This window comes from Candidatus Aegiribacteria sp. (assembly GCA_021108005.1).
Lineage (GTDB): Bacteria > Fermentibacterota > Fermentibacteria > Fermentibacterales > JCC-6 > Aegiribacteria.
Genome location: JAIORS010000026.1, coordinates 1 through 46,122, shown reverse-complemented (window position 1 = coordinate 46,122; position 46,122 = coordinate 1). Strand labels below are relative to the sequence as shown.

Genomic DNA, 46,122 nt, shown 5'->3' with positions numbered 1-46,122 from the left:
GATTCCAATTATGTATTTGGCACAATCATTGATGCTGCATATCTGAACGATGACCGCATCGCTCTTCTTGACATGTACAGGAAGAAGGTTCTTCTCTATTCAGAAGATGGTGAGTTTATATCTCAAGTGGGATCAGGCGGAAGCGGACCGGGTGAATTCCTGCTTCCATTCTCTATCACAGCACTTTCCAACGGAGGTTTTGCTGTATCCGACATACATGCAGGAAAAGTAGTGTTCTTCAATTCAACAGGCTCATTAGAACGGGAATTGATTGGTTTCTATCCGATGGCACCCATGACCATTGAGCAAGGTGTAACCGGTTCGATTATCGGCAAGCGGATAAATTACTACTACGATGAAGAAGAGGATAGAGTTCTCAGTGGTTCGGAGTATTGCGTTTGGTCTGACTCTACAGAACCGGATCTTGTATTACTGGAAAACTATGCCGTTCATCAATCGAACGATAGGATCTCATACAATTTCACTACCTCATCTGATGGAATGTTCTTCTGTTGCCCTTCATCCACAGAAGAATATGCTATCACAGGCTTCTCTCCTGAGGGTGATACTGTTTTCTATACAGAAATCCCCTGGGAGATCACAGCGATGACCCAAGAAGAATTCGATGTAGCGCGTCCCGGAATAATGGTGCCAGGACCTGGCAGTGAATCAACAATAACAGAACTGAGTGCAAACTGGGAACCAGATTCTATTCGAAATGCCGGATTGCTGGTTGGTGTGGATAGAGATGGCAGAATATGGGTTAAAACAGGTAGAGGAGAAACTGCTGCACCTGTTTTTGATCTTTTTGATTCAAGGGATGGTTCATTCGTAACATCTGTAGAGACCACTCTCCCTGCAATCGCCAGATACTGGAACATAGAGGTATCAGAATCCGGAATATTGGGATGGGATCATAACCCAGCTGACTATCCGCGCGTATATATCCTTGAACTCATAGAAGAGAACTAACAGAAAAGATATTGAGAATTCACGTATCCGTCTTCACGGGGAACGTACATCCGGATATAACAGCAAGAACGAACATTAATTCGAATATTTGAATCCTGTATTTGTTATCTATCTTTTTCTCTGTTCTCTCATCTCTACTTAACATATTTCTCCCAGGTTGTTTTTACTAATCAATTACTGCAAACCTATGGATATCTATGAAATTCCCAACCCCCATTCGCCGGAAGTAGATACCGGAAGTAAGTTCATTCAGTGTGGAATACGCTTTCCCGATAGCACCCATCTGTTGTTTCATCATTTCCAGGGCTTCTGTCATCCGTGGAATTGACCGGGCAGAGTGGCAGGTATTATCATCAGTTAAAGTTGAAAAACCGAGGTAACTGGAAAAAATGGTGCCATGTTGTGAGCGAATCACGGTATTTTTGGAAACTAGCTTTTCTATTGCTTAATCAACTAGGGGGAATCAGCTCTTATGATCGATTCGATACAGGCGCTGGAAGATAGACTTAGATCGGTAACCGATAAGGAGCGTATCGATCTACTGATAGATCTTTCCCTCAGGAACTGCAAGGTATCCCCTGCTAAAGCCCGTTCATACGCGGAAGAAGCCCTTAGTCTATCGGTATCCACCGGGTCCAGACTGCTGGAAGCAAAAGCTCTGAATGCACTTGGCAGAGCCTGTCTTGGTCAGCTTACTCATGCTGAAGCCCTGAAACACCTTCACAGTGCTCTTTCTCTTTTCGAAAAACTTGATTCAAAGCAGGGTGTGGCCAAAGTGCTTGGAAACATCGCTCAGGTATATCACTCAAGTGCTGAACAGGAAAATGCCCTTGAGTATCTTGGTAGAAGCAGGGCACTTTACGAAGAACTCGGCGACAGGAAACAGCTCGCAAGTAACCTTAACTCAACTGGTCTGGTTCTTCTCAGTTCAGACAGAGACGAAGAAGCGCTGAAGCACCTGACAAAATCACTGGAATTGGCCATAGGAGAGGATGATACAAAAACGATCAGAAGTGCCACCAACAATATTGGCATCCTCCACTATAAGAACGATAACCTGGAAGAGGCAATCGCCTGCTTCAAGAGATCTGCGGAACTCAGCGAACAGGTGGGAGAACTGAGATCACTTGCCGGCAATTACATCAATATAGGTACAAGTAATGTTCAGCTGGGTAATTACACCGATGCCCGTGAATATCTGAACAGGGGCCTTGAAATAGCTGAACAGTCAGAAGCATTGGATTTCATGATGCAGGGATGCCATTCTCTCAGCGAGCTTTACGAGAAGGAACAGGATTTCAAGAAATCACTTGAATATCACAGAAGGATGAGTGAACTGGAGAGAAAACTCTTCAATCTGGAGAAAAGCAAGGCCATTGCAGAGATAGATGTTAAATACCAGACGGAGAAAGCTGAACATGAAGCGGAAATTCACCGTCTTAAGAATACTGAACTAGTAGAAAAGAAACACCTCATAGAGATACAATCTGAATCGCTTAAGAAAGCCAATGTGGAGATAAGTGTCCACAAGGAAGAACTTCTTAAGAAAAACATGGAACTTGAGGAACTTCTTAAGGAAAAAAACGATTTCCTCAGCAGGATGGTGGAGCATATCTCTGACGGGGTAATGATTGATGATCAGAAGGGCAAAATTCTTTTCGCCAATGACCGTTTCCTGAAAATATTCGGTTACTCCCGGAATGATCTTCTGAATATGGATTCTTTCAGATGTGTTGCTCCGGAATGGAGAGAAAAGGTTCTGGATTACCACACACGGTACCTTTCCGGTGAGGACGTTCCCGACAGATTCGAGTTCGAAGGCCTTAAGAAAGGTGGGGGCAGAATCTGGCTTGAGGTTGGTGTTGCTGTCGTTGAGCGGGACGGTGTTTCACAGGGTATCCAGTCTCTGGTGCGGGATATTACCAACAGGAAGATACTTGAGGCTCAGCTTCTTCAGTCGCAGAAACTAGATGCTGTCGGAAGGCTTGCGGGAGGGATCGCACACGACTTCAACAACCTGCTTACGGTGATAAAGGGTCATACAGAATTCATTCTTTTAGATATTCCTGGAACCCATCCCATGCGACCGGATGCCGAGGGAATACGCAAAGCCGCCGATCGAGCCTCTCTACTCACCAAGCAGCTTCTTGCATTCAGCAGGCAGCAGATACTGCAGCCGAGGGTTCTGGACCTGGGCAGGATCGTATCAGGACTTCAGAGGATGCTGAGCAGGCTGCTGAGCGAGGATATTCAGCTTCTTACATCCTTTCCGCAGGACGCAGGATGTGTTTTCGCTGATGAAAGCCAGATCGAACAGGTAATCGTCAATCTGGTGATAAACGCAAGAGATGCCATGAGATCAGGGGGTAAACTCACTATCGAGATTGGCAACGTTGATATTGACGAACACTCACTGGTGACCAATCCCGATCTTCATCCAGGTCAGTACATGCAACTTTCTATCAGCGATACCGGATGCGGAATGGACGCAGATACACAGGCTCGTATCTTCGAACCTTTCTATTCCACCAAGCTTAGTGTAAAAGGCAGCGGCCTCGGCCTTGCCATGGTGTACGGTATAATTAAACAGAGCAACGGAGTTATTGAGGTAAGCAGTGAACCCGCTGTGGGTACAACCTTCATGGTATATCTGCCCAGGGTTGAGGGAGAACATATTCACCATGAGGAGCAGACCGAAAAAAACTCCGAATCCGGCAAAGGCGAGAACATCCTTCTGGTGGAGGATGATGAAGCCCTGAGAGGCATAGTTGAGCGATACCTTTCCCGAGAGGGCTACAAGGTGGTGTCTGCCGTATCGGCGGAAGAAGCATTGAAAATCTTTGAAGGCAACAGTGATGAATTCCAGTTCCTTCTTACCGATATTGTTTTGCCTGGCATCAGCGGCGTAATTCTTGCTTCTTTGCTGAAAGAGGATGGTTTCAACGGCGGTATCCTTTATATGACCGGCTATATGAAAAGCGAGATCATGCCTGATGACGTAAAAAAAGGCGACAAGGAGCTGTTGCAGAAACCCTTCAGTCTCACTGCTCTTCGCCAGAAGATAAGAGATATACTGGATACCAGGTAAGGCTTGTTCAACAGCCTGCACGGTGTACATATAAGGAATACTATGATTGAATTTAACGATATTCATCTATCTTTCAACGGCAAAACAGTAATCCAAAACCTTTCTTTTGAGATACATCAGGGAGATAAAGTTGTCATCCTTGGTAAATCAGGTTCAGGGAAAAGTTCTCTTTTCTCTCTTGCTTTAGGATTTATCAATCCCTGCGAAGGAGAAATTATCTTCAATGGAATGCGTGTTGATGAAAAGAACATATGGGATATTCGCAGATTAGTAGCCTATATTGATCAAGACGTAAGCATAGGCGCTGGAAACATTGTTGACTTGCTTGGTTTTGTTTCTAGACTAAAAACGAATACGCATCTGGATTTCAGTAAAGGCAAAGTTGATGATCTTACAAAATATTTTGAGCTTACCAGTGATTTCCTTAATAAGGATGTCGAGGATTTGTCCGGTGGCGAAAGGCAGCGTTTAGCTGTTGTAATTGCTGTTTTACTAGAAAGAAACATTTATTTTCTGGATGAGATCACTTCATCTCTTGATAAGCATCTCAAGAAAAAAGTAGCAGACTATTTCCTTGAAAGAAAAGACTGGACATCTTTGGTGATTTCCCATGATCCTGTATGGCTTGAGAACCCTTCTGTTAAGGTTTTTGCCCTGGAGGAGGGAAAATGGAAACTGTAGATATCACCATATTCTCATTAGGACTCGTATTCCTATTATTGACTTTGCCTGTAATAATTTGCGTATATTTTGGTCTACACTTAATTAAGCCCCTTTTATATTCTGTTACAAGAATGTCCATTCAACTAATTTTAATTGGAGTTTTTCTTAAATATCTGTTTCTATGGAATAGTTCATTTGTCAATATCCTGTGGTTAACAATCATGATTACAGTTGCTGTATATTCTGCTATAAAAGGTTCCACTATAAAAATCAGTAGGATTTTTGTAGCCACTTTTGTATCATTTTCCATTGCAACTTTTATCGTTGTTTTTTACTTGAACAGTTTTGTTATTCCCCTTACTAATGTTTTTGACGCAAGGTATCTGATAATTCTTGGAGGTATGCTTCTTGGTAATTCTCTCAGGGGCAACATTGTTGGCATTACCACTTTCTATAAAAACCTGAAGAAGGATACAAAAAACTATTCATATGTTTTGTCGCTTGGAGCTTCTCATTATGAGGCATTACTTCCGTATCTTCGTGATAGTGTTCAACTTGCGTTAAAGCCTACACTTGCTTCTATGGCAACAATGGGAATAGTCGCTTTTCCCGGTATGATGACAGGAGTTATTCTTGGAGGCGCAAGCCCTGAAGTAGCTATTAAATATCAAATTATGATCATGATTGCAATTGTGGTCAGTACAATAATAAGCGTAGTGCTTACTATTTTGATGACTATACGTGTATGTTTTAACAGGTGCGGCTCATTACGGCAAGATGTATTTATTGATACAAATACTTCTAAATACGCAACCGAATAAGGTGTCAGTTAATATTAATTGTAGAGTAACATTTTAAATTAAGTAATACGAGATGATTGTATGAAACCGAATGATCTTGCTGAAAAAGAATTCCTCAATGAACTTGAATCATTTCCTGACTTGAGAATGTCAACAATGAAGAAATCGCGTCATAAAGTATTCACAGAACAGCCGTTTGTTACAACTCTTGTACTTTTGGATGTGGTTATTCTCGCTCTAGTCCGAGAATTCCACCAGTATATTGATAAAGGAGTTCTTATGAAAAAAACACTCTGCTCATCACTGTTCAACTTCTCTATGCTGACAATGCTGCTGTTCTGTACATCACAATCCATTGCTGAAGTTCCCGGATTCTATCTGGAGGAATGGATAATTAATAATGGCGGTTCGGACGTGATAAACGTTCAGGATTTCCCCGCGGAATTCCTGCCTGAAGGACTGGATTATCTTGACCTTCTCGTTGTAGGTGAACCGGCGGATGGGCCTGAACTCGCACTCATCGGGTATGGGGAAGATACTCTGTATCTTGGTTCAACTTCCTTCGGAATGTTCATGAATCCGGTAAAGACATTCTCCTGGTTCGATGAGGAGGAAGATCTTGTAGTAGTAGCCTCGCAGTATCCTTTCAGCACGTCAACTAACACTATTTCTTATATCTGGGATGCGGAAACCCTGATCCTTGTTCCTGTTGGTACAACTGGTGAGGATTATTCAGATGATCAACTGTCGCTGGTGGATTCACTCCTCGAAACAGGTGAGATCGGACAGGCCGCTGAAACCCTGGATACTGTCATGTATCCCGCAAGGTACTACAACAATGAAGAGATGTCCTGCAAGTTTCTTATCGCGGCTCATACCGCCTCCATAGTCGCTTTTAAGGAAGGAAACATTCAGAGCGCGATGCAGTACTACGAAGAAGCCTGTTCAGCGTTCGAGCGGGTTTCCTGCAATATGAACTGGTGCTGTACTTTTGAATCCGTTGAACACTTTCAGGAAAGCCCTTTCTCCGAATTTATCAGCATGTATGAACTTTCATCCATACTCAGCGATTACGCTGTTATCTTCAAGAACGATGATCAAATAAGAGCCAGATCATTCGCATGGTGCGCAGCAGTCCTGGGGGAATATTAACCATATAGCTAAGATTGTGGAGAAATAACATGAGGAATCTGATAATCTACGCGACGAAGTATGGCAGTGTTGCGAACGCAGCAGAACTTCTTGCCGGAGAACTTCAGGATTCGACGGATCTTGTCAGACTTGGTCATGATGATCTGCCGGCTCTTGATGAATACGATTCTGTATTGGTTGGCGGTTCCATTTACGTAGGAAACATACAGAAAGAGGTTAAGGAATTCTGCCGGGATTTCGAAGCGGAGTTGCTTGAAAAGAAACTTGGTCTGTTCATCTGCGCGGCTGAAAAGAACGAAGAAAAGCAATTGAATATCATCAATAAGAATTTTTCGTCAGAGCTGATCGATCACTCAACCGCGGCCGGGTGGTTCGGACAGGAGGTTCATTTTGAGAAAGCTAGTTTCATGGATAGAATCGCCATACGGTTCATCATGGGCGCTAAGAAAAGCTTTTCTGATCTGAAGAAGGAGAACATCGCTGAGTTTGCCGCAAAGATTAACGCCTGATATATACTTATACCCCCACGCGAGCATGCAAACTTCATTGAGCTTTTGGAAAAATACTGCAGATGGAAGTGCATCCGGTTTCCTTACTGGTCAGGTAATCAGTGTTCATCTTGTTGTTATTGCAAGTGCTTTCTCTGGTGTATATCTGTGTCATCTTTTATCAGGCAATTACTCTGCTGTTTGTAAAATCATTCTTGTAGAATAAACAGAGGAATTCTCACTCAGGATTTTCTGTATTGGTGGTCGTCCAATCGGGATCCAATTGCTTATGTTATTGTTCAGTATAAACTCTCAATACCGGACGGAAATCTGAATGAGTAATTACCTGACGAATAGAATCCGAAGTCTTCTCGGTAGGAAAACGCCGGACGGTAAAAAGAAGAGTATCAGGCTGGGCCTTGCCCTGGGCGGCGGTGGAGCGAGAGGGCTTGCGCACATTCCAATTCTTGAGCTTCTTGATGAAATGAAAATCAAGCCATGCTGCATCGCGGGTACGAGCATAGGTGCTGTGATGGGGGCTCTGTATGCATCAGGTCTGAGCGGCTCGGAAATTCGCAGACTGGTACAGGATACAATCATCAGGAAGAACGATTCCCCGGTAGAAATACTCAAGGATATCAGGAGGCTTGTAAAACTCCTGGATATCGACTTCATAGGACCGGGGGTTTTCAAAGGCGATTCGATTATGAAATATCTTTACGATGCAATTAAGATAGACAATTTCGATAAACTTGAGATCCCGCTGAAGGTCGTGACCACAGATTTCTGGGCATCAAGCCAGGTGATCATCTCCTCCGGGGACCTTCTGCAGGGGGTCAAAGCAAGTATGGGACTACCAGGGCTTTTTACTCCTGTTAAATATGAAGATAAAATCTTAATTGACGGTGGAGGTGTGAATCCGGTTCCCTGGGATGTTCTGGATGAATGCGATTTAATTGTTGCTGTGGATGTTCTTGGATATGCAGAATCCGTATCTGACAGCCCGCCAAACGCAGTCAAGGCAATTCTGGACATGTTCGATATAATGCAGAAATCAATTGTAAAGGCCAGAATGAAATCAGGCGGGCCTGACGTTTACATAAAACCTGAACTCAAGAATATTGGGATTCTTGAGTTTAACAGAGCCGATGAAATATACGCATGCGCTGAAGCTTCCTGCAGTGAACTTGAAGAGAAGCTGATGAAATTCTATCCGGAAATACCGCCATCTTCATAACATCATTATACTCAGGACAGTCAATGGAATCGGGGGAAAATGATATCGTTCATTCTCAATGATAAAAATTACTCAACGAAGCTTCCTCCGGGGGCAGTTACACTTGATCTGATTCGCTCGGAAGCCGGATTAACTGGAACGAAAGAAGGCTGCAGGGAAGGTGACTGCGGCGCCTGTACCGTACTTCTGGGAATACCACTGCAGCAGGGGATCAAATATATGGCTGTGAATTCCTGCATTCTTCCTGTCGGGGAACTCCGGGGCAGACATCTTGTAACCATCGAAGGGGTTAATCCGAAGGATGGGCTTTCTTCCATTCAGAAGATTTTCGTAGAGGAAGGCGCCTCCCAGTGCGGTTTCTGCACACCCGGCATTATCATGTCCCTTACAGGTTACCTTCTGAACACAATAGATCCTTTCGATACGGGAGCAGCAGGTTCTTTAGGCGGAAACATCTGCAGGTGTACGGGATACGTATCTATAAGGAATGCCGCGAAAAATATATCCGGACTAATCGGACCTTCCCCAGCCGGAAGCTGCTACTCCCGCGAGCATCTTGAATGGCTTGTAGAAAAGAATATGCTTCCCCCCTATTTTCTCGGAATTAAAGAGAAGCTTCAAGTCCTCGATACCTGTGGATCCGAAAAACCCCACGAGGGCGTTTCAGAACACGAAATAGTAGTTGCAGGCGGAACGGATCTTTTCTCAGTAGAAGCTGAAAAGCTGAAGAATGCTGATCTGATGTTTTTATCAGAAAATAAAAAAATGAATGGAATATCCATAACTGATGACAGGATTAACATTGGAGCTGCCACAACCATTACTGACATCATCGATTCTCGAGTATTCTGTAGTACTGGCAATCTGCACAAAGCGTTAGAACTCGTATCCTCTGCTCAGGTCCGGAACAGGGCTACTGTGGGAGGAAACATCGTTAACGCATCCCCCATTGGCGATCTTACCATTGTTTTCCTTGCCCTTGACGCAAGGCTGATAATAACGGACGGTTCTAAACGGAGAAAAGTGATGTTGAAGGATTTCTTCAGAGGTTACAAGGTTCTGGATCTTTCTGCCGGAGAGTTGCTGGAAAGTTTTGAATTCAACGCGCCAGATTCATCAATGAGTTTCAATTTCGAAAAAGTCGCCATGAGAAAACATCTCGATATAGCTTCCATCAACACTGCCGCAGCGCTCAGGGTAAGCAACGGGATAATTGAGAAAGCTGACATCTCCGCGGGAGGCGTTGCTCCTGTTCCCCTCTATCTTGCCAGAACCTCAGCTGCCTTACAGGGAATGAATATTTCCACGGATACAGCCAGGATCGCAGTTCGTACTGCATGCGATGAAATCAGCCCCATAGATGATGTACGCGGTTCCGCTGTGTACAAGAAACTGCTTCTTGGAAAGCTCATCGCAGCCCACTTTGTTGAACTTTTCCCCGAATTTGTCGATGGGGAGAAATTATTATGAAACATCGGGACGCTTTTCTGCACGTAGGGGGCAGTTCCTTGTTCGTAGACGACTTCAAGCTTCCACGAGACATCCTTCATGCGGCAGTTCTGGTCTCCCCCGTTTCACATGGTGAGATAGAGATTCTGGAAACTGATGAAGCATTATCAATACCGGGGGTAGAGGCTGTTATCACAGCGAAAGACATTCCGGGTGAAAACCAGATAGGCAACATCATAATGGATGAACTTCTTCTTGCCGAGAAAGAAGTGCATTTCATCGGAGAGCCTATCGCAGTTGTTCTGGCGGATACACCGGAGAAGGCCAGGAAGGCGGTTAAGGCTATCAGGCTGGAAACGAGAAAGTTACCATCGGTTATCGATCCAAGGGAAGCCTTTGAGAAATGTATGCTGATAGCGCCCCCGAGGACTTTCTCCATGGGCAGCGTTTCAAAGGCATGGAAAGAGTGCGACTGCGTAGTTGAGGGACGTGCCGATTCGGGAGGACAGGAACATCTATATCTTGAAACACAGGGGTCCTTTGCCATTCCTACGGAAAATGGCTGCATAAGGATTACTTCCGGAACTCAGGGTCCTACATTCGTGCAAAAAATCGCTGCCAGAGTTCTGAACGTACCAATGAACAAGATAGAAGTTGACATCGGCAGGTTGGGGGGAGCGTTCGGAGGCAAGGAAGACCAGGCTACACCCTGGGCCGTTATGGCAGCCCTGGGTGTTCATTTAACCGGCAGGCCGGTAAAGCTGGTACTGAACCGGAATGAAGACATAACATGGACAGGAAAAAGGCATCCCTACAGTTCCGACTTCAAGCTGGGCCTTCAAAGCGACGGCACTATGATAGCATGGGAGGTTACATACTATCAGAACGGAGGAGCGGCATCAGACCTTTCAACAGCGATCCTTGAACGAACACTGTTTCATTCAACGAACGCCTATTTTATTCCCAATGTAAAGGCCACCGGTATCTGCTGCAAAACAAACCTTCCGCCCAATACAGCTTTCAGAGGTTTCGGGGCACCACAGGCCATGTTCGTTATTGAGTCGGCGATTTACAGTGCTTCGGAGAAAATAGGAATCAGCCCCCGGAAAATACAGGAAAAGAACCTGCTTGAAAAAGGTAACATATTCCCCTTCGGTATGGCATACGAGGGAAGTGAGATCAGACTATCATGGAAACAGGCTGATGGATTGTACCGTAAGGAAAACACAGGAAAAAGGGTAAAGAATTACAACAGCAGTAACGTGATGTTCAAGAAAGGTGTATCCTTCATGCCTGTCTGTTTCGGGATTTCTTTCACGAATATTTCTCTGAACCAGGCTAACGCCCTTGTACATGTATATACCGACGGAAGTGTGGGGATCAGCACCGGAGCTGTTGAAATGGGCCAGGGAGTCAATACGAAGATCGCCCAGGTAGCTGCAAGAACCTTTGGGATAGACCTTTCCAGAATCAAGCTTGAATCCACCAACACTACCAGGGCAGCCAACACCTCACCCACTGCGGCAAGCTCAGCGGCGGACATGAACGGCAATGCCACAAGAATAGCCTGCGATAATATTCTTGAGCGTCTTCTGGTTCATGCCGGAAAACATCTCGGCATACCTGATGACTGCAAAACAGAAATTGCGGATGAATCAGTACTTATTAACGGAAAAAAAACAAGCCTTAAGTGGGAACAGCTCGTGAACCTCGCATACCTTGCCAGGGTAAGCCTTTCATCGCAGGCCCATTACGCAACACCGGGATTGTACTTCGACAAATCCATCGAAAAGGGCCGTCCCTTCGCCTACCATGTGGCAGGGACAGCCATTACCGAAGTTACTATTGACAGGCTCAGGGGGACATTCTCAGTGGATTCAGTAAAGATCGTTCACGATGCGGGAGAAAGCATAAATCCCCTTGTTGATAAAGGACAGGTTGAAGGAGGACTTCTCCAGGGAATCGGCTGGGTCACAATGGAAGAACTGAAATATCATACTGAAACTGATGCTCTGCTGTCAGATTCCCTCGCAACCTACAAGATTCCTGATATCTACTTCACTCCGGATAAGGTGGATATTGAATTCCTGGAATGCCTTTCCCCAAACGCTGGAGTATACAATTCCAAGGCTGTGGGAGAACCTCCTTTCATGTATGGGATAGGTACATATTTCGCGATTCTCGAAGCAATCAAAGCATGTAACGGAGAAATCCCGCCGGTGTATTCAGCTCCACTGACTAACGAGAAGCTTCTGCTGCTTCTGAATAAAAAGCGTTAGAGAAGCGGATATTGAAACTCAGGTACGGCAGAACTGACATTCTAAAGGGACTTCTCATATACTCCACCGGGGATACTATCGCATCTATTCTTATGTCAGAATTCTCACTCGTAAGAATGCTGGGAATGATGATCATCGGCGGTACCGTTTACGCCTTTGAAATCCCTAATTACTTCAGATGGATAGATACGAAAACCGCAGGTATAAACGGTCTGCGGGGCTCACTGTCGAGAGCCGGCCTGGCCATTCTCTATTTCAATCCGATCTGGATAGCACGCCATCTTCTGTTCATTCAGATACTGCAGGGCAGCTGGAGCAGTATAAACTTGAGTCTTCTCAGCCTCGGGTTCTTTTCATTCGCTGCAAATGTACCTGTGGCATTCACAGCGAATTATGTGATACAAAATAATATACCTCTGAAGTGGAGGTTCTTTTCGAGTGCGGTGTTTTCTTCCCTCATGGCTATTTACTACGCCATGAGCCAGGTCATCTTTTAAATAGGGACGGAGGGAATTTATTTCAAAATAGCGAATATTATGACATAATACTATTTTTATATAGCATATTCAAATAAATTCCCTCCGTCCCTTATTATCCTATGCCGAAGAAATCCCTGATTCTACCAATCAGGTGCTCCTTTCTGTCAGGCTGTTCCACGCTCTTTTTCTTTCCCGTCTGTTTTGTTACTCTTCCTGAAAGGTCTTCCATTCTCTTCTCAAGCATGGCGGAAAGAGGTTCAAGAATCGAAGATTCCTGCTCCAGTAATTCAGCCATTCCACTCTTCTCAACGACTATCACTTCAGTTTCACAAATAGCGGTAACAGAAGCAGAACGCGGCTCACCTGTAAGAAGACTCATTTCACCAAAGTAGTCTCCCCTGTGAAGATCAACCAGATGGGTTCTTCTTCCAGTGCTGTCAGAAACGGATATCTCCACTTCACCGTCCGAAATAATGAAAAGGGAGTCACCGGAATCCCCCTGCTGAACCAGGAGTTCCCCTTTGGAGAACAGTAGTTTTGATGAATTTGCAGCAAGCTCATCTATCTGATCGTAAGACAGTGGTTTGAACAGTTCGATGTTCCTGAGTTCACGGATAACATCCTGTTTCATATTCTCGTTTACCCTGTCCTCCTGTTCGGCAGATACCTCCCTGATTGTCACATCTCTTATGGGGAACGGGATAGTCAGGCCGTTACGCTTTAAACCGTACCAGATTCGAGTTCTCACTGCGTTCTCTAACTCCGGCCTCCTGTGATATTCACTTATCCAGAACCTGACATCATAAATAATGGAGTAATCATCGAATTTACTGAGGAATACCCTTGGTGATGGAGCATCAAGAACTCCATCCATTTTTTTCAGAATCGAAATAATTATCCTTTTCATCTTTCCAGGTTGATCGGCATAAGCCATTCCAACCGATATCCGGCACATATGATTCCTGTCGGGACGGGAGTAATTCGTTACGATATCCTTGGATACCGTTGCGTTCGGAATTATTACATGGTCACCGGATCTTGTTCGAATGCTGAGTGTTCTCCAGTTCATCTGGACAACAACCCCCTCTTCATCACCAACATTTATCCATTCACCAAGTTTGTAGGGCCGTTCCATCTGAAGAGCCAGCCCGGCAAAGAGGTTGCCCAGAATATCCTGAAGAGAAAGACCGATTACTGCCGAAAGCACAGTGGATGTTACAAGGAACGCTGTAAGTTTAACTCCGAATATTCCGTTCAGAAGGGCAACAGCCACAATCGCAAGTACTATGAAATTGATGATATCTATTACAAGCCTTGGAATATGAACATCAACCTGTTTTTTTAAAAGATAGTCCCATAACAGCAGGTTCAGAATCTGCAGCATGATGTTCGAAGAAAGCATGATGGTGGCCGCAAGGGCCATCTTTGAGAATGTGGATTCCCCTGGAACACCGAACATTTTCATTACAAGATATGCTGCGCCAGCGATTCCAGCAAGAAGTACCCACAGTTTCAATTTGCTGCCGGGAGCATGCTTCCGGATAATCAGGAGAATGAGGCCAACAGATAAACCCAGAACAATTGCCTGAATACCATGTATTATCATCTGGGCGTTCAAAGATGTACCTCCTGCATTCTTGTTATGATGCCAATACAATAACCGATACTCGTTGGGAATGAAATAGTGAATGAAGCTGCCCTTCTCGGAAACTGTACAGGATCGGAACTACTGAGTATTTCAGATTCTATCCGAGAATTCTGTAGAACCGATTATTGAGGTATTAGCATTCAGTCCGGATCTTTTGAAGTTTTTACTTCAATAGTACATTTCACAGCAAGCGCTGCGATTGCAGCGACTGCGGCATAGGCCGGGATAAGCGCAACTCCGAGAATTCCCATTGTCAGGGGAATCTCTATCAGCGTTTTACCGGCTTCATTCTTAATGAGTATGTGCCTTACGTTTCCCTGGTGAACAAGTTCCTTCATTTTTTCAAGAAGATCGCTGCCGGAAACCTTGAATTCTTTTGATTCAGATGAATCAGTCATTTGTCAAACCTCCATATGATCGTATCCCGTTGAACTGATATTAGCTTTGTCTCCATCAAGAAATACGGACACTTCTCCCTTCCCGGATTCAGCCCGCCCAACTAAAAAACACCCTTTTGAAGAAAAATCAAGCCCGTCTGCTGCTCCAAACAATAAACTGAAATCTTCTCCAGCTGCAGACGCAGCCAGTGGTCTTTCCTTCACAGAATCGTAGAACATGGACTCACTTATATCAAGTATTGCATTAACTCCGCTTTCGCGAGAAAGGTGTTCTGCTTCAGAAATAAGCCCATCAGAAATGTCTATTGCGCACCTAACTCCCAATTGTCTTAGTTCAATTCCAAGTTCCAGCTCCGCTCTCGGCTGCAGAAAATCCCTGAGCTGAACCAGTTCTGCATCGGAGATGATTTTCCTTCGGGGGTTTAGATCATCACCTTCAAATCCACCAATTTCTTCCAGTAATAAGGGCGCATCAAGCGCACGGCCGATTAAGCCGCTTACCCATAGATTATCACCAGGAAGAAGGGAATATCTTCTAAGGAGAGTTTCTGGTTCTTCTCCCTCACCAATTATCGTGAGTGTAATTCCCATGCGCTCTCCCCTCACCGTCTCCCCACCCGCGATAATAATATCATCACGCTCGGTCAATCCTCTATAGAAATCCTCTATCCAATTTATTTTCATTCCCGGGTCAAGGGCCAAAGCGGCAAAGACCCACCTGGCTCTTGCCCCCATTGCCGCTATGTCTGACAATGCGGCTTCAAGCAACCGTCTTCCAAGTATACGTGGAGGGGCCCACCATCGATAAAAATGGGTACCTTCAAAAAAACTGTCAGTGGTAACAACAGGACAACGAATTTCTGACAACACAGCACTGTCATCTCCAATAAAGGAAAGCTGGGGAAATATTTTCCTGAGTCTCCTTATCAGCCCTCTTTCCCCTATCTCTGAAATAAGCTGTTTCATTGAATAAATTATCTTTCGAGAATAACCTTCAGATGCTCCTTCGCCAGGTAGCTTCGGTGTTCCGGAGCAGTCATGATTGCTTCCTTAATTGCGCTCTTTCCACCATAGCAGGAACAATCAGTCTTATTGATATCAATCGCCTGCAGAGCATTTTCAATCGTCTTCCTGGCACGGACAGTATTTACTCTGACATTTGCTATTACCGCTTCTACAGAAACGTCTTCTTCTGTTTCATGCCATACATCGTAATCCGTTACCATGCATATAGTTGCATAACATATACCTGCTTCTCTTGCAAGCTTTGCCTCTGGAATAGTCGTCATTCCAATAACCGCATGACCTTGCCTGCGGTATACTTCGCTCTCAGCCCTTGTTGAGAAAGCGGGACCTTCCATGCAAACCAGTGTACCACCATTATGAACTACAGCATCAGCGTCTTCGGCCGCTTTGAACAGTATATCTGAAAGGTCCCTGCAGAATGGTGAACCGAATCCAACGTGACCAGCCATTCCTCCACCGAAATAGGTGGATCTTCTTATACCCTTGGTACGATCGTAAATCTGATCGGGAATGACAAAATGTCTCGGGTGATACTCATTTTGAAGGCTGCCCACCGCAGAAATGGATATAAGCTGCCGGACTCCTACATGCTTCAGTGCGTATATGTTAGCTGCATATGGAACCTCGGAAGGCAAAAGGGTATGTCCCTCTCCATGACGTGGCAGAAACACCAACGGGATATCCTTATAATCAGCCAGAAGAAGCGGAGCGGAAGGTTTTCCAAAAGGAGTTTCAGTATTCAACTGCTGCTCTATTCTAACTCCCTCAAAAGAATAGACTCCCGATCCTCCGATAATACCAATACGATTTTCCATAATTATCCTCTCAATAATTCAAATGCAAATTCCATATGTTATATATATACTCTATCAACAATGGTCGAAGGGAAAGCCTGCACACTCATGAGCAACGATTCAAAAAAAGAACAGGTAACCGGTCTTATATATAATGATCTGAAAAAATGGGTAACAGTTAACCTGCGTATGAAACCGTACAGGGCGCAACAGCTCTTCTCCTGGATACACCTGAAAAGGATCAATTCATTTCATCAGATGACCGACATTTCTCTGGCTGCCAGAAACGAGCTTGACCGAACCGGTGAGATAACAGCCCTTGAGACCGTCAATACTATTACTGCAGATGATGGAACTGCAAAGCATTCCTTTCTCCTGAAAGACGGAGAGGTGATAGAATCAGTTCTTATCCCGGACCCGCCGAGATTGACAGCATGTATATCGACCCAGGCAGGCTGCAAATGCGGCTGTAAGTTCTGTCAAACGGGGAGAGGAGGATTCAGACGTAACCTTCGAACCGATGAAATAGTGGCTCAACTGTACGGTTTGCAGAACAGAACCCATTCGCGAATAAGCAACGTTGTTTTAATGGGAATGGGGGAACCTATGGACAATTTCCCGGCTGTCAGCGATGCTCTATCCATAATGACCGATGACAGGGGTATTTGTATCGGCGCCAGAAAAATAACCGTGTCAACAGTGGGAATACCCGGCGGTATCGCAAAACTGGCACAACTGGATGCCCAGTATGGGCTTGCGGTTTCTCTTCACAGTGCTGTGGAAAGTACCAGATTGAAGCTTGTACCTGTATCAAAAGCTCTACCGCTTTCAATGATTAAGCGAGATCTACTGGATTATTGCAATTTGAAAGGTCGAAGGATAACGCTGGAATATTGCCTTATTGCAGGCATTAACGATACAATCCCTGAGGCTGATGCCCTAGTAGAATTCGTCGCTGATATTGAATGCAAGATAAATCTACTCGTCTACAATCCGATTGAAGGTGTTCCATACAGGAGGCCCAATGATGAATCGGTGAACCGATTCATGCATTACCTTTACCCCAGATGCCAGGCGGTTACACTGAGGCGCTCAAGGGGAAGTGACATTGCCGCTGCCTGCGGCCAGCTTGGCCCGGAAGCGCATCGTACTTCTTGTTCCTGTTCTGATTCGTAATTGTACGTTCAGAACGATACAGATACGGTTACTTCAAGGCCGGAAAGGTCCTTACCTGTTTCTCCAGCCAGCGCGGAACCTGCCGGCACCCATTCCGGAGTCACGACAAGATCAATGGAAGTTGATTCTCCTACATGTACTCTTGCGCCAAGTTCAACTCCGATTATACCGGCTCCGGTACTCGTTTTATCGTTGCTGCCTTCAGGACTGTCCCATAAAAGCATTCCTCCGCCATATATACCAAGAAGTGGTTCAATTCCACGAGGACCTGCGTATCTTCTGAAGAAGGGATACATTCTGTACCCTACTGTAAGGGGGATACCGCTTACTCCGCTGTAGTTAGTGTTGTCAGAACCTGCGCTAAGGTATCCAGCTTCAATAATGAAGCAATTCCCCAATGATGGTGGGATCTGCAGTGAAGCAACTATTGCGAGTCCAGGAGTAAGGTTGGCATCTGAATCGAACAGAGATGGCATCCAGACACCACCACCGAAAGATACTTCAAGATCACTTCTTTCAGATGCGACAGCGAAGGTGGTAAACAAAGCCAGGATTATAACAGCAGTTTTCATTTCATTCTCCTTACTATGTTATATATCTAATAGTGTAATTAAATAGTATATAATGCATGGATGCAAGACCTGACCCTAGGATTCGATGCCTTTTCGGGCCAGCAGTTTCTCCGTTTTGTAGTAATGTTTTACTTCCCTCATTTCCGTTACCAGGTCAGCTGCTTCGACAAAACATTCCGGGGCGTAGCGTCCAGTCAGCACAAGTTCTACACCGTCCGGCCGCTGATCAATGAAATCCATCACATCATCCTTATCAAGAAGCCCCATATAAACAGTAACGTTCAGTTCATCCGCAATAACAATACTGTATTTACCGGATTTCATCGCTGATCTTATCTTATTGAGACCATCTGAGGCGGATCGTATATCATCCTCTGAAGGTTTCTCCCCCTTGCATATAAGCCTGGGAGTACCGAATTGTTCCATCGTGATAAGACCTGGAAAACGATCAGGCAGACAGAGTTCCGAGTAATCCCGGCCTTTCATGAACTGCCCGAAGTATACATTCAAATTCGCACATGCGGCTCTTACCGCAAGCCCAAGCGCTGCTGTGGTCTTACCCTTGCCGTTTCCGGTATAGAGCTGAAATCTCCCCTTCATTGTATTTCCTCCGGTTTGAAGATAACAGATTATTAACCGAGGAAAAGTGGCTACGTCTTCATGGAATGGGTAAGCATATCCAGTTCGGTGGACATCTCCATATAGCGCAGCTCAACTCCTTCCGGCAATTCGAGCGGTTCCAGATTGAAACTCAGCATAGCCCGGCATCCTGCCTTTGCAAGCCTGTTAACAACCTTCTGTCCTTCTCCCGTTGTAACCGCTATTACCGCGATAAAGTGCTCGTAACCTGATACCGTACTACGGATATCATCAATGGGTTTTATTATATGCCCCGCACATCGCGTACCAACCAGATCAGGATCTATGTCGAAAATAGCCGAGTAGGAGTATCCTCCCGTACACTCCAGGCCGGATTCAAGCAGTGCTCTGCCAATATTACCGGCACCGATGATTATTATTGAAGGCGAATCACAAGTTCCCAGGATTCTTTCAATCTGTGCCAGAAGATCATCCACATCGTAACCTGAGCCCTGCTTTCCGAATTCTCCGAAAACGGTTAAATCCTTTCTTACCGCTGCAGAAGAAATGCCGCATTGCCTGGATAAGTAACTGGATGTAACCGTGCTATCCCCCCTTGACCTGGCATCGCGCAGACAACGGGCATAATGGCTTAAACGCCTTATCGTTCTCTCGGACACTTTTCTGTCAGCCATATTATTTTCCTTCCATACCTTGTAACAACTGCAATATAATTTATTATTATTAGGCAGTTCCGCAATGGATGAATATTCCGGTTTCAATTAGAGCCGGCAGACCACATTTCCAGTATTCAAAATTGATATCTGGGTATTAACCGAGGAATTGCAAATTGAATCCATTCATTCCAGAAGATATAGCTCTGATAAAACATGGAAAGCATCTTTACAACGGTTCGCTGTTGCTTGCCGATATATCAGGTTTCACTGAACTGACTGAGGTACTGTCACTTCAAGGCAAGAAGGGCACTGAAAATCTTACGGAGATTCTTAACGGTTACTTCCGTGCGATGTATGAAATCGTAAGGAAACACGGGGGTATTGTCATCTCCTCCGCGGGAGATTCCATCCTTGTGCGTTTTCAACCCGGAGAAGATTCATCCATGTGCGCGAATTTAATGATGCGCGAAATGAAAAACTTCAGGAAGCTGAAGACCAGCTCCGGGATGTGCGGACTTAGTATTAAAATAGTTCTTGGGTACGGATCGTGGGCTGAATTTATCATAGGGAACCGCAAGAGCGCCCGCATTTTCCTTGCAGGTGATATTATTGAAAAGATAGCTGTAGCCGAGGATAACGCGGCAAAGGGAGAGACGGTTGTTGTTCGATCAGGGGCACATGTTTTACTCGATGATTTCATCTCTCCTGATTACCAGGACAGCTCGTTCTACTCACCTGACACCGGAAATCTTCAGGGTGAGCATCGATCAGTAACAGCTGTATTCGTCAACTTCTCAGGTTACGATAAGAAAGCACCTCCCCGCAGCCAGATCCAGAAACTCTACCTTGAAATCCTGAATATCGCACAAAAATACAGAGGTGTTGTTCAAATGGTAGACAACATCCTTGTTGGAGGAAGCAGGATATTCCTGCTTTTTGGAGCGCCTTGCTCCTACGGAAATGATCTGCTTCACGCAGTTCAGGCAAGCCTGGAGATAAACAGTCTTCTATCAAACCAGGGAAACTTTCAGATAAGAACCGGTATAGACGAAGGCTATGCTTTCGCGGGTGTAATAGGCAATTCGTGGTGCAGGCAATACACCGTTATTGGAGATGTTGTGAATACTGCAGCCCGTCTGGCAGATTCATCCGGGCCTGGAGATATAGCAGTTTCTGAAAGAGTATACAGGATGTCCAGTAATCACTTCGAATACGAATTTATGGACAGTATCATGCTTAAGGGCAAGGAAGGCTCAGTCAGGCGGTATTTTCCGGTTGCGCGGAGAACAGATTCCTGCGACAGATACCCCTTCGTCGGAAGAGAAAAAGAGCTTTCCAAAATCTCATCGACAATAATTAAAGGAAAATCTGTTATAGAAATCGAAGGCGATGCCGGCATAGGTAAGACGAGCCTCCTGAAAAAACTCTCGGAACGTATGAAAGAAAAGGATTATTGCGTACTTCATGGAACCTCCCATGAACATGGAGAAACAAACGACCTGTTTGCGTCACTAATTGGAAATCTTTCCGGAATGCTGGATAATGATTCACCTGAAATCAGAAGGAAAAAACTTCAGAACCTTGTCCATGAACTTGATGATTCAGGCGGCAGCCTTTCAAAACGGGAGGTTTTCCTGGGAAAGATGCTGTTTTCTCTAAGCTACCCGGATTCGGATTACGACACACTGCCTCCAAAACTGAGAAAGGAGAATCTGCTCGATGGAATCTGCGAGATGATTAAATCTCACCGCAAACCCGTATGCGTCATTCTCGAAGATACACACAATGCATCAGATGAAGACATTGAAGCGGTAGAATACATTATCAGACAACTGCTTGAATACACAGACGGTAATGTATCCTTCGTTCTTTCAAAAAGACCCGAAGAACGAGAACTGCTTGCAGAAGATGAATTCCCGGTTCACAGGATGCTCCTTAAAGGCCTGGGATACAATGCAACCAATAAGCTGATGATAGATATTCTTAATGGTATATCTCTTGAGCAGGAAATAGAAAACCTTATTCTGGAAAGAGCAAATGGAAACCCATTCTATCTCATGCAGTTCCTGCTCTACATTATTGAGGAAAAACTAATTCTGATGAAGGACAATACATGGGTAAGAACCAGTCTTTACAGTGACGATAAACTGCCGGGTAATATTTTCTCAATGGTGATGGCCAGGATAGACAGGCTGGAAATACAGGCGAAGGAATGCCTCAGAATTGGCAGTGTTGCGGGTTTCAGATTCGAAGAAGAAATCGTCAGAACGGTCTTGCGGCGGGATGTTCATGATAGCCTCATGGATTGCACCGGCGCAGGTCTTATGTATCAATCGGAGTTGAAAGAACTGGAGTTCGTTTTTTCGCATACACTGATAAAAGACGTCTCATACGATTCCATTCTGAGAAAACGGAGAAAGAAAATCCATGGTGCCATTGGTTTGATACTCGAGGAACTGCATCCAGACCAGCTTGAAGCGTTGTGTTCCATACTCGCCTATCACTTCCGCACTGCGGAAGAATGGGATAAAGCACTGAAATACAGCTTTATGGCAGGTGAAAGGGCCTGGTCGGAATACCGAAATCTGAACGCCATCAGGCACTTTCAGGATGCTGTTCACATTATTGAAAACCACCCGGATCACAAGCCGGATCAATTTGTGGAATGCTGTAGATATATCGGAAAGATCAATGACAGAATAGGAAAGTACGATAAGGCTCTCGAATATTACAGCCAGGCTATGGAGTCATCAGATGAAATAGGCATGAAAGTTGATATCTCAGTAGCGATTGCCGAGATACATTACACCCGCGGGGACGTTGACAGGTCTATGAAATTACTTGACAACTCTGAAGAAATGCTGCTGCAGAACCCGGGAAGGCACAACGTCCTTTTCACACGTATTGAATGCTTCCGGGCATGGGCCTACTGCGTATTGGGTAATAATGACCTGGCTATGAAGAAAGCCCTGAAGGCTGTCAACCTTGCCGAAAATATGCATGGCTACGGAGAAGCAGAACATGCCCATCAACGCGGTTTTTCCTACAATACTATCGCCACTGTCCACTGGGCGAATGGCGACTACACTGAAGCCAGAGAGTACTATCTCAAGGCTCTTGATATAGCTCTTGAACACAAAATGAAGAGAGAAATGGCTGTTACCTATGGCAATATCGGCCTGGTTTCAAACAAACTGGGTGAGTATGCCGAGGCAATTGACTCCTACAATAAACAACTGGTCATCTCAAATGAAATTGGTGATAAGCTGTTATGCATGAGTTCCAGCGGTAATATGTCCAATGTCTACAGTTCAACGGGATGGATTGAAAAAGCCCTTGAGTCCGCGGAGAGGTACAGACTCCAGGCTGAGGAACTCCCCGCCCTTCATGATATACTTCTCGCGCACTACCAGCTTGGTGTCCTCAATCTTGCAATGGGCAGATCGGAGAAAGCCAGAAAACTTGGAAATACAGCTCTTGAACGTTCAAGAAAGTCATCATTTGAACGTGAAGAGGCAAGTTCACTTATGCTTCTTGCCCTGGTTTCCATTGAGGAAGAGGATGAGGAAACCGCCAAAGGCACACTGAGAGAAGCGGAGGAGCTGGCAAGGAAGGTTAATGCGAAAAGCCTTCTGCTTGCTGTGCTTCTCATCCTTGCGGATATTCACCTGAAAAATGGTAATTCAGATGGAATCATGGAAATAATTGAAGAGACTGAATACCTTGTCGAAGAAATGGGGTTAACCGCAGGCAGGGCAATAATCCATCGGCTTTCTGGAATGCGCTTTTTCTCCCTTGAACAATTCAAAAAGGGGAGTATGGAATTCGGCAATGCAATAGAAATCTTTGAAAATTACGGTATGAAACCAGCTCTTGCGGATACATTAATGACATTTTACAGTATGTTTAATCTCAGAAAGAACATTTCACCCGAAGATGCTGAAAAACGGGACAACTGCAGGATGAAGGCAATGAATCTTGAAAAGGAAATGCGTATTTCTGTCGACAGGCGCAGCGCGCTTCTACAGATTATCTAGCAGGCTGAACTCATATATATAGTTATCTTCTTAAATTAAACTATACATAATGCCCGGATGCAAGACCTGACCCTGGACATTCGCTTGCAATCTCTTCGGAAATACCCTTGTTACCGTAGGCTTTTCCGAAATGCGCCCTGAATTCAGTTGCAAGCTTGTGGGCTCTGGCTCTGTAGGCTTCCTTGTTTTCCCAAGTATTCACAGGATCAAGTATTGAACAGTCAGGCAATCCCGGGCATGAATCCGGCACCATTACTCTGAAAACAGGGTCTTCATGGCAACTGATCTCTCTCAGTATTCCCGAAAGGGCGGCGTTTACCATTATTCTCGTGAGTGGCAGGTCTATCCTTGAACCCACTCCGTATGGCCCTCCGCTCCAGCCTGTATTAATGAGGTAGACTTCCGTACCGTACCGATCCATTCGCTCGCCAAGCATCGACGCGTAAACATCGGGATTTCTGGGCATGAAGGGTTCACCGAAGAACCTTGAGAAAGTACTTACGGGCTCGGTAATTCCCGTTTCAGTTCCGGCAAGCTTGCTGGTATAGCCCATCAGGAACCAGAACATAGCCTGATTCCGGCTCAGTTTCGATACGGGGGGTAATACACCATTGGCGTCCGCTGTAAGGAAAAGGATGGTTGATGGATGTCCCGCCACTGATGATTCTTTGATGTTGGAAAGGTAACGCAGCGGATACGAACCTCTGGAATTGGGTGTAAGCCTGTCGTCAAAAAGGTCAAAATGCCCGTCAGTGTACATCATCGTGTTCTCGATTATCGAGCCGTGCTCGAGCCAGTCACCTTCGTGAAAACAGGCATTGTATATCTCCGGTTCCTTCTTTGCGCTGAGATCTATGAGTTTCGCGTAGCACCCGTTCTCAAAATTGGCTATTCCGCTTTCTCCCCAGCCGTGTTCGTCATCTCCAAGAAGAGCTCTGGAAGGATCCGCCGAAAGCGTTGTCTTGCCCGTTCCGGAAAGTCCAAGAAGAAGGGCGCTTTTACCATCATCACCCTCGTTAGCGCTGCAATGCATCGGGAGGATATCCACCGTTGGAAGAAGGTAGTTCATAACGGTGAACATCAGCTTCTTTACGCTTCCTCCATAAGCTGAACCGTAGACGATCCCGATGCGGCGGTCCATATCCATTCCCACCATCATCGTTGATGTATGTCCTAGTCTTGGATCAATCCTCAGACGACCTTCGTACTTCAAAGGGTCAAGTTTGTGGTAAGGCAGAACTATCAGAGTAAAATGCTTATCCCGGAAGCATGTGCTCTCAGCGGCTTCATCTACCCATGGGCGGAACATATTATCGGTGAAAAGAGCAGGCAGAGCCCCGTCAGAAATGGTATGCACCGGCAGAGCGTAAGATGAATCAGCGCCTATGAGCCTGTCGGTGATAAAAAGCTCGGGTACTTCCGCGAGTTTTTCAAGAGCGTCTTCAAAGACCATATCGAATGTACCTTCGTCAACCGGAATATTGTTGGGGCTGGTCCAGTCGATACTGTCCTGGCTTGATTTCCGTTTTACTATCAGAGTGTCTTTCGGGCTCCTTCCCGTTGATTCGGGAGGAGTCCAGGTGGACAGCGCTCCGCAGGCACTGACAACAGCCTCACCCCTGTCCACTGCTTTCCGTATCATTTCAGTCCTGGGAATATTCCTGAATACATTGTCCCTTGAATTAACAGTTTCCGTAACCCTCTGCTGAAGTGTCATAGGATACCTTTCGTAAGCGTGATTCATTACCACAGTTTTATCAGGTTCAGTAAAATACTCCATGCTGAGCAAGGCAACCACCTGCAGTCAATCTCTTTCACTGAAAGATAAAACGGTTTATGTTCGTGCGGTGAAAGGGGAAATTCTGAAAAACTTTCTCAGGCTCTCTCGCGAGAATGCTTGGTGCCTCTACGACTGGGGCAATTCGGCTTTCGTTACAACCATTGTAGCGGCGGTACTGCCTGTTTATTTCGCAGAAACGGTCTGCGCTGGCAGTACTGTAAACTGGTCTCTTCTGGGAATGAGTATTTCAAGCAACGCCATGTCACTCTGGGGGTATGCCATGGCTGCCGCTGCATTCGTGGTTGCTCTGATGGGCCCTGTCCTTGGCGCAGCGGCGGACGCAGGTGGAAGAAGGAAGCAGTTCCTGGGGGTTATGACTGGAACAGGCGTGATTGCGGCTGCCCTTCTCTCATTTACCGGACCGGGAGATATCTGGCCGGTTCTCGGGCTTCTTGTTGTGGGACAGATCGGGTTCGCGGGAGCCAACGTGTTTTACAATTCACTTCTCGTTTCAGCAGTAGTACCCGGAAGAAGGGAGCTTATCTCATCCAGAGGTTACGCCTTCGGATACCTCGGTGGCGGAATTCTCCTTGCGGTAAACCTTCTGATGATACGAAAACCATCCCTTTTCGGATTTGCCGAAACTACAACTGCCCTGAAGTATGTATTCCTTTCTGTTGCCGTCTGGTGGAGCCTTTTCTCCATACCCCTCTTCATAAAAGTACCTGAGGGCATATCCGGCAGTGAAAGAACACTTGCAGGTTCCATTCACAGAGGATTCTCATCACTGGTTTCAACATTCCGCCACATCAGGACAAGAAAGAATATCTTAAGATTTCTCCTGGCATTCCTGCTGTATAACGATGGTGTTCAGACTGTCATTATGATGGCCACTGTTTATGGCAAAACCGAACTCGGACTTGATTCCGGCGATCTTATAGGCGCTCTGCTGCTCACCCAGGCAGTAGGAGTTCCCGGAAGCCTGCTATATGGCTGGCTGGCGAAAAGGTTCGGTTCAAAGAAGATGATCTATGCAGGTATCTCAGGTTACATTGTTATAATCTTCTATGCGTTCTGGATGAAGAAAGCCATCGATTTCTGGATACTTGCAGGTATGGTGGGTCTTTTTATGGGCGGGCTTCAGGCTGTCAGCCGTGGATTCTATTCAAGGATGATACCTGCCGGAATGAATGCCGAGTATTTCGGTTTCTTTTCCATTTCTCAGAGGTTCGCAAGTATATTAGGACCATTGATGTTTGCTTTGATAAACGATATTACGGGAAGTTCAAGGTTGTCCATACTGTCGCTGCTGGTACTTTTCGTATCGGGAGGCCTGGTTCTCAAGACAGTTCGTAGCCCGGAGGGAACTGAATGACAGTATTAATTATCCTTTTCGCACTGTTTGTTCTGGAGGAGATCTTTCACCGGCTGAACAGAGGGTCATCGTTCATGGATGTTGACCTTGCATGCGAATCAGTCGAACAGGTTGAAAAAAAAGGAATTGGCAGATTCACCAGGCTCCTTTCCTGGATCAGAACGGTACAGCTTCTTGTATTCTGCCTTCTTTTCGCAGTTATCGCTGCCCTTTCAGGAATCAGGGTTTTATACACAGCAGCCGGCCAGCTGGCAGGACTGCTTCTACTTATCCAGGTAGTACGGATACTGAACCGGAAGGTAATAAATCAGTGGGCAGTTCTGGGTTTTACAGTAACACTTCAGGTTTTTCTTCTGATTCTCCTTATCTTCACAGGGATAACTCCGGCGCCTGACCTGCAGTACGCAGCTCATGACACTGACTGGGTTGTTTCACTTGTATCATTTGTCCTGCTTTTTCTACTTTCAATTACAATCCCCTTTACAGCAACCTATTACCTGCGTCTTTTCGCCAGGGAAGGAAGCGGATTCTACTATTTCCTGCCCTCGCTGGCCTATTCGGAATACTGGATAAGAAGGCTGACCAGAATAGCCGCCAATACTGCCCTTGTTTCCCTGCTTATACTGGCATTTCTTATCGTCAAATGCGAATATCCAGCGGGAGCCGCGATACTGCATATCACACTTGTGTTTCTTCTGTTCACCACAACATCTCTCTTCAGAAATAGACTAAGACTCCATCATCCAGCAGCGGTGTCTCTGGTGCTTGCAGCATGGATTTTGAACATCGTGTGGGTTCTGGCGAATCTTACATCGGTGAGCAGCAACTGGATTGCATGACCTGAACGACCCCCTGATGGTCCAGCTTCCCCTGAATCCCTCAGCACCGCTTGAGGCAACCGGAAACGTACCCATGGCCGGAGCTTCCCTTGCTGCCGCGGCATGCCTCCCTTCAGAAATTGTAATTGATCAGAACACGATTGACATGGCAGGAGACCGTTCTCTTGCCGATTTGATAGTGGATAGATCACCGGAACTTGTAGCATTCACCTTATATATGTGGAACGCTGAGAGAAGCTTCTGGCTCGCGAAAATCCTGAAAAACAGACTGCCCGGGATAATCACTGTCGCAGGGGGTCCGGAAGTAACAATTGATAACGAATGGCTTGTTTCCTCTGATGCTTTCGACCTCATGGTTTCGGGCGAGGGCGAGCCATTCGCGACTGAAATCCTGAACGCGGACTCCACAAGAAAAATCATCCGGAAAAATGGGAGATTCCTGGAAGCCGGCAGAATGAGTTTTCTTCCCGGAACTTATCCGAACCCCTGGCTCACAGGTTACCTGGACCCCGCAGGAGGAGCTTCGGTATACGTTGAAACTATCAGGGGGTGCGCTGGAGGGTGCAAATACTGTTCGTACAGAAGGAATCACCCGTCGCCCAGGATTCTTGACGCGGAGAGCACTTCGGAACTGCTCGGAAGCCTTATAAAGGCCGGAGCGGGGGAAATAGTTTTCCTTGATCCTACATTCAACAGCCGCGGTGATCTTGTTGAACTCCTGAAAAGCATGAACAAACTTGATTCGAACTTTTTTGGCGAAATGCGGGGCGACCTCATTTCAACATCGACAGCATCTCTTATTGCGGATGCCGGCTTCAGAAACGTTGAGATCGGACTTCAATCGGTTAACAGAGACACTCTTATCCGATCAGGGCGGCCGGGAAATCCCCTCAAGGTACTTGATGGAGCCCTCAACCTGAAAAATGCGGGGGTAACTCCGGTTATTGACATTATTCTTGGGCTTCCGGGAGACAGCCCTTCAGACGCAATAAGAACTGCGCTCATGATAAAGGATCGGGATCTGCATCAGCACGTACAGGTGTTTTACCTCTCCATGCTGCCGGGAACTTCGATGAGGCAGGAATTCATGAATCAATACATGTCCAGACCGCCTTATTACAGGTTCAGCGATGAAAGTATGGAGGGGTTCGCTGAAGCAAGAGAGGAAATTGCGGATATAGTCGGTTACGACCTGGACCTTGCCGCAAGACCCCTTCTGTTCGAAGGCTGGCCTGGAACGGAGCTGATAGATCTTGACATGAATCCCGACCTTCGGAGACGTATGCCCTCCTTCAGGCATGGAACCATCAGGATAGCATCGCAAGACCTCTGGGCGGAAAGGAACCTTCTGTTAAAATTCGTTCGAACAAGGCTGAAGGCAGATCCTTTCTGCGTTCTCGACGTTGTTCTAAGCCCGAAAAAGGAATTCCCCCTGAATCTGGTTGATAGGGTTAGAAATCTGGATAACCCTGTGGACTACTCGGGCAGAACCGGCAGAATCCTTGGGCGACAGGGAAATTTGAGGGTTTCTATTCTGATCGATGAAGCCGATGGCTTCTCTGCCGACTGGATAACAGCGGCTGCTGCCACCTGCACGGTGGTGCTTGATGTAAATTCTCCCGATGAATTGAACAGAGAATTATGGAACGCTGGTGTTTGCGTAAGGTTACCGGGCAGTAACTGGGACATGGGTAAGCTCTTATTGGAAGTACCGTCAATACATCAGGTTCTTTTTATGGACAGACAGATGGAAGCCAGCTGGAGCAAAGCCCTGGATATCTGAACGGATTGTTACTCATTGACAGGTACGGTCTGACTGTTTATTTGTTAGTGGAACCGGTTACTCTATAATGATTAAGGAGTATCAGATGAACAGGATTGTTGCTCATTACGCTGACGGAAAAATTCTTAAGGGTTTTACCAGTGACTTCACTCCTAACAGGGCAATGTTCCACCTGACCGCCAGAAGCGAAAAGCAAACAGAGGTTATTAATGTCAATAAACTTAAGGCGGTTTTTTTCGTAAAGGAGTTCGACGGGGACCCAGATTACCGTGAAGTCTCCGATTTTGATGAATCCCAGAGGGTTTTCGGCGCCAAGCTTCGAATTCATTTTGTAGATGGCGAAAGATTCGTAGGTGTTGGAATGGGCTACAATCCCGACAAGATGGGATTCTTCATGACACCCTGCGATCCGGACAGTAACACTATCAGAGCCTTCGTCGTAAATGAATTTATCGATCACGTAGAGAAGTTATGAATCACTGAACCTGTGGCATTCGAATGAATGCCACAGGTTTTCATTTCAGCTAAGATATCAGGAGTCGTTCTTCAGACAATCAGGTACCGGCTGCTTCCTGTCGAAGGCAACAGGAACCCTTCCTTCCTTCACATGAAGAACTTCACGGCCTTCCTTATGTCCCAGTTCGAAAGCTTTCAGGTTCATTTTGATGAACCTTGCCGGAACCCTTTCCTTTAACGCTTCAACCCAGATTTCAAGGCTGAAAAGCCTTGCCAGCGAAGCCAGCATACCAACGGCAATTATATTCGCCGCCATGGGAGTTTTGAACTCCTCTATACTTTTTCTGGTCAGGCAATATTCATAAACATTGCCCTCTGGTATCTGGTTAACATAAGTTGTATCAACCAGAATTATACCTTCATCAACAACATCTCGGGAGAATTTATCAGCGCTTTCCTGGTTCATTGCCAGAAGAATATCAAGATTCCTGCAGTTCGGATATAGAATTTCCTTTTTCGAAATAATGATATCCGTTCTGCTCGCTCCACCCCTGGCTTCCGGTCCGTAGCTCTGAGTCTGGCATACATCGTAATCCGATCGTATGGCAGCCTCAGAAAATACTCTTCCGGCAAGACCAAGACCCTGCCCTCCTGCTCCGGACAGTCTTATCTCGTAATACTTCTTCATTTTCCAGCCTCCGCTACCCTCTTAGCCTTTTCGCAGAGTGCTTTATACCGGTCACCGTATGAGATACAATCCCTGTCAACAAAGATGCCCCGAACAACTTTGTCCTTTGACTGCCCCGGTTTCATGGCTTTCAACTGGCTTCTGTTAATAGTGTTGTCCCTTAGAAGCTTCATCATCTCAACAGGGCCTCCCTGGCGGTTCGCTCTGCCATAATTAGTAGGGCACGGAGCAAGAACTTCAACAACACTGAACCCTCTCTTCCTGAAAGCCTTCTGTATCATGTTATCAAGCTCGGTAACGTGGTAGACGGTACCCCGAGCGACAAACGATGCTCCCGCTCCATCCATGAGTCTGCATACATCAAAACCGGGCTCGATCATCCCGTAAGGAGTAGTTGATGTTTTTGCTCCGGGGGGAGTTGTCGGAGAGAATTGACCGCCGGTCATACCGTAATTGTTATTGTTAACAATAATAGCGGTTATATCAATATTACGCCTCGCGGCATGAATGATGTGATTTCCACCAATCGCTAAAGAATCGCCGTCTCCCATAACCGCCATGACGTTCAGATCCGGGTTGGCCATCTTCACGCCTGTTCCGAATACAAGACCTCGACCGTGGGTAGCATGAAGTGTATTGAAATCAACATATACAGGCATTCTGGATGTACACCCGATACCGGAAACCATTACAATGTCATCCTTTTCCCAGCCCATGGCATCAACTGCCCTCACTATGGAACCCATAACTATGCCTATCCCGCAGCCGGGACACCATACATGAGGAAACCGTTTCTTAGCCCTGAGATACTTGTATTCGTAGGGAATTATAGCAGCCATCAGATCACCTCCATAACGGCATCGACGATTTCTTCAGGTGTTATCTCATATCCGTCGATCCGCTGAAGTGGAACCACTCTGACAGAATCGCTGGTCATTCTTTCAACTTCGTGTATCATCTGGCCCTGATTCAGTTCGGGTACAAGGATAACGTCTTTGGAATCCAGGTTTTCCTTTACTGTTCTATCTGGAAATGGCCAGAGTGTCACGGGACGGAAGATACCGACCTTCTTCCTTTTTTTCTTCAGAATTGCCTGTGCCGCGAGTGCGGACCTGTAAACGGAACCGTAGGCGAATATTACTACCGAACTGTCCTCTACATCGTGCATCTGAACATCTTCAAGTTCATCAAGTCTTCTTGTTATCTTGTGCTTGAGCCTGTTCATTTTCGCGATTACTTCGTTCTCTTTTCGTGTGGGGAAACCATGTACATCATGTGTCAAACCCGTTACATGATATCTGTAGCCACTTCCGAAACTGGCCATTGGGGACACGTTCGATGCCGATTCATGGTAGTGCTCGTACCATTCAACGGGAACGTCGGGAGCAGCTATCGGAACAACATGGACATCTTCCTCATTAGGAAATACGATCCTTTCCCTCATATGGCCGATGACCTCATCGGGAAGGAGAATAACGGGAGTTCTGAATATCTCCGACAGATTGAAAGCTCTTACTGTCAACTCGAAACATTCCCTGACATTGCAAGGCGCAAGTGCTATCACGGGATGATCACCGTGGGTACCCCACCTTGCCTGCATCACATCTCCCTGAGCAACCTGCGTGGGTAATCCGGTGGAAGGTCCTCCCCGCATGACGTTAACAAGTACAAGTGGAACTTCAGTCATGCATGCGTATCCAAGCCCTTCCTGCATAAGGCTGAAGCCGGGGCCGCTGGTTGCCGTCATTGATTTCGAACCTGCAAGCCTCGCTCCTATCAGAGCGCTGATGCTGGCTATTTCATCCTCCATCTGAATCCACTTCTTATCAAGCAGAGGCAAATACTCCGCAAGCAGCTCCGCAACTTCTGTGGATGGAGTTATGGGGTATCCGGCAAATAAGTCGATACCCGCTGCAACTGCCCCCAGAGCAATAGCTTCATTTCCCTGAACAAGTCTTGTTTCACCCCAAGGCACAATCACCTGGAATCACCTTCTCCCTTTGCTTCCGGTAAACGCTGCAGTTTATCCTGCGAGCCGTTTACGCGTCCTCTTTTGTCCTCGATTCCTATGGCGAAATCAGGACATCTTCTCGCGCAGAGATAGCATCTGACGCATTTCTCCGGATGAGCGACAACAGCTTTCTGGTTCTTCATCTCCAGAACACCGGTGGGGCAGAACTCAACGCATATCGCGCAACCTTTGCACCATTCCGGGAAAACATGCACGAAAGAATCGGGTTCTGTTCGAGGTTTTGCTTTCGATGCTTTCTTCTTCTCCTCTACCTTACCGCCGTTCTTCTTCCCGGCGGAGGTTTTCTCGGCAGGTGAGAATTTTTTTGTCATTGAACCTGTACCTCCCTTATTTATCGCACAGGTAAGCATTTGATTGCGCAGAAAGGCAGGATTTTGATCCTGCCTTCTGCATGATGAAACATTTTTCCGTTCCAGCTATTCTATAAATGAACTCAGAACCTCAGGAAGATCAGGTTTACCGATCTCCTGGAGGTCGTATCCAACTTTTACTACTGGTTTGTTGATCTTGATTATCCGCGAAAGATCAATCGGGGTTGCGATTACTACAACATCGCAATCCGCAGCGTTTATAGTCTGCTGAAGATCCTTCATCTGATCCTCTCCGTAACCCATGGCAGGAAGAATGTAAGCTTCCTCTCTGTCAGCGTAGTACTTCTCATATGTATCGATGATTGTACCAACCGCGAAGGGTCTTGGATCAACGTAGTCGGCTGCGCCGAATTTTTCAGCTGCGACGAATCCCGCGCCGTATTCCATGTCACCGTGGGTAAGTGTCGGGCCGTCTTCCACCACAAGAACGTTGGCTCCGGTAATAATGGATGGGTTGTCCACGGTTACAGGACTTGCCGCGTCGATGATCAACGCGCCAGGGTTCACCGACCTGATGTTCTCCCGAACCTCGTCGACATCTTCCGGATAAGCACTGTCTATCTTGTTGATGACAACAGCATCAGCAAGCCTGAGATTGGTCTGTCCGGGATAGTAGGATAGTTCGTGTCCGGGCCTGTGTGGGTCTACAACAGTAATTGTGAGATCCGGTTTGTAGAAAGATGTATCGTTGTTACCTCCATCCCAGAGTATTATGTCAGCTTCTTTTTCCGCCTCGCGGAGTATAGCTTCATAATCGACCCCGGCATAGATTACATTACCCATCTTAATGTGAGGTTCGTATTCTTCCATCTCTTCAATTGTACAGTTATGCTTTTTGAGATCCTCTATATCAGCAAATCTCTGAACTTTCTGTGCGACAAGATCACCGTATGGCATCGGATGTCTTATTGCGACAACCTTTTTACCGGCTGCCTGAAGGATTTCAACCACACGTCTGGTTGTCTGGCTTTTTCCGCATCCTGTACGGACTGCGCAAACTGCAATAACAGGCTTCGAACTTTTAATCATGGTTCTTTCTGCCCCAAGCATGACAAAATCAGCACCTGCTGTATTTACCCTTGAGCAAAGTTCCATGACAGTATTGTCCGACAGGTCACTGTAAGACATAACGCAAAGTTCAATATCCTTCTCGTTTATAATACCTTCAAGCTTATCTTCTGCAAGTATAGGTATACCATCGGGGTAGAGCTCGCCTGCAAGTTCGGAAGGATATTTTCTATCATCAATATCCGGTATCTGAGTCGCGGTAAACGCTACTACTTCGTAGTCCGAATTGTCTTTGTAAACAACATTGAAATTGTGAAAGTCGCGCCCTGCGGCGCCAAGTATCAAGGTTCTGATCTTTTTCATCTGTCGTCCTTTCCGCAAGAGGATGAGTGCTTGCGGGAAAGCAACAGCGAACCGCAAAGCGGTTCGGCCTCTCCCATCTGCAAAAATTTCCGGTCAACCTTTGACCGGATACAACTTGATAAATCTCTCAACGCTTAAAGCAATTGTCAACTCACAGATACTGCACTATTGTCAATACATATCATCGGTTCCGTGCCAGACGCCACCGCCAACAAGGGATTGGGCTATGTTTGTTAGGTGATCGCCGATACGTTCACAGTAATCTGTAAAATCAAGTAACGCGAGCTTCTTCAATCCGTCCTGGCCGCTGCTTGTAAGGTAGTCAGTGTAATATCTTCGCGATTCGTCCTCGAGCATGTTGAGTTTTGACTCAAGAGCAAGAACCGTCAGAGAGGCTTCTCTGTCGTGAGATTCGAGGGACAGTCTTGTAGACTCCAGCATCTTACTGACTATTGAGCATGCCTCGACAGAAACCCTAGCCAATTCCCCCGAATCAAGATTAAGGTTTCCTGATATCCTGTTTCTGGTCTCAACGATATTGACAGCATGATCGGAAACTCTTTCGAGGTCATTAATCGTATGGATTATGACTGGCAGTTTCAGGGATTGGTCCTGATCAAGAGTCCGCTGAAAGAGTTTTGAGGCATATATGGTAAGATCCCGCTGCATTTCATCAACTCTGTCTTCCATGGACATTATCCTGCCCGGTTTTGGATAACCCTTGAAAAAGCAGGATATAGCACCCTTTACAGTGGCTTCCGAGTAGGTGGCCATTTTAACCATTTCACGTTCGAGGTTATCAATTGCAAGGGCAGGAGAATCCAGAAGATTGTCATCAAGTATCAGTTCAACCTCATTTCCATTATCCTCTTCTCTCTCCGGAATAATGAAACGACACAGTTTTGCAAGAAGCGGAACGAAGGGAAGAAAGAGAAAAGCGTTGAAGAGATTGAACATACTATGAGCATTGGCTACCTGCCTGAGGGTATTACCAGATGTTGATCTTACGAAGTTGAGCACAAACCCGTTGTTGTTGGATATGAGCAACCCCATATATATGGTGCCTATAACATTAAAAAGAGTATGTGCCATCGCTGTCTGTTTTGCCGCTCTGCTGCCGCCTATTGCCGAAAGCTGGGCGGTTATTGTAGTACCGATGTTATCTCCCAGCACAAGGTAGAAAGCTCCCTGCAGGCTTATCAGCCCTGTCCCGGCAAGCGTCATGGTTAATCCTACGGTGGCGCTTGAACTCTGTATAATTGATGTGACAAGTGTTCCGGCAAAAACCGCGAGCAGCGGATTCGTGCTGAAATTCATGAAGAAGTTCTTTACTGCCATACTGGTCTTAAGGGGGCCAAGAACATCCTTCATGAGTGTCATACCAAGAAAGATAAGACCCAGGCCTACTATAGCTTTGCCCCAGAACTGAACGCGGCGTGTTTTAGCAAAGGCAAACATGGAGAAACCGACTGCGACAATTGGAAGAGCGTAATGCGTTAGTTTGAACGCTATCAGCTGTCCGGTGATTGTAGTACCTATATTGGCGCCGATTATTACACCGACAGCTTGCCTTAGAACCATCAGGCCGGAATTGACGAAACTCACCGCTATCACTGAAGTAGCACTGGAACTTTGTATAACTGCGGTCATGAGAGCACCGGCCATCAGTCCCAGTACCCTGTTGCTGGTTACCTTTTTCAGTACACTCCGCATTTTGTTGCCGGCAACGGTCTGAAGTGATTCGGACATCATCTTCATACCAAGCAGGAAGATAGCCAGACCACCAAGAATCTGGAAGATAATACTCTTTAGATCTACTGCCAGCGCTGAGAAATGAATTCTCTCCTCTGACCCGTCGGGAAGTAACACACGAGCCTTAACCTTGTTATTGCAGGTTTTATCGCCCAGCCTGAGCGAAATAGCAGCGTATCCATCGGAGTCCGTCAGAATCAATACGGTCGAAAAGGCTCCCGATACCGTATCGCCTTCCAGTATCAGAGGATCTTCGCCTTCAAAGGGATAAGCAAGAGTACCGCCATCGGAATTCGTTTCAAACTCAACGCGGATTCCGCTGACCGGGTTGCTCCGGGAGTCAAGCACTCTTATCTTGAGAGGCTGTTCCAGCAGGGTCTCTATTCTGCCGTGCTGGGAATTACCGAATTCCAGGACGGTGAAATCCTGTGCTGCAAGTATAGACAGTAATGAAATCAGGAGAATCAGAACCGTTCGCATAACAGCCTTTCAACTCCGGATGAGCCGGTTACTGAGAATTCATGTATCTGGCATGGGCCGGAATGTACAGCAATCCAATACAAAACAGCAACGATAAGATTATACCTCAATGACAGGTGGAATATACAGAATTTGCGGTTGAAGGGAAGAAGTAATTTCCCGAAAAGCACCGCAGTGATCAGCTGTCAGACTATATGTATAACTGTTTCATAGCCATCCCATGGATTATTATACCGGTTATGAATAAGTTTATGGCTATTCTGATCAGTCTTAGAATAAGATCCTGGACAAAAAACCTCTTCGTCTTTGCCGGGATACTATTCGCGAATCACTGGAACAGTCCGGAAGCTGTTGGTATAACCGCTCTGGGGGCTCTTGGATTCTGTCTGCTGTCAAGCTCAGTATATCTGACGAACGATATAGCCGACCGAAAACGTGACAGGCATCATCCGGAAAAGAAGAATCGCCCGATTGCCTCAGGGGCACTTCCCGTGCCAACAGCAGCGTTTACTGCTTTTTTTCTGGCCACAGGTGTACTTGTAGTCTCCTGGCTGCTTGCACCGACTTACGCTCTGGTTCTCAGCGTATATTTTGTTATGCAAATGTGCTACTCCTTCAGACTTAAGCATGTTGTTATCCTCGATGTTCTTATCATAGCCACCGGATTTGTCCTCAGGGCTATAGCAGGGGTAACACTGGCCATGGATGCCGGATACACTGATGTATCCATATCTCACTGGCTTATCGTATGCACATTTTTTCTTGCCATATTCCTCGCCTTCGCCAAACGACGCTCCGAGGTCATTTCTCTCGGCAGTAACGCTGCCGGTCACAGGGAAATCCTTGAAGAATACAGCATTCCACTGCTCGATGAAATGATGGGTATAGCTACGGCAGCGAGTATTATCGGTTACTCGATATACACAGTAAGTGATAGAACGATGGAACTGGTTTCCACCAAACTCTGGCTTACCATACCTTTTGTTACCTACGGAATATTCAGGTATCTTTATCTTATTCATATTAAAGGCCATGGCGGCAGTCCTGACAAACTTCTTCTTTCTGACAAACCATTGCTGTTGAATATCCTTCTCTGGGTTGTCGCTGTTGCATTATCTTTAACTATGTACCCCGGCACGGAATCACTCCCGGTGTGAATGTCACCCTTGAGGCCAGAGCGAAGATCAACCTCGGGTTGGAAATCCTCGGAAAAAGATCTGACGGCTTCCACGATATAAGGAGTATTTTCCAGGAGATTACCCTCAGTGATACCATCCGTATATCAATAGAACCTGGAAGCGGCGAACTATCGTTATCATGTTCAACCGATGACATTCCATCGGATTCTTCAAACCTTGCATGGAAGGCAGCTGAAGCGTTCCTGAGCCACTCTCAGGAATCGCTTGATATCGAAATCAACCTGGAGAAGAATATCCCTTCGTGCGCTGGTCTTGGTGGCGGAAGCAGCGATGCCGCAACTGTCCTTAAGGAACTCCGCCAGTTTACCGGAAGGAAAGATATTAATTTGCTTAAGATCGCCTCCAGGCTGGGAAGTGACGTGCCTTTCTTCATACGGGGCGGGGCGGCTTCAGTTGAGGGCCGCGGCGAAATCGTTTCAAGTATTCCTGTTATTCCCTTCTACGCAGTTCTCATTCACCCGGATGTAAGGATATCCACTCCATGGGCATACAGAGCCTGGGATGAAAGTATGATCACATCCTTGACAAACAGCACTATGATTAGGCATTATTCAGCCTCGTCAGCAGTATGGCATGAGGGTAAGCCTTTTCCGCACGATTTGCGGAATGACTTCCTTCCACTGCTTGAGAAACACTTCCCTGAAATAGCGGAACTGGCGCAATTTATGACAGACAGCCAGTGCAGTAACTGGGGTTTGTCAGGCTCAGGGCCAACTTTTTACGCTCTTTTCAGAACGAAGAGCGGGGCAAGTTGTTTCTCGGAAACACTGCAGGGGGATTTTACCCTGTGCAGGTCAGCAGAAACTGCTGGGGCGTCGTCAAATGGTTAAGACGCAGGGTTTTGGTCCCTGTATTGGGGGTTCGAATCCTCCCGCCCCAGCCATAATCCCGGTGTAACCGGGAGGAAGAAAGGATATAGTAATGCCTGAGAAAAAGTCATTGAAAATCGCCGAACGTACTGAGTTCGGTTCAAGAGTGGCAAGGAGATTGCGCCATTCCGGTTCAGTTCCCGCCGTGGTTTACGGAAGAGGCGGGGGTGAGCTTAACGTCACCATTAACGAAAAAGAATTCATGGACGAAATAGGCTACTCCAGCTCAACCGGGATTGTCAATCTGAAAATGGGGAGGAAGTCTCCGCTTACGGCTATCGTAAAGGATGTCCAGTGGGACATAATTTCCGATAAACCTGTCCATATCGATTTTCTGAGGGTGTCCGCGGATCAGATAGTCTCAATCCCGGTACATTTACACCTTGAAAACATCCCCGTCGGCGTTAAAATGGGTGGAGTCCTCGAACATGCTCTTCATGAGATCATTATAAAGGTAAGAGCAAAGGATATCCCGTCAGCCATTAACGTTAACGTTGAAGACATGGATATTGGTGATACAATACACCTTTCGGAGATCGAATTACCTGAGGATATGATTCTCGATATGGATAGCAGCCTTGTGGTCGCTTCCGTTGTTGCGCCCAGTGTGGCCAAGGTCGAGGTTGAAGAAGAGGAAGAAGAGCTTCTTGAAGGTGAGGAAGGCGCTGTCGAGGGCGAAGAACCTTCCGAAGGAAAAGCGGAAGAAGAATCTTCTAAATCCGGAAAGGAATAATCCTTGTCAGTTCCCCGTCTTGTTGCCTGCCTTGGAAACCCCGGGGATAAGTACAGCATGACATGGCATAACGCCGGCTTCTGGGCAGCCGATATACTGGCGCGGGAAGCCGGCGTCCATTTCATAGACGCAGGGCTTTTCAAAGTAACCGTTATTCCCGATGGCCCTGATCTTATCAAGCCAACAGTCTACATGAACAGAAGCGGCAAATCAATCGCGGCATTCCTTGACAGCAGGGGCTACAACGCCGAAGAGCTGCTTGTTGTCTGTGACGATATCAATCTCGATCTCGGCAGACTCCGTCTTCGGAACAGCGGTTCTGACGGAGGCCATAACGGCCTTAAAAGCATCATCGATTCACTGGGTACCGAGCAGTTCCCCAGGCTCAGGCTGGGTATCGGGCCTCCGCCCGGAGGAAAGGACCTTGCCGATTACGTTCTGGATACAGTACCGGAGAAACTAGAGGAGGAAGCTTCAGTTATGGCGCACAATGCCGCTGACTGCGTCCTCCTCTACATAAAGGAAGGACTATCCTCTGCCCAGGAAAGGTACAACAGAAATCCATCTGATTAGCCTTGATATTTAATCATCCCACTGTATTTCAAGCTCTTTGTCCATACCTGGAAATACCAGTGTTGCAGCGGATATATATCCCTCACCAATCTGAATAGTCGTATCAACAAGAAAGCAATTGTAATAATGCAAATTCTTCAGAGACTGCAGAGAATCTATTTGTAGAATTATGCAAGTGTCGCAAGTGACGTCCGACCCCCTCTAGATTGCCGCGAATACCTGAACGACCTGTCCTATGAATGCGGTCATTCCTGTACCTGAAACTCTGAAGTTCTGTTTCATTCCTCCATCAACAAAATCGACGGACGATTCAAGCCATACCGGCTCGGAGTCGATAGGAGGCACTTCAAGACCGGACATTGCTATTGCCATGTTCACATACCCCGGAATGTTGAGAAGCATCGCCATCTCGGATGAACTGGAAAAGCTCTGCATCTCAGGCATTTCTCCCGCGGTCTCGCCTTGATAAGTACCATCAAGCAGCTGTGGTACAGTTAAAGGTTCGGGAGCCATTTCAAGGTAGAGAATACCATCCTGAACGGTCATCCAGGCGGTCCAGGCAACACTTTCAGTAAGGGGCATACTGTTTACAACACTGTCGGGCTGTAGAGCTGTCATATCCATGTTCATACCGAATGTAATCCACTCATAACCTTCGTAATCAGCGTACTGAACATCGGAAAGAGTCAGTCCCGGCATTTCCATTACCTCAGAAAGCATGGAGAATTGTATATCGTAGGCATCCTTCACATCCTGAAGTGATGAGCCTTCAGGCATTTCGTAAACAGCCACGATATGCATCGGATTCTCGTCATCAATTGTCATTGATATCGCTGTATTTTTTGCGGTTTGAGCCCAGAAGTCAACCATGTTCTGTGGAATATTATCGATATTCATCGCGCTGAAGACAGCGTTCATCGCAGCGGTACTGGTCAATGGATCAAGGCTCAACCTTCCGACCATAACGTTACCTGCTGGAATCATATTTGTCATATCCTGGTTTTCAACAGGAATTATGTACTGGTCAAGCGAAGAACCCGGAACGAATTCTACGGAAGAGAACCCGGTGATGTATTCCGGTTCAAATGATAGAACGCAGCTCATCGATTTCGTTTCAGTCAGTATAAGACTGATAGCGTCAAAATACAGACCCATAACATTTTGAGTAAGCTCAACGTCCATATCATTATCGCTGGTCATTTCAGAGAGTATCTGGGGCTCCAGCATCGCGAGCTGGCTGGCGATCATCGGACCGAACGATGCGATGTTCGCATACATGTAGAAGCTGCCGTCAGGTATTCCCGGTAAACCGTGCGGAAGGCTTCCGTCAATACTCGCCAGCATGCTCTGAAGCCCTGCCCTGCTGCCGGCTCCGAGAAGCAGGCCATCCGTGTAACAGAAGTAGATATTACCGAAGTCAACGGCTATCTTGCTGACTTCGTAACCATCCAGCGGTTCTCCCGCTTCAGGCGTGATTCCGATATTGGCCCAGAATATATCCGGGTCCGAAACAGTCAGAGCCGCCCCTATACTCTGGGGCATCATACTCTCCATGAAAAACACCAGGTCTCCATTGATATCAACGCCCAGTTTGCTTTTCACCTCGGACATATCCGAACAATCAAGAGCGGAAAGAATCCATCCTGATATTGCATTCTCGCCAAGGATAGCTACGCCTGAAGCGTAACCGTCAAGAGATGAAATAGCGGCCGCTGGGTTGACCACTGCCATGGAAAACAGTGTATTCTCAGGGAGTATATCCAGTGACGATGCTGAAGAACCCTCCTCCTGGTCCGGCTGCGCGCCGCATGCGACTAAAAGGGCCGCAAACGCAACTGATAATACTGCAATTGCTTTCATGATTCCTCCTTATAACTGAATAGACTAAAAACAGGGTACACGCATTGTTACACAATATTATAAACTATTCCAGATTTGCCAAAATATGAGGGTATTCATGTTTATCGGGTTTTCAAATCCACTTCCTGCAATTAGAATATGGTTATGAAAAACGAACCGGACCTGTTTTCAAATACCGGCGACAACGGAGAAGAATTCAGAATTCTGTTTCTTGACACCGAAACCACCGGAGTAGACCCTGAAAGCGTTCATATCTGTGAAGTTGCATTTCTTCTCAGTACGTACGAAGGCTTCATCAGAAAACCTCATAATGATGTCTTACTGCAGGAACTGATACTTCCACCTGAACCTGTGCCACCAGAAGCTTCAGCAATTCATCATATAACCAACGATATGCTTTCGGACAAACCCTCTATCGTTGATATCTCCGGTGATATCGCGGAAATTGTCGGCAAAGCTGATTTCATTTGCGCACATAATATTCCCTTCGATTTTACAATATTGAACAGGCAGCTTCCGGAGATTTTCGGGGAAATAGGGGAAGATATGAAACTCGACTCCCTGAGATTGTCAAGACATATATGGCCCGCAATACCTTCCCATTCTCTGCAGGCCCTCCGGTACAGGTTCAATCTGGATACTGATATCACAGGCGATGCCCACAGAGCCATGTTCGACTCTGAACTGGCCAGGGCTCTTGTTGAATACATACTTCATACGGATATTGTTACCCCTGACAGCTGGGCGGATCTTGTTGCGTATACTCAGTCTGCCCTCGAAGTCAAGATATTTTCCTTTGGAAAGCACCGAGGGAAACTGGTGGAAGATATCGCAGCTCAGGACAGGGATTATATAAAGTGGCTAATGAGACAGAAATGGATTCCATCTGACTACCCCGACCTGTATCAGACTCTGCTGGACAAAACATCTGTAGAGAGAAAACCATGAGCAATCCTCCCCCTGACAGCTATATAGTTGAGGGGGGAAAACCACTATACGGAGTCCTGAAGCCCTGCGGCAGCAAGAACGCTGCTTTACCGATTCTGGCTGCCTGCCTTCTGACGGGCAGTGATGTTACGCTGCACAATCTTCCAGATATTCGCGATGTGAGAGCAATGTTATCACTCCTTGAAAGTATTGGCGTTTCAATCAGCCGTCTGAGTAGCGGATCCTTGCGTTTGAACGCTTCCAGCATTAACCCTGACAACATCGACATCGCAACCTGCAGGGAAATCAGGGCTTCAATTCTTCTTGCCGGACCCCTGACTGCAAGAACAGGCCGCGTCAAACTGCCTCCTCCCGGAGGCGATATCATCGGAAGACGCAGGCTTGATACTCATTTCCTCACACTTGAACAGATGGGAGCTGATGTCAGCTTTTCCAGCAGGATGCTGTCTTTCTCGGCAGAGAGGCTCACCGGGAAGTTCATTTTTCTTGACGAACCTTCGGTTACAGCCACCGAGAACGCGATAATGGCAGCAACACTTGCGGAAGGTGAAACGGTAATCTACAACGCCGCCTGCGAACCCAACGTTCAGGACCTCGCGAATATGCTCACTTCAATGGGAGCCGGAATAACAGGTATTGGAACCAACCGGATCGTTATATCCGGGTCAAGTACTCTTCTTAATGGAACAGAACATACAATAGTACCGGACCATATTGAAATAGGCAGTTTTATCGGGCTTGCCGCATGCTGCGGAGGAGTGGTTCGGATACCAGATGTACCCTCGAATATCATAAACCCCACCATGAACGGATTTTCCAGACTGGGCGTATCAACCGATACCGATGGAGAATACCTCGTAATTGATGGCACACGGAAGCTGGAAGTACAACCTGACAGGGGCGGTTCGATCCCCACAATCTATGATGCGCCCTGGCCGGGGTTTTCTCCGGACCTGACAAGCACCGCGGTAGTGGTGGCAACCCAGTCAAGCGGAACATCACTTATTTTTGAAAAGATGTTTGAAAGCAGGCTTTTTTTCGTTGACAAGCTTGTTTCTATGGGTGCAGCTATTATACAGTGTGATCCTCACCGCGTTGTTGTTTCAGGACCCTCCAGGCTTCATGGAACTGACGTTAGCAGCCCGGATATAAGAGCAGGTATGGCTCTTCTCACAGCAGCCCTTTGCGCGGAAGGTACCAGCATTATCCGAAACGTACACCAGATCGAGCGCGGTTACGAGAATCTGGTGTTCAGACTTAAGGATCTCGGTGCAAGTATAACCGCAGGGCCAAGTTACGAAAGTCACTGAATTACCTGCATTCTTTTTCGCACATTCAATTGGAGTACAATAATGAAAACCACTGCAGTTCTTGCCGTACTGACAGCAATACTTATTTCCTGCGGAGATGATCCCACCGGGATTGAGGAATGGCCCGATGGCGCCTGTCTCTATCTATCCAGTATATATGCTGACACAGCCCTTTCGTGGTCTCCGGGAGGAAGCGTACTGCTGTTTTCCTCGTATGCGTACTCATCCAACTGCATCATGGGTTTTGACGGTATTACCGAGCCCGTTGTCGTTGCTGGTTCTAACAATGACGAATCATGCGGCCCCAATGGTTGCTGGAGCGCCGATCAGGGACTGATAGTGTATACAACCTATGATACCGACTCAAGCTCAAGTGTAAGAACCGTTCCTGGAAACCTTGGCGCATTACTGGTTGTAATCAATGACGGCAGGAATCACCTGCATCCAACCTGGACCGCAGACGAAGATTCCCTGCTTCTATGCTCATACGTAAACGATCACTGGGGACTTTGGAAGACCGAGTACAACGAAGACAGCCTTCTTACTCCCGCTGAGTTCTATGCGCCCCAGCACGATTGTCTTCGTCCCTCCTTTTCCCCCGATGGCCAGTGGATTCTATTTGAGCTCTCCTACGGCAGTCATTCGGACATATGGCTTATCAGGCCGGACGGCTCCGATCCACATGCTGTGATCGAAGACTCCTTTGACAACATTCATCCATGCTGGGGACCCGAAAACAACTGGTTCGCTTTTTCTTCTGACAGATCAGGCAACTACGAAATCTGGATAAGCAACCTTGACGGATCCAGCATAATAAAGGTGACAGACGATCCGGACGAGGATATTTATCCAGCATGGAATCCGGGACATGGCTGGTTTGTTTTCTCTTCCAACAGGAGAAGTGGTGGCTCGAATTACGACATTTTCAGTATCGATGCTCCCTAAAGGGGTCGGACGTAACTTGCGTTTAAGGGGGTCGGACGTCACTTGCGGCACTTGCCATTTTATGCAAGTGCCGCAAGTGACGTCCGACCCCTTCTGGTTAGCCGCAAGTGGCGTCCGACCCCCTAACAAAGAAGCCCCCCGGCATTGCCGGGGGGTTCTTCTGACTTTTCAGTCTTCTCTAGCTGTTCATCATGGTGTCTATTACTGCCATCAGGCCAGTAACAAAGTTGGGATCAGCGGGATTAAGTGACGTCCCCTGTCCCTCACTTATGCACGTGAACCACGCGAACTTGAAGAATTGCTGGGCGAAGGCCAGCGAAGCGGCCGTGCCCTTAAGCTGAAGATTAGACACAGTTTCATATCCTTCGTACTGTAAACCGCTGCCGAAGGTGTAATCGCTGGTCAAATAATCAAGTGCCCAGGCTGATACGCAACCCAGGAGTGGATCTCCAAATTCGCCCCTGATGTCCTGCAGCATGCAGCATCCAGCGAGTGCGTCGTAGAATAGCTGTCCTCCCGGAGAACCGGATGTATCGAATACCCGATAATCGTAGTTAACCTGGTCATCAGCATTGATCCATACGTAGTAGTCGTCTCCACCGAGATTCATTACTGCAAGAGGTACTGTAATGTATACCCATCCTCCAGAGATGCTGTCTACTGCACAATGAAGCGTAGTATAGCTGTTCACAGCTTCGAATATCGCCATCACACCGTTATTGACCGGCGTGAAGCGGTAGGACATCGAAACATCGTCAACTATGTCATGAATCTGTTCACCAACCCATACAATACCTGAGTCAGCGGTTTGCTCGAGTATCGGGTTCAGCACACCGTTGGGAAGATCAGGGTGCAGACAATCGAATTTTGTCCACATGGTGTCCTGAATCTGCGATTCAGTGAATTCGCTCAAAGGGAAGCTTCCAGTCTGTTTCTGCATTGCCATGTAGAAGTAATCGTCAGCGATTCTCCATACATCGGGCAGATACAGTGCCGCCCAGCCGGCACCTAAATATGCTTCAGGCAGTGCTGGGTCGATATCGATGGCATCGAGGAAGTAGTCAAGGGCCATCTGGAAATCAGCAGCATGGTACCTTTCCCAGCCCAGGTCAATAAATCCCTGATACCTTTCTGGAACCGGGATATCAGTTGGATTGTCCGCACAACCGCCGAGCAGCATGAGGGAGCCCAGGATTGCTATTGCTATTATCTGTTTCATTTCTCCCTCCTTCCTACTCTATCCG

General features: G+C 46.6%; 39 protein-coding genes and 1 tRNA gene. 24 read left to right on the top strand and 16 right to left on the bottom strand.

What is annotated here, in order from left to right; genetic code table 11:
- From K8S15_02080 to K8S15_02035, 10 genes are all read left to right on the top strand, one after another.
- On the top strand, positions 1-972 hold a 972-nt coding region (locus K8S15_02080; GenBank protein ID MCD4774821.1), incomplete at its 5' end, for a 6-bladed beta-propeller.
- Between the two features lie 472 nt (positions 973-1,444).
- Complete coding sequence (locus K8S15_02075; protein MCD4774820.1) at positions 1,445-4,060, top strand: tetratricopeptide repeat protein; 2,616 nt, start codon at positions 1,445-1,447, stop codon at positions 4,058-4,060.
- A gap of 42 nt (positions 4,061-4,102) precedes the next feature.
- Positions 4,103-4,741 carry an ABC transporter ATP-binding protein gene (locus tag K8S15_02070; GenBank protein MCD4774819.1) on the top strand — a complete coding sequence of 213 codons (639 nt, stop codon included), beginning with the start codon at positions 4,103-4,105 and terminating at the stop codon, positions 4,739-4,741.
- Positions 4,729-5,544 carry an ABC transporter permease gene (locus tag K8S15_02065; protein MCD4774818.1) on the top strand — a complete coding sequence of 272 codons (816 nt, stop codon included), beginning with the start codon at positions 4,729-4,731 and terminating at the stop codon, positions 5,542-5,544. Before K8S15_02070 ends, K8S15_02065 begins: the two co-directional genes overlap by 13 nt.
- Before the next feature lie 60 nt (positions 5,545-5,604).
- Positions 5,605-6,675 (top strand): hypothetical protein, encoded by a 1,071-nt coding sequence (locus K8S15_02060; GenBank protein ID MCD4774817.1) that lies wholly within the window; start codon positions 5,605-5,607, stop codon positions 6,673-6,675.
- Between the two features lie 29 nt (positions 6,676-6,704).
- On the top strand, positions 6,705-7,184 hold the full coding sequence (locus K8S15_02055) for a flavodoxin domain-containing protein (GenBank protein MCD4774816.1): 480 nt from the start codon (positions 6,705-6,707) through the stop codon (positions 7,182-7,184).
- 313 nt (positions 7,185-7,497) lie between these two features.
- On the top strand, positions 7,498-8,400 hold the full coding sequence (locus K8S15_02050; protein MCD4774815.1) for a patatin-like phospholipase family protein: 903 nt from the start codon (positions 7,498-7,500) through the stop codon (positions 8,398-8,400).
- Positions 8,401-8,439: 39 nt separating this feature from the next.
- Entirely contained in the window at positions 8,440-9,870 is a 1,431-nt protein-coding gene (locus K8S15_02045) for an FAD binding domain-containing protein (GenBank protein MCD4774814.1), read from the top strand.
- A complete protein-coding gene (locus tag K8S15_02040) occupies positions 9,867-12,128 on the top strand; it encodes a molybdopterin-dependent oxidoreductase (GenBank protein MCD4774813.1) in 2,262 nt (753 codons plus the stop codon). Before K8S15_02045 ends, K8S15_02040 begins: the two co-directional genes overlap by 4 nt.
- Before the next feature lie 8 nt (positions 12,129-12,136).
- Positions 12,137-12,625: a hypothetical protein gene (locus tag K8S15_02035; GenBank protein MCD4774812.1), complete on the top strand. Its 489-nt coding sequence runs from the start codon at positions 12,137-12,139 to the stop codon at positions 12,623-12,625.
- A 94-nt stretch (positions 12,626-12,719) separates the two neighbouring features.
- On the opposite strand, the gene K8S15_02030 is transcribed toward K8S15_02035, so the two are convergent.
- From K8S15_02030 to mtnP, 4 genes are all read right to left on the bottom strand, one after another.
- On the bottom strand, positions 12,720-14,225 hold the full coding sequence (locus K8S15_02030) for a mechanosensitive ion channel family protein (GenBank protein ID MCD4774811.1): 1,506 nt from the start codon (positions 14,223-14,225) through the stop codon (positions 12,720-12,722).
- A 170-nt stretch (positions 14,226-14,395) separates the two neighbouring features.
- The gene (locus K8S15_02025; GenBank protein MCD4774810.1) at positions 14,396-14,653 is read right to left on the bottom strand and encodes a DUF4342 domain-containing protein; all 258 of its coding nucleotides are present in this window, start codon (positions 14,651-14,653) and stop codon (positions 14,396-14,398) included.
- Between the two features lie 3 nt (positions 14,654-14,656).
- Positions 14,657-15,619 carry a thiamine-phosphate kinase gene (locus K8S15_02020; protein MCD4774809.1) on the bottom strand — a complete coding sequence of 321 codons (963 nt, stop codon included), beginning with the start codon at positions 15,617-15,619 and terminating at the stop codon, positions 14,657-14,659.
- 8 nt (positions 15,620-15,627) lie between these two features.
- Positions 15,628-16,494 carry an S-methyl-5'-thioadenosine phosphorylase gene (gene mtnP, locus K8S15_02015; protein MCD4774808.1) on the bottom strand — a complete coding sequence of 289 codons (867 nt, stop codon included), beginning with the start codon at positions 16,492-16,494 and terminating at the stop codon, positions 15,628-15,630.
- 87 nt (positions 16,495-16,581) lie between these two features.
- Here mtnP and rlmN point away from each other — a divergent pair, with 87 nt between their 5' ends.
- Positions 16,582-17,649, top strand: coding sequence for a 23S rRNA (adenine(2503)-C(2))-methyltransferase RlmN (gene rlmN / locus K8S15_02010; GenBank protein ID MCD4774807.1), 1,068 nt, complete (start codon positions 16,582-16,584; stop codon positions 17,647-17,649).
- Between the two features lie 8 nt (positions 17,650-17,657).
- On the opposite strand, the gene K8S15_02005 is transcribed toward rlmN, so the two are convergent.
- The 3 genes from K8S15_02005 to K8S15_01995 form a co-directional block, all read right to left on the bottom strand.
- Complete coding sequence (locus K8S15_02005) at positions 17,658-18,221, bottom strand: hypothetical protein (GenBank protein MCD4774806.1); 564 nt, start codon at positions 18,219-18,221, stop codon at positions 17,658-17,660.
- Between the two features lie 75 nt (positions 18,222-18,296).
- The gene (locus K8S15_02000; GenBank protein MCD4774805.1) at positions 18,297-18,821 is read right to left on the bottom strand and encodes a cob(I)yrinic acid a,c-diamide adenosyltransferase; all 525 of its coding nucleotides are present in this window, start codon (positions 18,819-18,821) and stop codon (positions 18,297-18,299) included.
- Positions 18,822-18,871: 50 nt separating this feature from the next.
- Positions 18,872-19,495: a redox-sensing transcriptional repressor Rex gene (locus K8S15_01995; GenBank protein ID MCD4774804.1), complete on the bottom strand. Its 624-nt coding sequence runs from the start codon at positions 19,493-19,495 to the stop codon at positions 18,872-18,874.
- Positions 19,496-19,650: 155 nt separating this feature from the next.
- On the opposite strand from K8S15_01995, the gene K8S15_01990 reads away from it, so the two are divergent.
- Positions 19,651-23,514 carry an AAA family ATPase gene (locus tag K8S15_01990; protein ID MCD4774803.1) on the top strand — a complete coding sequence of 1,288 codons (3,864 nt, stop codon included), beginning with the start codon at positions 19,651-19,653 and terminating at the stop codon, positions 23,512-23,514.
- Between the two features lie 40 nt (positions 23,515-23,554).
- Here the strand turns inward: K8S15_01990 and K8S15_01985 are convergent, their stop codons facing one another.
- Positions 23,555-25,231 carry a phosphoenolpyruvate carboxykinase (ATP) gene (locus tag K8S15_01985; protein ID MCD4774802.1) on the bottom strand — a complete coding sequence of 559 codons (1,677 nt, stop codon included), beginning with the start codon at positions 25,229-25,231 and terminating at the stop codon, positions 23,555-23,557.
- A gap of 61 nt (positions 25,232-25,292) precedes the next feature.
- On the opposite strand from K8S15_01985, the gene K8S15_01980 reads away from it, so the two are divergent.
- The 4 genes from K8S15_01980 (at position 25,293) to K8S15_01965 (ending at position 29,766) form a co-directional block, all read left to right on the top strand.
- Positions 25,293-26,669, top strand: a complete 1,377-nt coding sequence (locus K8S15_01980) for an MFS transporter (protein ID MCD4774801.1) — start codon at positions 25,293-25,295, stop codon at positions 26,667-26,669.
- The gene (locus K8S15_01975; GenBank protein MCD4774800.1) at positions 26,666-27,508 is read left to right on the top strand and encodes a hypothetical protein; all 843 of its coding nucleotides are present in this window, start codon (positions 26,666-26,668) and stop codon (positions 27,506-27,508) included. Before K8S15_01980 ends, K8S15_01975 begins: the two co-directional genes overlap by 4 nt.
- Positions 27,501-29,291, top strand: coding sequence for a radical SAM protein (locus tag K8S15_01970; protein MCD4774799.1), 1,791 nt, complete (start codon positions 27,501-27,503; stop codon positions 29,289-29,291). The genes K8S15_01975 and K8S15_01970 overlap by 8 nt, the downstream gene beginning before the upstream one ends.
- Before the next feature lie 85 nt (positions 29,292-29,376).
- Entirely contained in the window at positions 29,377-29,766 is a 390-nt protein-coding gene (locus K8S15_01965; GenBank protein ID MCD4774798.1) for a hypothetical protein, read from the top strand.
- A 57-nt stretch (positions 29,767-29,823) separates the two neighbouring features.
- Here the strand turns inward: K8S15_01965 and K8S15_01960 are convergent, their stop codons facing one another.
- The 6 genes from K8S15_01960 to K8S15_01935 all read right to left on the bottom strand — a co-directional run bounded on the left by K8S15_01960 (position 29,824) and on the right by K8S15_01935 (position 36,441).
- Positions 29,824-30,435 carry a 2-oxoacid:acceptor oxidoreductase family protein gene (locus K8S15_01960; protein MCD4774797.1) on the bottom strand — a complete coding sequence of 204 codons (612 nt, stop codon included), beginning with the start codon at positions 30,433-30,435 and terminating at the stop codon, positions 29,824-29,826.
- The gene (locus tag K8S15_01955) at positions 30,432-31,274 is read right to left on the bottom strand and encodes a 2-oxoacid:ferredoxin oxidoreductase subunit beta (GenBank protein MCD4774796.1); all 843 of its coding nucleotides are present in this window, start codon (positions 31,272-31,274) and stop codon (positions 30,432-30,434) included. The genes K8S15_01960 and K8S15_01955 overlap by 4 nt, the downstream gene beginning before the upstream one ends.
- On the bottom strand, positions 31,274-32,416 hold the full coding sequence (locus tag K8S15_01950) for a 2-oxoacid:acceptor oxidoreductase subunit alpha (GenBank protein MCD4774795.1): 1,143 nt from the start codon (positions 32,414-32,416) through the stop codon (positions 31,274-31,276). Before K8S15_01950 ends, K8S15_01955 begins: the two co-directional genes overlap by 1 nt.
- A complete protein-coding gene (locus K8S15_01945; protein ID MCD4774794.1) occupies positions 32,413-32,778 on the bottom strand; it encodes a 4Fe-4S binding protein in 366 nt (121 codons plus the stop codon). The genes K8S15_01950 and K8S15_01945 overlap by 4 nt, the downstream gene beginning before the upstream one ends.
- Positions 32,779-32,883: 105 nt before the next feature.
- On the bottom strand, positions 32,884-34,209 hold the full coding sequence (locus tag K8S15_01940) for a cyclic 2,3-diphosphoglycerate synthase (GenBank protein ID MCD4774793.1): 1,326 nt from the start codon (positions 34,207-34,209) through the stop codon (positions 32,884-32,886).
- A gap of 171 nt (positions 34,210-34,380) precedes the next feature.
- Positions 34,381-36,441 carry a Na/Pi cotransporter family protein gene (locus K8S15_01935; GenBank protein ID MCD4774792.1) on the bottom strand — a complete coding sequence of 687 codons (2,061 nt, stop codon included), beginning with the start codon at positions 36,439-36,441 and terminating at the stop codon, positions 34,381-34,383.
- Between the two features lie 251 nt (positions 36,442-36,692).
- Here K8S15_01935 and K8S15_01930 point away from each other — a divergent pair, with 251 nt between their 5' ends.
- The 5 genes from K8S15_01930 (at position 36,693) to pth (ending at position 39,815) form a co-directional block, all read left to right on the top strand.
- Complete coding sequence (locus K8S15_01930; GenBank protein ID MCD4774791.1) at positions 36,693-37,598, top strand: decaprenyl-phosphate phosphoribosyltransferase; 906 nt, start codon at positions 36,693-36,695, stop codon at positions 37,596-37,598.
- Complete coding sequence (gene ispE, locus K8S15_01925) at positions 37,595-38,470, top strand: 4-(cytidine 5'-diphospho)-2-C-methyl-D-erythritol kinase (GenBank protein ID MCD4774790.1); 876 nt, start codon at positions 37,595-37,597, stop codon at positions 38,468-38,470. Before K8S15_01930 ends, ispE begins: the two co-directional genes overlap by 4 nt.
- Positions 38,449-38,523: transfer RNA gene (locus K8S15_01920), tRNA-Gln, on the top strand. Before ispE ends, K8S15_01920 begins: the two co-directional genes overlap by 22 nt.
- 38 nt (positions 38,524-38,561) lie before the next feature.
- Positions 38,562-39,242: a 50S ribosomal protein L25 gene (locus K8S15_01915; GenBank protein MCD4774789.1), complete on the top strand. Its 681-nt coding sequence runs from the start codon at positions 38,562-38,564 to the stop codon at positions 39,240-39,242.
- A gap of 3 nt (positions 39,243-39,245) precedes the next feature.
- Positions 39,246-39,815, top strand: a complete 570-nt coding sequence (gene pth, locus K8S15_01910) for an aminoacyl-tRNA hydrolase (protein ID MCD4774788.1) — start codon at positions 39,246-39,248, stop codon at positions 39,813-39,815.
- A 201-nt stretch (positions 39,816-40,016) separates the two neighbouring features.
- Here pth and K8S15_01905 read toward each other — a convergent pair whose 3' ends face one another.
- A complete protein-coding gene (locus tag K8S15_01905; GenBank protein MCD4774787.1) occupies positions 40,017-41,675 on the bottom strand; it encodes a hypothetical protein in 1,659 nt (552 codons plus the stop codon).
- A 144-nt stretch (positions 41,676-41,819) separates the two neighbouring features.
- Here K8S15_01905 and K8S15_01900 point away from each other — a divergent pair, with 144 nt between their 5' ends.
- From K8S15_01900 to K8S15_01890, 3 genes are read left to right on the top strand one after another with little or no spacing between them, the layout of a single operon-like run.
- Positions 41,820-42,623, top strand: coding sequence for a hypothetical protein (locus tag K8S15_01900; GenBank protein MCD4774786.1), 804 nt, complete (start codon positions 41,820-41,822; stop codon positions 42,621-42,623).
- On the top strand, positions 42,620-43,933 hold the full coding sequence (murA, locus tag K8S15_01895) for a UDP-N-acetylglucosamine 1-carboxyvinyltransferase (GenBank protein ID MCD4774785.1): 1,314 nt from the start codon (positions 42,620-42,622) through the stop codon (positions 43,931-43,933). Before K8S15_01900 ends, murA begins: the two co-directional genes overlap by 4 nt.
- 42 nt (positions 43,934-43,975) lie before the next feature.
- Positions 43,976-44,878 (top strand): hypothetical protein, encoded by a 903-nt coding sequence (locus tag K8S15_01890; protein ID MCD4774784.1) that lies wholly within the window; start codon positions 43,976-43,978, stop codon positions 44,876-44,878.
- A 178-nt stretch (positions 44,879-45,056) separates the two neighbouring features.
- Here the strand turns inward: K8S15_01890 and K8S15_01885 are convergent, their stop codons facing one another.
- Positions 45,057-46,097, bottom strand: coding sequence for a hypothetical protein (locus K8S15_01885; GenBank protein MCD4774783.1), 1,041 nt, complete (start codon positions 46,095-46,097; stop codon positions 45,057-45,059).
- Between the last annotated feature and the right edge of the window lie 25 nt (positions 46,098-46,122).

Excerpts from the sequence above, each read along its gene's own strand:
- K8S15_01985 (MCD4774802.1), bottom strand. The coding sequence starts at position 25,231 with ATGACACTTCAGCAGAGGGTTACGGAAACTGTTAATTCAAGGGACAAT.
- K8S15_02055 (MCD4774816.1), top strand. The coding sequence starts at position 6,705 with ATGAGGAATCTGATAATCTACGCGACGAAGTATGGCAGTGTTGCGAAC.
- K8S15_01885 (MCD4774783.1), bottom strand. The coding sequence starts at position 46,097 with ATGAAACAGATAATAGCAATAGCAATCCTGGGCTCCCTCATGCTGCTC.
- K8S15_01935 (MCD4774792.1), bottom strand. The coding sequence starts at position 36,441 with ATGCGAACGGTTCTGATTCTCCTGATTTCATTACTGTCTATACTTGCA.
- K8S15_01975 (MCD4774800.1), top strand. The coding sequence starts at position 26,666 with ATGACAGTATTAATTATCCTTTTCGCACTGTTTGTTCTGGAGGAGATC.
- K8S15_02070 (MCD4774819.1), top strand. The coding sequence starts at position 4,103 with ATGATTGAATTTAACGATATTCATCTATCTTTCAACGGCAAAACAGTA.
- K8S15_01995 (MCD4774804.1), bottom strand. The coding sequence starts at position 19,495 with ATGGCTGACAGAAAAGTGTCCGAGAGAACGATAAGGCGTTTAAGCCAT.
- K8S15_02040 (MCD4774813.1), top strand. The coding sequence starts at position 9,867 with ATGAAACATCGGGACGCTTTTCTGCACGTAGGGGGCAGTTCCTTGTTC.
- K8S15_01900 (MCD4774786.1), top strand. The coding sequence starts at position 41,820 with ATGAAAAACGAACCGGACCTGTTTTCAAATACCGGCGACAACGGAGAA.
- K8S15_01890 (MCD4774784.1), top strand. The coding sequence starts at position 43,976 with ATGAAAACCACTGCAGTTCTTGCCGTACTGACAGCAATACTTATTTCC.
- K8S15_01960 (MCD4774797.1), bottom strand. The coding sequence starts at position 30,435 with ATGAAGAAGTATTACGAGATAAGACTGTCCGGAGCAGGAGGGCAGGGT.
- K8S15_01980 (MCD4774801.1), top strand. The coding sequence starts at position 25,293 with ATGCTGAGCAAGGCAACCACCTGCAGTCAATCTCTTTCACTGAAAGAT.
- K8S15_01905 (MCD4774787.1), bottom strand. The coding sequence starts at position 41,675 with ATGAAAGCAATTGCAGTATTATCAGTTGCGTTTGCGGCCCTTTTAGTC.
- K8S15_02025 (MCD4774810.1), bottom strand. The coding sequence starts at position 14,653 with ATGACTGATTCATCTGAATCAAAAGAATTCAAGGTTTCCGGCAGCGAT.
- K8S15_02020 (MCD4774809.1), bottom strand. The coding sequence starts at position 15,619 with ATGAAACAGCTTATTTCAGAGATAGGGGAAAGAGGGCTGATAAGGAGA.
- K8S15_02045 (MCD4774814.1), top strand. The coding sequence starts at position 8,440 with ATGATATCGTTCATTCTCAATGATAAAAATTACTCAACGAAGCTTCCT.
- rlmN (MCD4774807.1), top strand. The coding sequence starts at position 16,582 with ATGAGCAACGATTCAAAAAAAGAACAGGTAACCGGTCTTATATATAAT.
- K8S15_01945 (MCD4774794.1), bottom strand. The coding sequence starts at position 32,778 with ATGACAAAAAAATTCTCACCTGCCGAGAAAACCTCCGCCGGGAAGAAG.
- K8S15_01965 (MCD4774798.1), top strand. The coding sequence starts at position 29,377 with ATGAACAGGATTGTTGCTCATTACGCTGACGGAAAAATTCTTAAGGGT.
- K8S15_02050 (MCD4774815.1), top strand. The coding sequence starts at position 7,498 with ATGAGTAATTACCTGACGAATAGAATCCGAAGTCTTCTCGGTAGGAAA.
- K8S15_01940 (MCD4774793.1), bottom strand. The coding sequence starts at position 34,209 with ATGAAAAAGATCAGAACCTTGATACTTGGCGCCGCAGGGCGCGACTTT.
- K8S15_02005 (MCD4774806.1), bottom strand. The coding sequence starts at position 18,221 with ATGAAAACTGCTGTTATAATCCTGGCTTTGTTTACCACCTTCGCTGTC.
- K8S15_01930 (MCD4774791.1), top strand. The coding sequence starts at position 36,693 with ATGGCTATTCTGATCAGTCTTAGAATAAGATCCTGGACAAAAAACCTC.
- K8S15_02075 (MCD4774820.1), top strand. The coding sequence starts at position 1,445 with ATGATCGATTCGATACAGGCGCTGGAAGATAGACTTAGATCGGTAACC.
- K8S15_01915 (MCD4774789.1), top strand. The coding sequence starts at position 38,562 with ATGCCTGAGAAAAAGTCATTGAAAATCGCCGAACGTACTGAGTTCGGT.
- K8S15_02000 (MCD4774805.1), bottom strand. The coding sequence starts at position 18,821 with ATGAAGGGGAGATTTCAGCTCTATACCGGAAACGGCAAGGGTAAGACC.
- K8S15_01955 (MCD4774796.1), bottom strand. The coding sequence starts at position 31,274 with ATGGCTGCTATAATTCCCTACGAATACAAGTATCTCAGGGCTAAGAAA.
- murA (MCD4774785.1), top strand. The coding sequence starts at position 42,620 with ATGAGCAATCCTCCCCCTGACAGCTATATAGTTGAGGGGGGAAAACCA.
- mtnP (MCD4774808.1), bottom strand. The coding sequence starts at position 16,494 with ATGGAAAATCGTATTGGTATTATCGGAGGATCGGGAGTCTATTCTTTT.
- K8S15_02060 (MCD4774817.1), top strand. The coding sequence starts at position 5,605 with ATGAAACCGAATGATCTTGCTGAAAAAGAATTCCTCAATGAACTTGAA.
- K8S15_02065 (MCD4774818.1), top strand. The coding sequence starts at position 4,729 with ATGGAAACTGTAGATATCACCATATTCTCATTAGGACTCGTATTCCTA.